This is a genomic window from Nostoc mirabile CHAB5784 (assembly GCF_020829645.1).
Taxonomy (GTDB): domain Bacteria; phylum Cyanobacteriota; class Cyanobacteriia; order Cyanobacteriales; family Nostocaceae; genus Nostoc; species Nostoc mirabile.
This window is the reverse complement of sequence record NZ_JAIVFS010000069.1, coordinates 1-44,485: the sequence shown is the minus strand read 5'-3', so window position 1 is coordinate 44,485 and position 44,485 is coordinate 1. Positions and strand designations below refer to the sequence as shown.

At 42.5% G+C, this 44,485-nt stretch carries 38 protein-coding genes and 1 pseudogene; 16 read left to right on the top strand and 23 right to left on the bottom strand.

What is annotated here, in order from left to right; translation table 11 throughout:
- Positions 1 to 240: 240 nt before the first annotated feature.
- Entirely contained in the window at positions 241 to 540 is a 300-nt protein-coding gene (locus LC653_RS30595) for a hypothetical protein (RefSeq protein ID WP_229498394.1), read from the bottom strand.
- A 408-nt stretch (positions 541 to 948) separates the two neighbouring features.
- On the opposite strand from LC653_RS30595, the gene LC653_RS30590 reads away from it, so the two are divergent.
- Positions 949 to 1,086 carry a hypothetical protein gene (locus LC653_RS30590; protein WP_229498393.1) on the top strand — a complete coding sequence of 46 codons (138 nt, stop codon included), beginning with the start codon at positions 949 to 951 and terminating at the stop codon, positions 1,084 to 1,086.
- A gap of 105 nt (positions 1,087 to 1,191) precedes the next feature.
- Here the strand turns inward: LC653_RS30590 and LC653_RS30585 are convergent, their stop codons facing one another.
- The 3 genes from LC653_RS30585 to crtR form a co-directional block, all read right to left on the bottom strand.
- A complete protein-coding gene (locus LC653_RS30585; protein ID WP_229498392.1) occupies positions 1,192 to 1,557 on the bottom strand; it encodes a hypothetical protein in 366 nt (121 codons plus the stop codon).
- Between the two features lie 13 nt (positions 1,558 to 1,570).
- Entirely contained in the window at positions 1,571 to 1,936 is a 366-nt protein-coding gene (locus tag LC653_RS30580; RefSeq protein WP_229498391.1) for a papain fold toxin domain-containing protein, read from the bottom strand.
- 231 nt (positions 1,937 to 2,167) lie between these two features.
- Positions 2,168 to 3,058 carry a beta-carotene hydroxylase gene (gene crtR, locus LC653_RS30575; protein WP_229498397.1) on the bottom strand — a complete coding sequence of 297 codons (891 nt, stop codon included), beginning with the start codon at positions 3,056 to 3,058 and terminating at the stop codon, positions 2,168 to 2,170.
- A 379-nt stretch (positions 3,059 to 3,437) separates the two neighbouring features.
- On the opposite strand from crtR, the gene pyk reads away from it, so the two are divergent.
- Entirely contained in the window at positions 3,438 to 5,207 is a 1,770-nt protein-coding gene (pyk, locus tag LC653_RS30570) for a pyruvate kinase (protein ID WP_229498390.1), read from the top strand.
- Positions 5,208 to 5,307: 100 nt separating this feature from the next.
- Here pyk and LC653_RS30565 read toward each other — a convergent pair whose 3' ends face one another.
- Both LC653_RS30565 and LC653_RS30560 read right to left on the bottom strand, forming a co-directional pair.
- Positions 5,308 to 7,089, bottom strand: a complete 1,782-nt coding sequence (locus tag LC653_RS30565; RefSeq protein ID WP_229498389.1) for a M61 family metallopeptidase — start codon at positions 7,087 to 7,089, stop codon at positions 5,308 to 5,310.
- Between the two features lie 83 nt (positions 7,090 to 7,172).
- The gene (locus tag LC653_RS30560) at positions 7,173 to 8,819 is read right to left on the bottom strand and encodes a cellulase family glycosylhydrolase (protein WP_229498388.1); all 1,647 of its coding nucleotides are present in this window, start codon (positions 8,817 to 8,819) and stop codon (positions 7,173 to 7,175) included.
- A gap of 573 nt (positions 8,820 to 9,392) precedes the next feature.
- Between LC653_RS30560 and LC653_RS30555 the strand changes: the two genes are divergently transcribed.
- Positions 9,393 to 10,196 (top strand): hypothetical protein, encoded by an 804-nt coding sequence (locus LC653_RS30555; RefSeq protein WP_229498387.1) that lies wholly within the window; start codon positions 9,393 to 9,395, stop codon positions 10,194 to 10,196.
- A gap of 215 nt (positions 10,197 to 10,411) precedes the next feature.
- On the opposite strand, the gene LC653_RS30550 is transcribed toward LC653_RS30555, so the two are convergent.
- On the bottom strand, positions 10,412 to 11,206 hold the full coding sequence (locus LC653_RS30550; protein ID WP_229498386.1) for a hypothetical protein: 795 nt from the start codon (positions 11,204 to 11,206) through the stop codon (positions 10,412 to 10,414).
- A 213-nt stretch (positions 11,207 to 11,419) separates the two neighbouring features.
- On the opposite strand from LC653_RS30550, the gene LC653_RS30545 reads away from it, so the two are divergent.
- From LC653_RS30545 to bcsA, 5 genes are all read left to right on the top strand, one after another.
- On the top strand, positions 11,420 to 13,267 hold the full coding sequence (locus LC653_RS30545) for a porin (RefSeq protein WP_229498385.1): 1,848 nt from the start codon (positions 11,420 to 11,422) through the stop codon (positions 13,265 to 13,267).
- Positions 13,264 to 15,621: a tetratricopeptide repeat protein gene (locus LC653_RS30540; RefSeq protein ID WP_229498384.1), complete on the top strand. Its 2,358-nt coding sequence runs from the start codon at positions 13,264 to 13,266 to the stop codon at positions 15,619 to 15,621. Before LC653_RS30545 ends, LC653_RS30540 begins: the two co-directional genes overlap by 4 nt.
- A gap of 39 nt (positions 15,622 to 15,660) precedes the next feature.
- Positions 15,661 to 16,917, top strand: coding sequence for a family 8 glycosyl hydrolase (locus LC653_RS30535; protein WP_233718655.1), 1,257 nt, complete (start codon positions 15,661 to 15,663; stop codon positions 16,915 to 16,917).
- Between the two features lie 180 nt (positions 16,918 to 17,097).
- Entirely contained in the window at positions 17,098 to 19,437 is a 2,340-nt protein-coding gene (locus tag LC653_RS30530; RefSeq protein ID WP_229498382.1) for a cellulose biosynthesis cyclic di-GMP-binding regulatory protein BcsB, read from the top strand.
- Between the two features lie 51 nt (positions 19,438 to 19,488).
- Entirely contained in the window at positions 19,489 to 22,101 is a 2,613-nt protein-coding gene (gene bcsA, locus LC653_RS30525) for a UDP-forming cellulose synthase catalytic subunit (RefSeq protein WP_229498381.1), read from the top strand.
- Positions 22,102 to 22,295: 194 nt separating this feature from the next.
- Here bcsA and LC653_RS30520 read toward each other — a convergent pair whose 3' ends face one another.
- The 5 genes from LC653_RS30520 to LC653_RS30500 form a co-directional block, all read right to left on the bottom strand.
- Positions 22,296 to 22,979, bottom strand: coding sequence for a Crp/Fnr family transcriptional regulator (locus LC653_RS30520; RefSeq protein WP_229498380.1), 684 nt, complete (start codon positions 22,977 to 22,979; stop codon positions 22,296 to 22,298).
- Positions 22,980 to 23,295: 316 nt separating this feature from the next.
- Entirely contained in the window at positions 23,296 to 23,637 is a 342-nt protein-coding gene (locus tag LC653_RS30515; protein ID WP_229498379.1) for a hypothetical protein, read from the bottom strand.
- Between the two features lie 3 nt (positions 23,638 to 23,640).
- Positions 23,641 to 24,828, bottom strand: a complete 1,188-nt coding sequence (locus tag LC653_RS30510) for a HetZ-related protein 2 (RefSeq protein ID WP_229498378.1) — start codon at positions 24,826 to 24,828, stop codon at positions 23,641 to 23,643.
- A gap of 1,043 nt (positions 24,829 to 25,871) precedes the next feature.
- Positions 25,872 to 26,219, bottom strand: coding sequence for a carbon dioxide-concentrating mechanism protein CcmK (locus LC653_RS30505; RefSeq protein WP_109011757.1), 348 nt, complete (start codon positions 26,217 to 26,219; stop codon positions 25,872 to 25,874).
- Positions 26,220 to 26,304: 85 nt separating this feature from the next.
- A complete protein-coding gene (locus LC653_RS30500) occupies positions 26,305 to 26,616 on the bottom strand; it encodes a BMC domain-containing protein (RefSeq protein ID WP_118167459.1) in 312 nt (103 codons plus the stop codon).
- Between the two features lie 327 nt (positions 26,617 to 26,943).
- Here LC653_RS30500 and LC653_RS30495 point away from each other — a divergent pair, with 327 nt between their 5' ends.
- Together LC653_RS30495 and LC653_RS30490 are read left to right on the top strand one after the other, a co-directional pair.
- Positions 26,944 to 27,828 (top strand): alpha/beta fold hydrolase, encoded by an 885-nt coding sequence (locus LC653_RS30495; protein ID WP_229498377.1) that lies wholly within the window; start codon positions 26,944 to 26,946, stop codon positions 27,826 to 27,828.
- Positions 27,829 to 28,250: 422 nt separating this feature from the next.
- The gene (locus tag LC653_RS30490) at positions 28,251 to 29,270 is read left to right on the top strand and encodes an acyltransferase family protein (protein WP_229498376.1); all 1,020 of its coding nucleotides are present in this window, start codon (positions 28,251 to 28,253) and stop codon (positions 29,268 to 29,270) included.
- A 119-nt stretch (positions 29,271 to 29,389) separates the two neighbouring features.
- Here LC653_RS30490 and LC653_RS30485 read toward each other — a convergent pair whose 3' ends face one another.
- Complete coding sequence (locus LC653_RS30485) at positions 29,390 to 30,013, bottom strand: hypothetical protein (protein WP_229498375.1); 624 nt, start codon at positions 30,011 to 30,013, stop codon at positions 29,390 to 29,392.
- Positions 30,014 to 30,015: 2 nt separating this feature from the next.
- A complete protein-coding gene (locus LC653_RS30480; RefSeq protein ID WP_229467979.1) occupies positions 30,016 to 30,648 on the bottom strand; it encodes an AAA family ATPase in 633 nt (210 codons plus the stop codon).
- 275 nt (positions 30,649 to 30,923) lie between these two features.
- Between LC653_RS30480 and LC653_RS30475 the strand changes: the two genes are divergently transcribed.
- Positions 30,924 to 32,306 carry a cytochrome P450 gene (locus LC653_RS30475; RefSeq protein WP_229498396.1) on the top strand — a complete coding sequence of 461 codons (1,383 nt, stop codon included), beginning with the start codon at positions 30,924 to 30,926 and terminating at the stop codon, positions 32,304 to 32,306.
- A gap of 245 nt (positions 32,307 to 32,551) precedes the next feature.
- Here LC653_RS30475 and LC653_RS30470 read toward each other — a convergent pair whose 3' ends face one another.
- On the bottom strand, positions 32,552 to 32,746 hold the full coding sequence (locus tag LC653_RS30470) for a DapH/DapD/GlmU-related protein (RefSeq protein ID WP_229498374.1): 195 nt from the start codon (positions 32,744 to 32,746) through the stop codon (positions 32,552 to 32,554).
- Positions 32,747 to 32,971: 225 nt separating this feature from the next.
- On the opposite strand from LC653_RS30470, the gene LC653_RS30465 reads away from it, so the two are divergent.
- Positions 32,972 to 33,142 (top strand): hypothetical protein, encoded by a 171-nt coding sequence (locus LC653_RS30465; protein WP_229498373.1) that lies wholly within the window; start codon positions 32,972 to 32,974, stop codon positions 33,140 to 33,142.
- Positions 33,143 to 33,391: 249 nt separating this feature from the next.
- Here LC653_RS30465 and LC653_RS30460 read toward each other — a convergent pair whose 3' ends face one another.
- The 3 genes from LC653_RS30460 to upp form a co-directional block, all read right to left on the bottom strand.
- Entirely contained in the window at positions 33,392 to 33,649 is a 258-nt protein-coding gene (locus LC653_RS30460) for a YggT family protein (protein ID WP_229483084.1), read from the bottom strand.
- A 127-nt stretch (positions 33,650 to 33,776) separates the two neighbouring features.
- Positions 33,777 to 34,130, bottom strand: coding sequence for a ssl2009 family thylakoid membrane protein (locus LC653_RS30455; RefSeq protein WP_229498395.1), 354 nt, complete (start codon positions 34,128 to 34,130; stop codon positions 33,777 to 33,779).
- Between the two features lie 75 nt (positions 34,131 to 34,205).
- Positions 34,206 to 34,856, bottom strand: a complete 651-nt coding sequence (gene upp / locus LC653_RS30450; protein ID WP_229498372.1) for a uracil phosphoribosyltransferase — start codon at positions 34,854 to 34,856, stop codon at positions 34,206 to 34,208.
- 332 nt (positions 34,857 to 35,188) lie between these two features.
- On the opposite strand from upp, the gene crtH reads away from it, so the two are divergent.
- Together crtH and LC653_RS30440 are read left to right on the top strand one after the other, a co-directional pair.
- Complete coding sequence (crtH, locus tag LC653_RS30445) at positions 35,189 to 36,679, top strand: carotenoid isomerase (RefSeq protein ID WP_229498371.1); 1,491 nt, start codon at positions 35,189 to 35,191, stop codon at positions 36,677 to 36,679.
- A 30-nt stretch (positions 36,680 to 36,709) separates the two neighbouring features.
- Complete coding sequence (locus LC653_RS30440) at positions 36,710 to 37,006, top strand: hypothetical protein (RefSeq protein WP_229498370.1); 297 nt, start codon at positions 36,710 to 36,712, stop codon at positions 37,004 to 37,006.
- A gap of 349 nt (positions 37,007 to 37,355) precedes the next feature.
- Here the strand turns inward: LC653_RS30440 and purT are convergent, their stop codons facing one another.
- From purT to rppA, 4 genes and pseudogenes are all read right to left on the bottom strand, one after another.
- The gene (gene purT, locus LC653_RS30435; protein ID WP_229498369.1) at positions 37,356 to 38,519 is read right to left on the bottom strand and encodes a formate-dependent phosphoribosylglycinamide formyltransferase; all 1,164 of its coding nucleotides are present in this window, start codon (positions 38,517 to 38,519) and stop codon (positions 37,356 to 37,358) included.
- Between the two features lie 65 nt (positions 38,520 to 38,584).
- Positions 38,585 to 38,851: pseudogene (locus LC653_RS30430) on the bottom strand (pentapeptide repeat-containing protein); the annotation flags it as partial.
- A 1-nt stretch (position 38,852) separates the two neighbouring features.
- Entirely contained in the window at positions 38,853 to 40,133 is a 1,281-nt protein-coding gene (locus tag LC653_RS30425; RefSeq protein ID WP_229498368.1) for a sensor histidine kinase, read from the bottom strand.
- A gap of 155 nt (positions 40,134 to 40,288) precedes the next feature.
- The gene (rppA, locus tag LC653_RS30420) at positions 40,289 to 40,969 is read right to left on the bottom strand and encodes a two-component system response regulator RppA (protein WP_229498367.1); all 681 of its coding nucleotides are present in this window, start codon (positions 40,967 to 40,969) and stop codon (positions 40,289 to 40,291) included.
- Positions 40,970 to 41,530: 561 nt separating this feature from the next.
- On the opposite strand from rppA, the gene LC653_RS30415 reads away from it, so the two are divergent.
- Entirely contained in the window at positions 41,531 to 41,905 is a 375-nt protein-coding gene (locus LC653_RS30415; RefSeq protein ID WP_229498366.1) for a hypothetical protein, read from the top strand.
- Positions 41,906 to 42,482: 577 nt separating this feature from the next.
- Here LC653_RS30415 and LC653_RS30410 read toward each other — a convergent pair.
- Positions 42,483 to 42,866: a nuclear transport factor 2 family protein gene (locus LC653_RS30410; protein ID WP_229498365.1), complete on the bottom strand. Its 384-nt coding sequence runs from the start codon at positions 42,864 to 42,866 to the stop codon at positions 42,483 to 42,485.
- A gap of 870 nt (positions 42,867 to 43,736) precedes the next feature.
- Between LC653_RS30410 and LC653_RS30405 the strand changes: the two genes are divergently transcribed.
- Positions 43,737 to 44,276: a hypothetical protein gene (locus tag LC653_RS30405; protein ID WP_229498364.1), complete on the top strand. Its 540-nt coding sequence runs from the start codon at positions 43,737 to 43,739 to the stop codon at positions 44,274 to 44,276.
- Positions 44,277 to 44,485 lie beyond the last annotated feature (209 nt).

Here is a 44,485-nt window from a genome sequence, read left to right as displayed (position 1 = left end):
TGTTTCAGTGTTTTTTCTAGATATTCTGCACTTTCGGTGATTTCTATTTCTAACTGACGTGCCATTTTGCTGCTGTCCGACTTACCCTCAACTCTCTATTATATGCAAGCTCAATGTAAATTGATATAACAGCAATTAGCTTTGCAGCCAGAAATCAATTACTGCTACTGCGATGCCTGCGGCGGGCGTAGCCATCGCACTTTCGGGAAACTTTCGAGGCGATCGCTCAAATCCAAACCCTCAACAAACCAGAGAAAGCAAGGGGCTAAAATCCTTCGTATACCAAAAAATTTCTCTGTTTATCTTCCCTATAGCAACTTCCGTCTTCCTTGCAGCAATTTCCGCCTTTACATTTCCGTGTTTCGCGCAGTCTGTAGCAACTTCCGCCATCACGTTTGGGTGTTTCGCGCAGTCTGTAGCAGCTTCTGCCTTAAGAGTAGCAACTTCCGCCTTCACGTTTGAGTGTTTCGCGCAGTCTGTAGCAACTTCCGCCTTCACGTTTGGGTGTTTCGCGCAGCCTGTAGCAGCTTCCGCCTTCACGTTTGAGTGTTTTGCGTAGCCTGTAGCAGCTTCCGCCTTTAATATAACGCGAGTTTAATTACTGCGATCGCATACATCACCAGCCAAAATTACTGATTTGGCTTTGTTTGGAGAGCGATACCTTCTCTACGAGACGCTACGCGTAGCTTGCTTCCCCGTAGGGGTACGGTAGGCTTTGCCAACGCAATTGGATTACTCTTGTACCAAGTAAAAGTGCGATGCCTACGGCGGGCTGCGCCTACGCATCCCAAATGCAAAGCTGAATCAACAGCTTGCCAGTTCTCTAAGTTACGACAAAAATCTTCTACCTAACTATTTGTCATAGTAAATAGAACGACATCATCAGAATCAGAAGCAAGTTTACAACCTCGCCGTAAAGTTATTTCGGTAGCAGTCACAGGTACTTTAGTGACAATAATAGTTTTCGTTTTTAACGTTTATGTAATTCGTAATCTCTCTACAATCAGCAAAACTTACAACGGGCTGGAGTTGCGATCGTTGTTCTGGTGGCATCTAGCGATCACCTACCTGATTTACTTCCATTGATACCCAGCGTTGGCAGTATCCTAGCAACGATCGCTCCAGGTGTGGTTATTGAAATCAAAGATTTGTGTAGAGTTCTTGCACTAAAGCATCCATTTCAAGCTTCTTTTAATCTTGGGTTCCTGAAACCATTATCAAATTATTCGTTGTATTCGGTTGGAGTTCTCTAGGATGTTCTGTTTGAATGAATTCATCAAACAATTTGAAAAACTGATCTAGTGCAGTGTGTTCATCTTGGGAAAAAAATAAAATAATCTGATCCCAAGTCTGATTGGAAGTTAAATTAAATCTCTGCTGAATCCAGGTTTGAAATTCGGAAAATTGCTGTTCTTGTTGTGTTTGAGGGATTCCTATCTGGCGACGAGCAAAGCAGTAACCTGCTAGAAAAGTGCGGAGGTTGGATATACAAGCTCGTCCCAAATACATGGCAGGACGTTTCTGTATATTGTGGATTAGGTCATACAAATCAACCATCTGTCCCTCCAACTTAAAATTTGGTTTCGGTGATTTGGAAATTGCCGCCTAAATCTTGGGCAGGGCAGTATAGATTATTAATCCAGTCTACTCTGGAAATTCCTTCGGGATCTATGTTGTCAAAAATGAGTTCTTGTCCATCAATTTCAACGGCAATCGCTTCATGCCGCCCATTAATGGAAATGTTTTGTCGGAGGCGTTCATGGTAGATATTGCAAAAAGGATCTTCTGTGCTACCTGTGAACAGGCTAACCTGTTTACCAGAAATGTTTTGAACAATGAGGAATTGGCGCAGGGCGATCGCACAAAGAACACATTCAAAAATCTGGAATTGTGCAGCAATCGCACTCAGTTGACTATGAAGGCTAGCCTTGGTCATGATCTACTTTTGTCAATTTTCCAATGCTAGCCATTAGTGCGCGATCTCTTTAGGGACTTCCAAATAAAAAAATACCCAAAAAACTGGCGAAAAAACTCTCTTCTCCTCATTCCTCTGTGTCGCGCCAGTTGCTTCAAGTCGGGGAACCCGCCCAACGCACTGGCTTCTCTGTGCCTCTGTGGTTCCTTTATTTGAGTAATTTATTTCTTGGAAGTCCCTTATACAATAACTCTATTCTTTTTGATGATGAAACCGAATTCCTAGAAAGATGTCATAAACAAACTCAAAAAAGTCTTTTTTCTGCAACAATCCTGAAGTTTGATAACATCCTTTTTCATCTAACAAGGGCTTCATAACATAGTATGCAGGCTGATAATTATACCAAGGAATAGAAGGCCACAAATGATGAATTAAGTGGTAATTCTGTCCCATAATCAGAATATTGAGAACTTGGTTAGGGTAGACGCGAGCATTTTTCCAGCGATCGCGCTCCGCAAAAGGACGATGCGGTAAATAATCAAAAAATAATCCTAGTGCTATCCCCACCACAAAAGCGGGTATAAACCAAAAATTCAGAATGTAACCTAAAAAGTGGTATTGCACTGATATATAAACAATTACACCAACAATTAAGCGGCTGATAAACCATTCCAATAGCTCATATTTCCGCCAAAGTCGCCTTTGAAAGAAAAACACCTCATGGTACAAAAACCTCACTGCAATCAGCCATAGTGGGCCACCCGTAGAGACATAATGATCTGGATCGTCTTCGGGATGATTGACATGTCCATGATGCTGTAAATGCACGCGCGTAAACACTGGAAAAGCAAAAGCTAGCATCAATGCACTGCCATGCCCTAACATCGCATTCATCACCCGGTTACGATGGGCAGATTGGTGACAAGCGTCATGAATTACCGTCCCAGCACAATGCAAAGCAATAGTGTTAACGCTAAAGCACAGCCAGTGCGGCCATTCCCAAAGCCAGTAACCAAAGTTAGATAACACCAGCATTGCTACAGCTACGAAAAACAGCATTAGCGTGGGATTGAAATCACCAGGAGGCGCTAAAAATTCCTTGGGCGGGATTGTCAGTGGCTTTTGTGCCTCCGATGCGATCATCTCTAACATTGACTCCTTCTTAATCAAACATTACAAATATACGATAAAGATTAGGAAAGAATAAAATTTTGTAAAGTTTTGTATAGCAATATTTATCCACAGCTTTGCATATCAGTAGATGAATAACGCTATGATTCAAGACTTGGACTAGTCTTTACTGATAAGTGGGGTGTGACAATTGGCAAGAAGTTGATGGGATAAACACCTTTGTTAGGAGGATGGATACAAGATTGATGTACTATATCTAGTCTATCCCACAGCCTCCACTCTCCCATAAGCCCTCTCTAACTGCTTATATCTATTGATATAGCAGTGACTGAAAAGGAGATGCCATTTAAGTTACGATGACTTCCCAGATAGCTCCCTAACTTCAGCCCCTATGCAATTAAGAGATTCTCTACGCCGGACAAAAATTGTCGCTACTATTGGCCCCGCCACTAGCAGTCCTGAAATGCTCAAGGCGATTATTGAAGCGGGAGCCACGACGCTGCGGCTAAACTTCTCCCACGGAACTCATGCCGACCATCAGCGTAGTATTCGCTTAATTCGGCAAACCGCCTTTGAACTAAATCAGCCAGTGGCTATTCTCCAAGACTTGCAGGGCCCAAAAATTCGCTTGGGTAAGTTTGACAATGGGTCTATAGTTTTGGCAAAAGGCGATCGCTTCACCTTGACAAATCGTCCAGTTGTCGGTACACAGGAAATTAGTTGCGTCACCTACGATTATTTAGCCGAAGAAGTCCCTGTTGGCGCAAAAATTCTCCTTGATGATGGACGAGTAGAAATGGTTGTGCAGGAGATTAACCGGGACAAAGGGGATTTGCATTGTCGGATCACCGTGCCTGGAAAACTTTCTAACAACAAAGGCGTAAACTTTCCCGGCGTTTACCTGTCAATTAAGGCAATGACCGACAAAGACCGAGAGGATCTGATGTTTGGTCTAGATCAAGGTGTAGATTGGGTGGCACTTTCCTTTGTCCGCAATCCGCAGGACATGATCGAAATTAAAGAACTAATTTCCAGTACAGGCAAGCAAGTGCCAGTGATTGCCAAAATTGAAAAGCACGAGGCCATTGAACAAATGGAGGCGGTTCTGGCTTTGTGTGATGGCGTGATGGTTGCCAGAGGTGACTTAGGGGTGGAATTGCCAGCAGAGGATGTTCCGGTACTCCAAAAGCGGCTAATTGCTACAGCAAATCGCTTGGGAATTCCCATCATCACCGCCACCCAGATGTTAGACAGCATGGTGAGCAACCCCCGTCCCACTCGCGCTGAAGTATCGGATGTGGCAAATGCAATTTTAGACGGCACCGACGCGGTAATGCTCTCCAATGAAACTGCTGTGGGTAGCTTCCCTGTAGAAGCAGTGGCGACGATGGCACGAATTGCCGAGCGTATGGAGCAGGAGGAAGCCCAACACTTAAACTTACGTTCTTCGAGAGATGCCCGGCGCTCCATTCCCAATGCTATTAGTCAAGCTGTGGGTCAAATTGCCGAACAACTAGGCGCAGCGGCAATCATGACCCTAACGCAAACTGGGGCAACAGCTCGCAATGTCTCTAAGTTCCGTCCCCAGACACCAATTTTGGCAGTGACACCCCATGTGAATGTAGCGCGACAGCTACAAATGGTGTGGGGAGTAAAACCCCTGTTGGTGCTAGGATTACCTTCCACTGGTCAGACATTTCAAGCTGCGATCAACGTGGCTCAGGAGCTTAAATTGCTGTCTGAGGGAGATTTAGTAGTAATGACGGCTGGCACACTCCAGGGAATTTCCGGCTCCACAGATTTGATTAAGGTAGAGGTGGTAACGGCAATACTAGGTCAGGGAATTGGACTGGGACAAGGTTCAGTTAGTGGTCGCGCACGGGTGGCTAATACTGGTATGGATGTTAGTAACTTTAATCCTGGAGACATATTAGTTGCACCCCGCACTAGTGCCGATTTTGTCGAGGCAATTCGTAAAGCTGCCGGGATTATTACTGAAGAGGAAAGTCTTACAAGTCACGCAGCAGTCATTGGCTTGCGTCTCGGTGTGCCAGTGATTGTCGGCGTGAAGCAGGCAACGCAGGCGATTCGGGATGGGGCCATTATAACCCTGGATCTGCAACGGGGTTTGATTTACTCAGGGGCGGTGAGAACGGCTTAGAACTAGGGACAGAAGAAGGGAATAGGGTACAGGTTACAGGGGACAAATTATTCTCTGTCACCTGTCACCTCTTCCCTAACCCCCATCCCCAATTACTTTATCAAACAGTTGCGATCGCTACCCCAAGCCATCCAGCAAAGTTTTGCTGCTGTGTGGAGTCAGGATGCTCAACAGGCTTTACCTGATACCGAGTGGGATGTGGTGAGGCGAGGATGATGGAATAAGTACGGAGTTCGTCTTGGTGAAAAACTGCGACTTCAATTTTATCGTTTGGTTGGTAATCTTTCAGGCGATCGCTTAAGCCACCTACCATTAGCTTAATCCCATCAATTGCTAACAACTCATCACCTGCATCAATTCCCCCTATTTGTGCAGGTGAACCAGTTTCCACAAACTTAATAATCTCCCGCCCATTTTCTGTATTTATTCTCACACCCAAGTAAGGTTCTTCCTGCTGATCAACTACCAACTGGAAGCCAAAGGGTTCTAAATACTGATTCAAGGGCAAATCGTCAGTGCCATCAATGTAGCGTTTAAAGAAATCAGTTAAATCCATTCCTGCTACAGATTCTATAACTTCCTGCAACTGTTGTGGGGTATAGCCAATTTCAGCTTGTCCAAATTGCTGCCACATTTTCAGCATCACGTCATCGAGGGAGCGCTGATTGTCGTGAGTAGAGCGAATCAGTAAATCCAGCAACAACGATACCATTTCTCCCTTTAAATAGTAGGAGATTTGGGAATTACCGCTATTGGCATCTGGGCGATAGAGTTTTATCCAGGCATCAAAACTCGACTCAGAAACGGGTTGTACCTTGCGCCCCGGTGTCATTTCATATCTGGTAATTTCTTTGCCCAAATTATTCAAATACCATTGAACATCATAAATTCCTGCTCGTAAAGGAATTAACAAGTCATAGTAACTAGTAGTGCCTTCACAAAACCATAATGATGGTGTGTAATTTTCTTGGTCGTAATCAAAAACCTCTAATGCTTTTGGGCGAATTCGCTTGACATTCCACAAGTGAAAGAACTCGTGTGCTACCAATTGGATAAAGCGATTGTACTTATCTTGAGCGCGAAATCCAAAACGCTGGTAAATTAAGGAGCAAGAGTCCTTATGCTCCAAACCGCCAAAAGCTTGGCTAAATAAATGTAGTAGAAACACATATCGTTTATATGGCAAACCGCCGAACATCTGCGCTTCTACCTGAATAATTTTTTGAATATCAGCAATCATCTGCTGGGCTTGGAGATTTCCTTGCCCCCAGATTGCCAGTTCATGGGGTTTTCCCAAAACCTCAAAATTATACAATTGGTGGCGACCAATCTCAAAGGGAGCATCAACAAGAGTATCAAAATCGCCAGCCAAGAAAGTATTTGTTTCCTCACCAACGGGTGGCAAGGCAGTTGTTATCTTCCATTCCGGGCGTGGTGGTACGATGGTAACGCGAATAGGTTGGTTCTCCCAACCCGTTATTCTAAAAAATAGTGCCGCACCGTTAAAATAACCGTGGGTAGCATCTAAGTGATTTGTCCGTACCGATAGCTCATTCGCAAAAATGCGGTAACGTATAGTTAATTCTGAAACAGCCTTTTTGTCTACTTGCCAGTGATTTTTACTGATCTTCCGCCAAGGTAAAGGCTTATTCTCTGCAAAAGCCCCAAAATCCTGTAAATTCTTGGCGTATTCCCGGACTAAATAGGAACCGGGTGTCCACACCGGTAGTTTTAAATCGAGAATCGGCGAGGGGTAATCGACAAGGTGTAAAGTCACCTCAAACAGATGGGTTTCTGGTTGGGACATTGCCACCAGGTAATGAATCGTTGGCCTGGTTTCCTGGAAGTGGGTATTGGGACGAGTTGCTGTTGCTTCAGTCATCTTGTGTGCTGAGTTAATACTCAATGGTTAATGGGATTGGTGATTTCTCCTATCATGACAAATTCGCCTTTTAAGTTTTGACTTCAAATCGAGACGGCGGCTATTTGCTGCGGCTGGTAGTCAGAACCAAGTTTGTTGGCACAAAACCCAGTATCCCGTACTTGATTTGGTTCAATTGTTTTTCCCCAATCCAAAGGAGCCACTACATACTGTATCGCTCCTTGCTGTTTAAAATCTGCGTTCCAAAAGTTATTAATCTTAGCTTGATTCATCTTAAATGCAAGTTGCCAGTTGTTAACCTTGGTATTACCCTGATTTGTAATTTTGAAGCTGACACAAAATCCACTTTCCCAGTTGGAATTGATGTCAGTAGTGACTTTTAGTAGGGCAATATTAGTAGTAGATGGGGAGACAGAAAGAGTAGGAGTTGGGGAGATAGAAGGAGTAGTACATGGGGAGACAGAAGGAGTAGGAGTTGGGGAAGCAGGAGGATTACTCGGTTGATCTGGCGGTTGAACTTGTACAGATGAGAGCAGTTGGGATAGTAATTGCTGCTTGGGTAGATTAACACTTTGCCAATCATCTAGTAAAATTCCGCCTGTATCACTACTATCAGGATTCCAACTCCAGTAAGTAAAGCTCAAGTTATTTTTTTGAATGTATTTCACCAACTCATTTTGCCAAATTCCTTCTTTGGAATTTAAGTCTACTTCCCGTCCCCCAAACTCCCCAATCAAGATGGGAGCAATATTCTGACTAGCGATATAGTTAAATCCTATTTGCCAGCGCTCAATCAGATTCTTAGGAAAGTTAGAAGCAGAAAAGTAGGGCTGATTGTACACCCCAGCGCCGTACTCATGAGGAGAATAGACTAGCTTATTAGAACGAGATAAACGTACTGGATAGCGTTTCACACCTTCTAAATTTCCGCCATGCCAATGCTGTGGCAGTTTTTGACCGGGGACATTCTTTTCCACTCCTTCAACAACAATTAGCCAATTAGGATTAACGCTCAGAATCGCATTGCCTGCACGTTCTGCTGCTAGTCGCCAGTCAGTACTTATATTGTTATCACCCCAGCTAGCTTTCCCGTAAGGTTCATTTTTTAAGTCTGCGCCAATAACGTTAGTTTGATTCTTGTATCGGATTGCTAACATTGTCCAAGTATCGATCCAGTCTGCTTCCGTAAAACCGTCTCCATACCACAATTCTGGAATTTGCAGGTCGTTGAGGCGGTGGCTGTCGAGCAGAATTAGCAATCCTTGACGTTCTGCCTCCTGAATAACTAAGTCCATTACCTCCAAGGGGGTTTTACCTTCAAGTTCTTGGTTGCTGCCAATTCCAAAGTCAATGCCACTTACATCAAGCGATCGCAATGCTGCCACAGAATAAGGTAACCGGATGACGTTATATCCTAAATTTTTAATCTGTGCCAGCATTTCTTTATAATCTCGTTTCCATAAACCGTGAGGGGCGTGTGTATCAGTTTCCATACCAAACCAATTAACACCTCTTAGCAATACAACCTTGCCTTTGGCATCCACAATGGTTCTAGCAATTGTTGAAAGTGGTAGCTCTATTGGCGTCGCAGCTCTAGAAGCATCTAAATGAATACTAACAGGTGTTTTAGTTAAAATAATTACTAAAAACACTGTTATACTTAGAAAAAATATCAGTAATTGCTTATGTAATTTCAATGTTCTTGATTTATTTTTATCGACAAATAGCATACTATTATTGCTTTTATTGTAGAAGAATATCTAAATTAAATACGTAAAAATATAAGCAATACTTTTTACTTATAAAAAATATTTACCGTATCTTTACTTAAATAGGATTTTTGTAAAGATAATTTTTATCAGACTATAAATATTTGTAGTCTAATTATAATGCATTCATATTACAGTTTTTTGTATTACTTAATTAACCTTCCATACGTCTGAGCATCCTAGTAATATTAGAGCAATATTTAGCTACTATTGTTTCTGTACCCTAAAAAATTGAATAGTGGAAGTCAATAACGCTGAAAACCTTAATTAGCAATACGTATAAACTTGTATCTAGGTTTTGCATTTCCCTTTATTTAATTTTAGATAGTTTTTTAATTTACAAAAAATTTACGGAATATACTGAGTTCTTCATGCGTTTTCTATTGAAAATATCTCGGATAGAGAATAATTTAGATACTAAGGCAGTACACATATTGAGTCACCGCGAAAACTCTATACAAGCTAGATGTTATAAGCGGTAATTATATCTGCTGCAAGCTACTCATAGTCTTTTATTTTACAAAAGCTTCTGATATGACACTTTCTGCACTGCAAAAATTTTTACTACCACCTGCGATCGCTTCTCTAAGTGTATTTTCTTTAATGTCATTTCCCCTTGCTACACTAGGGGATAAACAAATTGCTATCAAATTCCAAGAAGAACCTATTTTTTATGGCAAACTTAGAGATATTGCTATTCCTTACGTAGTCTTTGCAACAGCACTTAGTATAGGGTCTGGAATTTCAGCACTCGCTTTCTGTGGTTGGCGAAATTCTTCTTCCAAATCAGCGAAAATTCAGCAGGAATTATCTAATTTAGAGCAACACCTACAGCAAAAAGAGACATTACTAAAAGAATGGCAAGTTTCCGAGCCTCGACTGCAAATTTCTGGATTGAGCGCTTTTTTAGATGACGAGGTACCTTTTGACCAAGCTCTCAATTCAAAAAACTCTGCAATAACTGCATCTCAACCTATTGGAGCGCAAATCCCGACGCCAGCGCACACACAACCAGTAAATACTGTACCAAAGGTTGCAACTCAAAAAAATACCACTACCACTATCAGAGATATTGCTGCTACTTCTGCGTTTGCATCTGCCCAAACTTTCCTTGGCTATGCTCAAGAGAATCCCAACAATATCAAAGAAATTGCTGCTGGTGAAGTGAATCAAATAGCAATTATGCCATCAGAATTTGAAGAGTTGCAAAACCAAATTAAAGAGATGATGCTACAGATGCAAGCAATGCAGGAGAATTTGCAACTAACGTCTCAAGCAACAAATACTGAGGTAGAATCCCCAGCTAAATTTCAGATTTACTATAATACTGTCCTTTAAAATCTACTCAAATCAATGCCCACTGAATTGGTGGTTATTGGGTAATTAATATCTGGATGCCAGCGCTCATATTGAGGCTGGTATTCTAGTTTTTATCTATCAAAAAGAGAGCGATTGAGAGCTACAGTACCCCGCCCTCAATCAAGTAAGAAGTAGGGTAGGGGTACATAGACCTAGATAGGATTATTTTATGGGTTTGATACCCATCTTAATTCTCACCTGAGAAACTCTGAAGGAGTTAGATAGGCATTCGTTTGCCTATTTTTAATGGGTGGAGGTAAGGTACTTTTAGAAGCTATAGATTGCGGCGGGATTTGATATCGGTTTCCCCAACCACCGTTCAAGTCTTCGGGTTGCCGACGAGGTGGTATTGTTTTCCCCGTAGGTATGGGTATTGTTAAGGTTTGGCTAACTTGTAAATATTTTTCACCTTCGTTAGTAAAGCGAATCAACTTGCTTTCAAGCTTTTCAAGCTGTTGATTTTCTAACTTCAACTTTTGAGAGTTTTGATTATTTGGCTGTTCCGACTGAGTAGCAGGATCGAAAATAGCTACAAATGTAACGCCACCTTCTGGAAATAGTCGTATTTGTGCTGGATTTGCTTGCCAGACTTCTTGGAAACTACCATCGGGTGAAACTTGCCACAGATTCAGCGCAGCCTCCCATTTTCCCTGTTTCACTTCCACAATTTGACGAGCCAAAATTGAACGGTTAGTATTTGTGTCTGAATTCAGTAAAGCTTCTGTTTGTCCTGATACTGGACGCAAATAACGCACAGCGGCCACTGTAATCTTGCTAGATTCGGGCAGATTGGTACTACCGACGATATTGTATATACCTTTACTTGATATAGGTTGTACATCTCCGATGTTCATCTCCACCTTTTCTTGTGCTTTTTGAACACAGCCATAACTAGCAGCTAAAAGCATTAGGCAAATGGCTGCCTGGAAATTAGTAGGGAATAAAACTTTAAATTTGGCTAAAATAGTCTTTAAATCAAGATTTTGCATGGTAAAAAGTATATTTTTTGGTTTATTTGCAAATTAACTCAGATTTTTACCTATTATGCCCAATTTATTTTTAAAACTAACAAGTTTTATCGACTCTTAATCAATTAATTGAAAATTAAAAATTTTATTCAACCTAGTGGTTAATACTCATTTACTTTGCTAAAGTAGCGACATCTAATAACCTAAATATGTAGTTGTTACCCAACTAGGCTGATGAGGCAAACAGTACTCGATTGTTATAAATTTACTTTTCCAAGCCAGTACCACAAGGTTTATCCACTGCTTTGTACTGTCGCCGTCTCGATTTGCTGGGTACTGGCAGTGAGCGAAAAATCTTCAGCTCAAGTCAACCCATCTCAGCTAAAGACTATTGACTACCAATTGGGTTTAGCAGAACCGCTACCAGTGCCTAAATTACCCGTCAATCAGAGTCAATCTCAGTCAGGGTCGCAAACATTGCCTCTTGCACGTGTAACGACTGGTGTAGCAGTTGCACCGATCGCTAATCCAGTGTTGAAAGTTGTGGAACCCAAACCAGTCAACGATCTCCAACAGATGGAGAGTGTCTTCATCCAGCAGCAGGTAACTGGAAAAGCCCCGGCAGCAGCACGTAGTTCTGTTGCACCACGAGTGGCAGCAGGTGGGGACACTTCTGACCTTAATTTAGGATTGCAGGGACAGACGAACGGCTCAAAGCCATCACTCGCCAACTTGCCTGCAACGCCAGAATCAACTGCACCAGGAGCAGCACCAACTTTTAATCAACTACTCAGTTCTCAAACAGCCCCCCTGTCACCACTTCCCAACTCGGCTGCAACGCAAGAATTCACAGCACCAGGAGTAGCACCAACTTTTAATCAACTACTCAGTTCTCAAACAGTCCCCCTGCCACCACTTCCCAACTTGCCTGCAACGCCAGAATTCACTGCACCAGCAGCACCAACTTTTAATCAACAATTACTCAATCCACAGACAACACCATCAGTCCTTAGTACGACTCCCACTCCAAGCACAGCAGTGCCAGTTACCCCATCGATAACTACTCAACAACGCCGCCAGCTCCCTAGCAGTAGTTTAAGGGAACCCTCTTTACAATTCCAAGGAGTTTATATTAACCAAGGTGGCGACACCTCAGCACGGGCGAGAGTCACTGGAGTCTACCCACTGTCTCCTCAAGCTTTGATTGGGGCAACCCTGGACTTAACAAGCCAAGGCAGCAACGGCAACTTGGATGACTCCCGAAACGATGGTTTGAACGTCAATGAGCTTTATTTGGCGACTTCACTAGCAGGAGTACCTAATCTGCGGTTTGTGATCGGTCAAATAGATTTAACGTCTTATTTTGATCGCAACAGCTTTGCTAAAGATGGAGCCAGTCAATTCTTTAATCCGGTGTTTCAAACTAACCCAGCACTGGCGGCGACAGGGATTAGTTCACGCACTGGTTTGTTAGCTGATTGGAGTGTCACCGACAATATTGAAGCGAAAGCGGCAGTCTTTTCATCAGCAGACAAAATTGGTGACTTTTCTTTAGATGGATTTGCTGGCGAAATCGGCATCCGTTACGGCAATGCAATTATTCGTGGTACTTATGCCAGCGATCGCGACGCTGGTGTTGGTGATAGCTTCCTTGAAAGCTATAGCATTGCCAGAGGTAACAATCAATTTGGCCCTGATAAAAACGATCGCGAAGAAGCATACGGCCTCAACGCCGAAGTTTTTATTCCCAATCTGAAATTAGGTTTATTTGGGCGCTATGGTCGCTACGAAAACCGCACTTTAGGAGAGGGTGCAAATACTTACGTCTTGGGAGCTAGTTTTGTGGATCTGTTTACCCCAGATGACCGGGTAGGAATAGCCTATGGACGCGCTCTCTCTAACGATCGCCTGCGTCGTGGAGAGCGTCCTGATGTATTGGAAATGTTCTATGATTTTAAATTTCTTGACAATCTACGGCTAGGCTTTTCAGTTCAAGCGCGTGATGATTTCTCAGAAACAGTCTTCGGTATCAGGGTGAAATCAGAATTTGATATCACTCCCAGAGGGAGAATTACTCAATGAGTCAAAACAATATAGATAAAAGGCAAAAGGGAAAAGCTAAAAAAATTAAATATCGTTCTCTTTTTACTTGTTCATTTTTCCTTTTTACTTACTTGCTAACTGTGCCACCTTTGGTCAGCATTGCCCCTGCTCAAGCACAGAGCTTATCAACATCGGCACAAAAGGGTTTTGCATTCTTAAAAAAAGGCTTGATTAATGATGCGATCGCAGCCTTTCAGCAAGCCCTTAAAAGTCAACCGCAATCTTCGCAAGTTAGGTTAGGATTAGCGATCGCTTATCGCAAAGCCGGACGTATTCCCGAAGCTTGGAGTGCTTATCAACAAGTACTGGCGGCAGACTCCAACAACCAACTAGCTTTAAAGGCGGTTGGTCTATTGGCTACTTATCGTCCTGAGTGGAACTTAAAAGGAATTGAGGCTCTAACAACTTTATTAGAGTTAAATCCTAACGACTCAGAAGGTCGTCATTACCGTGCTCTACTCTACTCTTATCAAGGACGATTAACCGAGTCTCTGGCAGACTACCAAATCGTGCTGAACAACAACCCCACGCCAAAGGCAGTCGTTGATGCAGCTCAAACTTATAGTTACAGTGGGGATTTTCCTAAAGCATTGGAGTTGTTTAACCGCTATCGCTCCACTGGCAAAGCCATTACAGAGTATGCAGCACTAGCCTACGGTCGCACCTTACGAGAAACAGGCAATCCTGGAGGGGCAGTACAGGTGTTAGAAGCGCAGTTGCAGCGCTCCAATAAACTTGACCAGATAGGGTTTGAAACCCGTAAAGAACTAGCTATAGCATACCTTGCCAATCAACAACAAGCTCAAGCTTTGGCGGTTTTAGATGTATTACAAGGAAGGCCAGATGCGATTTTGCCCTTAGCGCGATCGCTCAATGAAATTCGTAAGTACACTAATAACCCCACCCTCACCCAGCAAGTTTTCAATCTCTACCGTCAAGCACTCCAAACCGATCCCAACCCTTCCCCCAAACTACTGCGCGAAGTCGCTGATGTCTTTACTGGGTTCCCCGAAGGACGACAAACAGCACTGCAACTGTATCAACGGGTGGCGTTAGAATTTCCCAACGATCAAAGTCTGGTGGTGCAGCAATTAGCTTTGGAAAATCAGCTAGGTTTACTCGGTAAAAATGACTTGAAACAGCGTTTGGCTACTGCAATACAATCAGCGCCGAGCGATCGCGTCCAGTTGCAACAGCTAGCTAATGCTTTAGTGAACATTGATGTTCCCGACCCAGAATTTTTACCTGTGTACCAAAATCTTTTACAAATGGGGGTTAAGGTACCGTTTTTGAATTTCCGGGTGGCGCAAATCTATGTGCAGCGTCAAGATTTGAATGGTGCAAGGCAAGCTTTAGCAGCTTACACAGCTACCCCCGCAGGTGCTAAAGACCTCGCACCCCAGTTACTAGCAGCAGAAATTGAGCGTCGTGAGGGTAGTCTCGAAGCTAGCGTTCAACGTTACCAAGCTGTGCTTGCTAGCAAGCCAAATAATAGCGATATTATTGATGCTGCTTTGGGCGGACTGGCTGGAGTACGACTGCAACAAAAGCGTTTTGATGAGGCTGTGACAGTTTATGACCAATTGATAGCCCGCAATCCTCAAAATTTGTCGATTCAACTAGGGCGTGCTAGTATCGCCTATCAAGCCAAGCGGATCTCCCAACCAGAAGCAGAGGCAGTTCTCAACAATTGGTTAGCTACACAACCTGCAACCAATACTCCTCCAGAACTCTACAGTTTGATAGGAACGCTGCCTACTGATCCGCAAAAAGAAGCTTTATATAGTTATCTGGTAGAAACTGACCCTAGTTCCATACCACTACAACTGCGCCTATTACAGGTGATAGCAAAACGCAATCCTGCCCAAGCACAAGCGCGGATGAAGCAGTTGATTGCCCGTATTCCTAACACTTCTGATTCATACCAGTTGCAGGCAGAGTTGGCTCGATCTGTAGGTGATTTGAATTTGGCTAGCAGTACCTATGAGAATATTTTGGCGCAGCAACCAGATAACATCGATGCGCTAGCGGCTTTGGGCGGAATTCGCTTTGAACAGCGCCGCTTTGAATCGGCACAGGAGATTTATGCTCAAGTGTTGGCACAAAAACCGGAAGACAAAGGCACACGCCGCACCCTTGCTGGATTGAATGCGATTTTAGATCAGCCTTTGACAGCACTGGCACAGCTAGAACAACTGCAATTAGAAGCAGCCGCAGAAGGAGGAAACGATAACGATGCATCTCGGCAAATACAGCAAATTCAAACAGACTTTCTGCTACGACGAGGATTTCAACCCCCTTGGGAAGATTATCAACGTCGAAACAGAAATTAGCGATCGCTTAAATCTTTTACAAATCAAACTGTTCTAAGGATGTGGCACTTCCCAAAAGTGGCAGCTATTACCTGCCTAATTGGTTTATCTGCCTGTGTCTCTAGTTACTCGGCAGCAAACCCCAAAACGCCGGATGAGCAAACTCCGGTGGCAAACGTTCCTACTGAAGGTAGTAGTCAAAATCTCACTGGATTATTAACCGATCTTCCTAAATCCACCCCCAACCGGGAATTACTAGCCCAAAGTTGGGATAGCTACCGCCAAAGATTTATTCAGTCAGATGGGCGGGTGATTGATTACGAAGCAAGCGATCGCTCAACTAGTGAAGGTCAAGCTTATGCTTTGCTAAGAGCAGTACTGATTAATGATCCGACAACTTTTGCCCTGACTTTAAACTGGTCGGAAAATAACCTCCAGCGCCAAGCAGCTGGTAAACGCACAGATAGTTTGTGGGCTTGGAAGTGGGGACGAAAGGAAGATGGTAACTGGGGTGTTATCGACACCAACTTTGCTAGCGATGGAGATATAGACGCGATTACTGCCTTGATTTTAGCATCACGGCGTTGGAATCAACCCGAATACCTGAAACTGGCAAAACTCAAACTACAAGATTTGTGGAACTTGTCCACTATCTCAAAAACTCAAGGTGAGCGCTACCTGTTACCAGGGCCTGTAGCTGCATTTGTCCCGAATGCATCTACCGTTTACCTGAATCCTTCTTATTTTGCACCCTATGCTTTTCGCATCTTTGCACAAGTTGACCCCCAACATGATTGGTTGAGTTTGGTAGACAGCAGCTATCAAGTGCTAGAAAATTCTACAAAGCTTTCTAACGTAGGTTTACCCAGTGATTGGGTAGCTCTAAATACCAAAACAGGACAATATCAAACCCTACCAGCATCTAGCACTCTGAAGAGTTTGTATAGTTTTGATTCCTATCGAGTCTGGTGGCGTTTGTCGTTGGATGCTGCCTGGTTCAACTCACCCCAAGCGCATAGCTATCTAGTGACATCCACTCAGCACCTGCAAAAACTGTGGAGTCAACAATCGATACCAGCACGCATTGATCTGCAAGGGAAACCATTAGTGGATTATGAAGCTACATCCCAATACGCTATGTTGTATGCCGCCATGCAGGTAGTGGAACCAGCGATCGCTCAAGAACTGCTTGTGAAAAAAATACTGCCTCAATACAAGCAGGGAATTTGGGGAGACCAATCTGCTTATTACACCCAGAATTTGGCTTGGTTAGGATTGCTACCTCCAAGGACAATTCCTCAGCGATTGCTTAAATGATATCCCCTAATGCTGAGTTAGGCACAAGCTTCCCAACTACCTTTTACTCCCGACAGATTGACTCCCGTTGATTTTTTAAAAAAATCTGATGGGATAATTTTGAAGTTCTAAAAGCAACAAAACACCTGTGCTTTTTACGTAAAAAAATTCAGTAAATTTACACTAAAATCACGCTCTACTATGAAGCAATTGTTTCATCTTTCCCAAATTAGTAAAAAAGCAATTATTGTTACTTCTTGCTTTTTTTTCTTTCCTAGTTCATTATTGAGCGCTCAAGCTCAAACCAAAAATGATCTGCAACAAGAAGTAACTTTATTAGCTCAAGCAACGACATCAGAAAATACTAGTAAAGCAGACTTAAAAGCTCCTAGTGCTAAGAACCTGGCAACTTACATCCTAGAATTTAATCGTAGTCCGATTGTGAGCAACCGGATGCGCTTGCGTGGGGTTTACTCAGAAGGTCGTCTTGCCTTTACACGTCCTCGTGGCTGGAAACTAGATCGGGGTAAGGTACAAGCTTTAATCCGTTTTCAACACTCACCAGCACTGTATGCTAATCGCTCTAACCTGACCGTGCTATTGAATGGCATCAGTGTTGGTAGCGTACCACTCAATCGCAAAGAGTCCCAAATAGGTCAAGTACTGTTCAATATCCCACCAAAGCTGCTGCAAGACTACAACGAACTCATATTGGTGGCACAGCAGAATAACAGCCTCGAATGTAGCGACCCTACTAGTCCCGACTTGTGGACAGAGATTCTGCCAGATTCCAAATTAATCTTGAACTTTGAACGGCAGCCGATTCCCCTGAATTTCAGCCGCTATCCTTATCCTTTCTTTGACGAATTCGGCTTAGAAACTAACCAAATTGCTTACTTGCAACCGAGTCAAGTTGATCAATCCTGGTTGACAGCAGCAGCTCGCTTACAAGCGGCATTGGGAAGAATCGCAGATTTTCGCCCGATTCAGACGAGCGTGGTGTCTGATGTCGCAAATGTGAAGGCTAATGATCGCTTGGTCATCATTGGCACTCCCAACGAGCAACCAACCTTAAATACTTGGAAGAATTTGCCCCTGAAAGTCATCAGCAATCAAATTCTTGATCGTGATAATAACCCCGTACCAGATGAAACAGGGGTGTTGATTATAACTAAAGTTGAAAAGAGCGGGGTTCCGGTTTTAATTGCTACTGGCAACAGTGCAAAAGCTGTGGAAAAGGCAACCCAATTTTTATCACAGCCAGACTTACGGAAAATGGGTACTGGTCAGGTGGTTTTTGTCGATACCCTCAAGGAAGGTTCGACACCAGGACTCCGCCAATGGCCTCGTTATTTGCCAGAACAAAATTCTTTTAAACTGGGCGACATCAAAACCCAGGTAAATGGTGAGCCGTTTAGTGATGTGACTGTACGTGGGATCGGAGCGCCGCCAATTGAAATTGATTTTCGCGCTTTACCAGATGATAGATTTCTGCGCGGTAGTTCCATGAATCTGGTGTACAGCTACGGGCCGCAGGTTAATCCCCGAACTTCTGCGATCGAAGTTTTACTGGATGGAGTTTTCATTGGTGGGGCACGTCTTGATTCTGAGTCGGGAGAAACTCGCAAAAACCTCAAAGTCAATTTGCCGGAAAACTTGATCAAACCCAACTCGAAACTGCAAGTTTTCTTGCGGATGAATCCGAGAGAACCGTTTGATAAACAAAACTGTCTTCAGCCACCAGATCAACAACTGACAGGTACGGTGCATTCTGATACTAGCTTCGACCTGAAGCGGGAAATCTCTACACAACTACCAGACTTGAACCTGCTGAAATTCGGTTTCCCCTTTGCTGCACCACAGGATTTGTCCCAGACAGCGATCGTCGTGCCACAAATCCCCTCGAAGACAGATGTGTTGACCTTGTTGGCTTTTAGCGAACGCTTAGGAAGGCTTAGTCAAGCAGATGCTGTCAAACTAAATGTTTATACACCGGATGCTTTGCCAACAAAAGCCCGCAAAAACGACCATTTGGTAGGAATTGGAACGCGAGAAGACTTTCCTTTTCCCGAAGTATTTAATTCCACTGGCTTCAACTTGAGTCAAGCATATTCCCGCTCCTCTGCCAATGCTGTGGTTCAGACCCCGCAGGATACACAAGGCATGATTAAGCAGATTATCTCTCCTTGGAACAGCGATCGCGTCGTTCTAGCTTTAACTTCTCAAACCGAAACTGGTTTAGAGCGAGTGCGACAAGTCCTCAATCAAGACCCGTGGTTCTTCCAACTCAAGAAGGATACGGTGCTAATTAGTAGCGATCAAAAAGACCCAATTTTCTACGATGCTGATGCCTATCAACTACAGTTTTTCCAAAGCGCCCCAAACACTCGTCGCTTAGAAAATACCACTATCCTCAGTAAAGCATCACGCTTTTTACAAGAAAATTGGCTATTGCTACCTGTGGGTATTTTTAGTGTGTCTCTAATTCTTTACGGGATTCTTCAGTTGTATCTCAAGCGCTTGACTGCTGATAAAAAGTAGACACTTTCGGTCAGGTATTGCCCATTTTAAATTTCAAAATTTAGATCCACAATGTCTTCTTCCCCCCACACACCGCCCCGGAAATCACGCGATCGCCAGCGCTTAAAATTGAGCAATTGGTTGATTGATATTACCCCTAGATTTTTTGACCGCACTCTCCAAAAAGTGGGTGTGAAGCAGTTTAAGTGGTTTATCTTACTGCTATTGGTACTCTCAGTACCACTGATTATTACTCCAATAGAAGTTTGGCAGCAGGGATTAGTAGCATTGTTTCTTGTGCTACTCGGTCAAGTGGTGATACACGCTGAGTTTCAAGAGTCTTCTTCAGAAATCAGCCACTATTATCACCTGTTTATGCTGTGGCTGAGTATGGTAACAACGCTGCGTTATTTATACTACCGCACCAGCTACACCCTCAACTTTGATGGTTGGCTCAACAGCATCGCTTGCGTATTGTTGTTCGCCGCCGAACTTTATGCCATCCTCACCTTGATATTGGCATACTTTCAAACCCTGAAAATTCAAGAACGCCAACCAGTTAATCTCACAACCATTCCTCAACAGGAATGGTTCAAAGTTGATATCTACATCCCCACTTACAACGAAGATGTGGAGATTGTTCGCAAGACTGCGGTGGCAGCCTTAGCCTGTGATTATGCTCTTGATAAAAAAAAGGTTTATGTCCTTGATGATGGTCGTCCAGAAAAGTATAAAGAGAACGACCCACGCCGAGAACAGTTTAGCAAAAGACGGGAACAGTTACGGCAAATGTGCCAAGAACTCGGCTGTATACACATGACGCGGGACAATAACGACCACGCTAAGGCTGGTAATATCAATACCGCCTTTTACAAAACCGATGGTGATTTAGTGTTGATTTTGGACTGCGACCACATTCCATCGCGGCAAATTCTCTTGCATACAATGGGTTTTTTCTTCGATCCCAAAGTATCGTTTGTCCAAACTCCTCACTGGTTCTATAACCCCGACCCTTTCGAGCGTAATTTGGTCACTAAAGGTAGAATACCCGCAGGCAATGAACTGTTCTATAAGGTACTGCAAAAAGGTAATGATTTTTGGAATGCTGCCTTTTTCTGCGGTTCTGCAGCATTAATCCGCAAATCCCACGCTTTAGAAGTTGGGGGAATTGCAGTAGAAACCGTGACGGAAGATTGCCACACTGCTTTGCGATTGCATTCGTTGGGTTACAAGTCTGTCTACTACGACAAAATTATGGTGGCTGGTTTAGCGCCAGAAACCTTTTCTTCTTACGTGGGACAACAAGTGCGTTGGGCAAGGGGGATGGCGCAGATTCTGCGATTAGAAAACCCCATTTTTAATCCGAAGCTAAACCTGACATTTGCACAACGGATTTGTTACTTTAGCGCGACTTCGCACTTTTTGTATGGCTATCCTCGACTAATATATGCGATCGCTCCGACACTCTTCTTATTATTTGGCGTTAACTCTGTCCAAGGTTTGGGTTTAGAAACTCTAGCCTACGCCCTACCCCATATTCTCCTCTCCCTTTTTACTAACTACATCATTTACAAAAACGTCCGTTTCTCCTTCTGGAATGAAATTTTTGAATTTGCGATGGCTTTCCAGGCTGGGTGGGTGACGATGTTAGCGCTGTTTAATCCAAAACTGGGTTCATTTAATGTTACCGACAAAGGAACGTCTATAACCAAACGCACCTTTGATTGGGAATCGATGCGTGGTCTTTTGGTGGTGACAGCACTTGTAGTCTCTTCTTTGCTAGCTGTTCCCTATTGGCTGCTGCTACATCCTGAAGATTGGCAAGCGGTCTTAGTCAACACCATGTGGTCTATTTTTAATCTGGTTTTGCTGATAGCTGCTTTGCTGGTTGGCTTTGAACAACCACAAGTACGTACTGCTCACCGTTTACAGCGTCGCCTCCCCATCTTAATTACCAGTAACGGTCAAACAATCATGGGCAAAACGGTGAATATTTCAGAAACTGGGGCATTAATTTCTTTAGAAACTTGGCCCAATTTACTGGAGGAAGCGGAAGTTGAGGTGATGGGAGATTATACTGCTAGCGCCTCTTTAACAGCGCAGATTGTCCGAGTCTCTCCTATTAATGACACAGAAACGCTTTTGGCTGTTGATTTTGTGAAGCTCAACGATGCCCAACGCGATGCTTTAACTCTAGTTTTGTATTCTGATGTCCGCGAGTGGTATTCTCAAAAGGGCCAGTATGTAGACCGACCCTTCGCTTCCCTTGGATTCTTAGCCACAAGTCTGACTCGGGCCTTGCGTGACGTGAAACAAACTAGCCGTAAAAAGGTACGCAAGCAGGTAAATAGCCATAGCCGACTCTACTGGGATGGTAACTTCTTCTTTGCAGTAGCCACAGAATTAGGAACAACGGGTTTGCGCTTGGAAATAGAGGATACAAAAGCCGTGTCTTCTCACAAAATGCTAGGACAACAGGATTTGCACACGATGCGAACTGTTAAACCATTAGTTGGTTTACTGTTGAATGAGGATGAAGATAACCTCTCATCTAACCGATTTGTTGCCGAAATTTATGCAGTAGAAGAACAGACAAATGGCAAGATTACGCTCGAATTAATTTTTCCAGAAAAATTCAAAGAACGTCAAGACACAAAAATTAAACAACTGTTGGAGGTTCTGTAGCAGAAGTACTTGACTAGATTTTGACCAGCGCAAGCTCCATTTCAGTCCAGATGTTGCTTGCGCTTGGGAGTGTTTTAAATTGCAAAAGTTAATTCAATTTTTGTAGGGTGGGCAGCGTTCGACTAAGCGCTGCCCACCCCACAATAAATAATTGAATATTTTTTGATTTGTCAGTCCCTAAGAACCCTTAGCAATTACACTTTGCCAGCCAAGTTCATCAACTGTTTAAAGTTTACGAGATAAATCATGTTGTTGGCGCTGTCAATTTTTATCCACCCCTTCTCATGCAGCTTTTCCATAATTTTGGTGGTTTCTTCAACACCAATTTCTGTTACCTCTGCTAAATCTTTGAAGGGAATGTTAAAAATTTCCTTTCCAAAATTCGATTCTTGACCATAGCTTTCGCCTAAAGTCACTAGGGTATAGGCGAGTTTGACTGCTGGTGGTGAAGACCGCATTTGTAAGCGCAAGTTAATTTGCCGCAATCGCCGCACCATAAGTTGTAACATCCGGTGATGTAACTGCGGGTCTTTGAACAAGATTTGAATAAAACGCTCTCTGGATACACTCAGCAAATTCACGGCCGAAAGGGCTATGACATCGGTTGAGCGTGGAGATTCATCCAAAATTGCCATTTCTCCAAAAAAATCGCCTTTACCAAAAATTGCCAGAGCTACTGAATCTTCCCCGACGGTACGCCGGACTTTGACCCAACCAGAAACAACGAAGTAAACGGCGTTACCCCAGGCATCTTCCATTACAACGGCTCGCCCAGATGGGTATTCATGTTCAATTGCAACGTTGAGCAGCCATTCCAAAGTCTGTGGGGTGGCTGTACTCATTAAGGGGAAAAGTTCACTAAAAACCTCAGTCTGCATGAAATATTTGTAAAAATGGATTCAAGAGCAGGAAACTAACTTTGTCACTATAAATTTGTTTAAACCGTAATCTTACTTAGAATACGGCAGCAAAATATGTACCTATTTGAGTTGAACTCTAAACTTGATCAGTCTAGAGTTCGATTACAACATAACAATTATGTATAAAATTGGAATCAGGGATTGCACTTACAGAACTATGATTAGAGGGCAAAATGCCGAAGTATTAATCAAAACTTTAGTTGTGGATATAAAGCCTATTAGTATAAAAAAATATATCGAGCGTCAAGTGCCACAAGACACAAGGCGTCCAAGATCAATCCCATGCTTTTAAGCGTGAGTTCCTTCTGCTTTTTGCCTCCTGACTTGAAAGTTGGGAGTAGGGAGTGGTGACTTGTACTGAGCGACTTGTGCCGAGCGTTCGCGTAGCGTCTCCAAGAGTTGCCGAGGTAAGCCGAAGTAGTGGTGAGTGGGGAAAGACCACTTTCATGCTTGGTTGTGAAACTTGCTTCATCGGGACTGCCTTCTGAAGTTCTGCTCTAGTAACTGAGGCATGAGGGGATGAAAAGGCAAAGGGGAGGAATTTCCTATGAATTCTCCCCTGCTCCCCATCTCCTACTTTGGTACACCACCTTAATTGAGCAACTAAATGCTTCACAGGCTACTCCTGGCTTCTTAAAGCTTGGGCTACAAGATAGATTTTTGTCCATTCGCCTAACACTTGATGGGTTTTGAGTTTTAACTGTTGGCCTATTGCTTCTATTGAGTTACCTGCTTTGCGCAAATCTAGAATCTGCCGCCCCAGAGGAGTCAATTTTTCATCAAGTTGCTGCCATTGGTTTTGGCTTAAACCCAAGTTATGCTCTTGCAAAGAAATTGAGAGCCAATTGTCTACTAGCTCTGGTTTACCTTTGAGTGCAAAAACACGCACCGCGTGATAACTAATTTTTTCTCGCAGACGGTATACTTCTTTAGTCTGCTTATTTAATCTGTGGGCAATCTCTTCTTGGGATTTACCTTGTAAATACAGTCGTAGCCACTCTACTGCGTCTGTTCCCAGATTTTCTTGTAAATAATTTTCAAATTCTTTTTGTACTGACTGACGCAGGATTTGTTGTTCCTCTAGCTGTTGTGCTTCAATAAATTCTGCGATCGCCTGACTATCGACTAAGTTAACTCGATTGTCATTGTCGTCTGTGAGAACTTCTTCTGACACCAGTCTAATTAAGTCACGACCTGGCACTTGGGTTAAGCCACCGCGCTGAGTGCGACGCAAATAATTCACAAACCGATAAGCTAATAGGGGTTGATTGCGTACTGGTCGCAGACAATATTCTTCTACACTGGCAAATAGCAGAGCATCTCCCAATCGTCTATCAGTTGTATATTTGGCAATATCAGCCATTTGCTGTTGCATCTGGCTGTCGCTTTGCAGTAATTCTTGGAGTACTTCTTGCAACACATCCATCACACTACGCTGGCGATCGCGGCTGAGGGCAACCCAAGTCTGAATTTTATTCCGTAATGTTACTAAACTCCCCAATCGCGTTATCAAGTTCCGATAAGCACGTTCTCGCCCTAGCCCCAAATAGCGTTGACGTAAAATTCTCCAGCGATATTCCATCGCTTGCTTGGCGATATCGAGTTCTTTAGGGTTAAACAGATCAAACCGTTTGGAGTCAGATTCCAACAGCCAGAGAATAATGCTTTGCCTAGCAGCTTCATTTTGGTCTGGACATTCCGCAGCCAAGCGCTTTCGCCAATCTAGAGCTAGTTGTTCCACATCTGTTGTCATAGTGAGATTGCGTTCCTCGAAACTCAATTTTGAAGTTTGCATCACAACCCCCATTCGTCCCACCTAATTGTTTAACTGGCAACCTGCCCGGATTTCATGAGTCTCATGAAAATAGCTCAGTGATTCCACTTTTATTACGTCTTAATTCACTAGAATTATGCAGAAATTTCTATATTGATGTTTTGCTTACAATTCCAAAACGCCCCAAACCCATACCTATAAAGCTTTTGGGGCTATTTTTTAATTTAACCTTTTTGTAAAGTTATATTTTGTAACTGAGATAGAAATTTGCCTACAGTGGTGGGAATACACCTTTGTACGAGATGGGTTGAGGAAATCTGAACATTTTGTAACTGAGCCGAGGAACGAATCTAATTTAACTCAATGCCAGGCGAATTTCACCCGTATAAATTTCAAGGCTCTACAAGCCCTTACGTAGAAAAATACTTAGTTAAATCTCAATACACTTGGTGTTGGTGATATTTCGCCCCCCCCGGAAGATCCCCCAAACCCACGCCAGTCGCTCATGAGGCAGCCCTGCCGTGGATGGGTTTCCCAGAATAAAGTAAGTACGTGGAAACCCTTAGAATTATATTAAGTTAAATTTCGTAATATATTTTATTCAATTAAGTGTATATACGTAAATGAGCGTTTAAGAGGATGTTTGGTAAGCCGTTGTATAAACCTTAAATAAATTCTTCAATGAATATTATTGCTATAGCGTGGAATCAGACCGAGTATACCAGATGGCGATGTCTACGAGGGGCTACGCCTACGCTATTCTGGATAGTAGGGATTGATAGGTCAATTTATCCTTTCTAAACTAGCTTCATCCACAACTGTGCCTCTAAGATTGGCAAGTTATTCTTACAACTTTTACATTCCCAAAAATGAATAGTCAACAGCCAATATTTATTTTGACTATTGACTTTGACTGTTGCTTTCCCTCTGCTTCAAAATTCAACTTATGCAAAATCTAAAAACAGAAAAGTTTGCAATCCTCTAAAGTTTTGATAGTCAGAAGTCTGACAAGAAACTTCTCTTGAAATTCATTTATGGGAATTTTTTGTTTTGAATTCCCCCACAGGAGGTTAAATCTATCGACTGTTGGATCTAACAATGGGATTTTCTACAGATTCTCGATAGCCTTGGACTTGTTCTGTGTAAGCAATTGGTAGAACAGCTTCAACGTTTTCATGGGGACGAGGAATAATCACCCAGGATTCTAATGTACCGCCATAAACATTTTCTGCGGCTTCAACACCAGCAGCCATAGCGGCTTTTACTTCAGAAACATCACCACGAATATTAACTGTAAAGCGAGCGCTACCTACTCTGATATAACCAACGAGGGTGACTCGACCAGCTTTTACCATAGCATCTGCTGCTGCTAGCACCGCAGGGAAACCTTTCGTTTCAAGTGCTCCAACTGCCTGTAATGACATTATTAATCTCCTGTATGAATAAACGATATGGGGGCTACAAATTAATTGTACGAAGCTTCGCTACAGATTTTAATAGCAAAATTGCTTAGAACATGCGGAATGGTTCTGATTCTTCAGTGAAATGGATTGGTAATATGGTTTCCACATTTTCTGGGGGATTGGGAACGATGTAGTAGGTAATTACTGTACCAACTTTGACTTGCTCTCCAGCTACGATTCCGGCTTCAACAGCTCTATTTACTTCAGAAACGTGTCCCCGGACAGCGACTAACAAACGAGCGCTTTCTGCTTGACCATAATACACAATTGTGACTGCGGCAGCTTTGACCATTGCATCTGCTGCTGCTAAGACACTAGGAAAACCTAAAGTTTCAATTACGCCAACGGCCATTGGCATGGCATTAGCTCCTGGATTAAGGGATAGGCGATTTTAATTGTACGTGGCTTTAGTCCCAATTTTGACATTTTGGTAAACTTTCTTTGATGTGATAATTTTTGGGGGAGTGGGGAGTAGGGAGTAGGGAGTGGGAAGTAGAGACGCGATTAATCGCGTCTGTACAGTTAGGAGTTAAGAGTTGGGAGTGGGGAGTTAGAATGTTTTGATAGTCGCTGGTCTATGTTTTATGTATTACAATTCATATTTCAGCGTGTTAGTTTGTGTAATTTTGTTGTTTAACAAAATCAGCAATGCGTGGAAGCAAGCTAGTACGATAAACTTAAATTTATGTTTCCGAATTTTCTTTCTAAAGCAGTTGGGCAACTGACAGAATCTGCCTCGATCGCACTAGCTCAAAGTATTCAAAGTTCTGCGATCGCTACTCCTTTAATTAATCAACCAGTTACCACAACCTATGTCAAGCAAGGAAGTGGTGGAACTCCTATTTTATTAATTCACGGCTTTGATAGTTCTGTATTAGAATTTCGGCGGCTTTTGCCACTACTCTCTGGAGATAATGAAACTTGGGCTGTGGATTTGTTGGGTTTTGGGTTTACAGATAGACTCTCAGGAATTGCTTATAGCCCAACTGCGATTAAAACCCATCTTTATTATTTCTGGAAAAACCTGATTAAGCAACCTGTAATTTTGGTAGGTGCTTCGATGGGGGGTGCAACTGCAATTGATTTTACGTTGACTTACCCAGAAGTAGTAAAAAAGCTGGTGTTAATTGATAGTGCTGGGTTGGCGGGTGGTTCCCCATTAAGTAAATTAATGTTTCCCCCGTTTGATTATTTAGCAACTCAGTTTTTGAGTAATCTGAAAGTGCGCGAGCGCGTTTCCCGCATTGGATATAAAAATCAAAGTCTTGCCTCTGTGGATGCACTATCTTGTGGTGCATTACATCTACAAATGCCGAGTTGGCATCAAGCGTTGATCGCTTTCACTAAAAGTGGTGGTTACAGTGCTTTTAGATTTAAAAAAATATCACAAATTGTGCAACAGACGCTAATTTTATGGGGCGATTCCGATAAAATTTTGGGTACTAGGGATGCCATGAGGTTTAAAAGAGCAATTCCACACAGTACCCTCGTCTGGATTCAAGATTGTGGTCATCTCCCACACCTTGAACAACCACAAATTACTGCACAGCATATTTTAGATTTTCGATAATCGTATTTGAAACCCAAGAAACCTGATGCATCTATTTAAACTTATTAGGTGGATTTAGTAAGAAGGTGTTAAAACAGTAAAATTGCCTATCAAAGCAGCACAACTATCAATAATTTTTCTATAAGGCTGAACTGTAAAATTTTTGAACTATTGCTAATTGCTTCTGTTAGAGCTACTATTTTTTTAATATAGCGATTCTCAGTTGAGTGAAATACAAGAACCCCACCCCCAACCCCCTCCCCGCTCTTCGAGAGGGGGCTATGATGTACCTCATTTGATTAGGAAAAGCTATAGTTTTACTTTCACAGAATTTTAGGAAACTCTGTAGCTAGAGCGATCGCAAACCTCTCTTTCAGACAGACAGCAGTTTATTAGGGTAGATTTAAAAATTTCCTAAAAAGTCAGTTTCTAGAGAAATAGCTATGAAAATAGAGAGAAATAATAGTCTGGACACCTTAAAAGCACTAAGCATTGCTTTTGTTTTCATTTGGCATTTACGACCATTTAAATTTATTATAAATGATTCTACTCATGGTTTCGTACTGATTATTGCTAAAATTTTGAGGGGTTTGGAACTGCAATTATCTTTAACAGCTGTTCCGATTTTTTATATTGTTTCTCTTTACTTATTTTTTCAAAAATCAGGTAGTGTAAAATACCTTCAAAAGAGAATTACTAAACTAATTAAAATTTATTTATTCTGGGTTATTTTTCAGAATATATTTTTTATTATAGCTACGAGAAAAATCCCTAATTTATCATGGAAAATCATTATAGGTTTAGAACCAAGCTTACCAATTGTTGGTGATTCAGTTTTCTATTTTCTATTTAATATAATTTGTTTGACAATTTTGGCCTTTTTATATAAACTCATAAAATCAGATTATCTAAAAAGTATAGTATCTTGTACAGTAGTAATATTTTGTTTATTTTATTTTGAAGCCTGTTGCTTACTAAATTTGAGTATTCCTTATTATTGGCTAATAAATTTTGTTATTTATATTCCCATAGCTTTTTACTTAACTAATTTTCCTAATAAATTATTAAATTTCAAATTTTATTACCTAATTGCATTTATATTGTTTTCATTCCATGACATTTATTTGCGTACATCTGGCTATGACTTAAGCATTTATGGAAGAATTGCCATTATTTGTGGAGCCATAACTATTTTCTGTTATGTTTATTCCCGAAAAGAAATAAAAGAAAATTTCTTAGTACAAAAATTATCTAAATACTCTCTTGGTTTATTTTCATTACATAAATATTGGCAATACTTATTCTTATTGCTCATTAAACCTTATCAAGTCGGTATAAATATAGGAGTTTTTGGAACTCCTTTGAGTAGAATATTTATAATTGAAGGATTTTTTGTTGTAGTTTTTACTATTTTATCAATTTATTTATTGAGGTTAACTTCTTTAAAGCAGTTTATTACTTAGTAAGTAAGCTTTATCTGATTGAATGATTATAGTACACTCTGGCGGAATTTTGCCTACCTTTGACAAGGGGATTTTGCCCCTTGTCTGGTTAATCGTAGCTGGATTTGTGTCAAGCTGTACTAGTCAAGTAACCACATCTCATTAGAACTCTCAGGATACTCATTTGGTTGATTTTGTGGTTGATTTTGAGCTAGTTTTTCTGATGACCGATGTGATTTTTTGTAGTTAAGTGGATTGTAGTGTTCTTTTACGGGTTTTATAGCACTAGTTTCTTTTACGGCTACAGCAAGTTTAGAATTATCTTCTGCTGTTTGTTTTAAAGCATTAATTTCTTCTATAAGCTTGGAATTTGCTTCTGCTAGTTGCAGCGCTGTTTTTTTGGTTTCGTCAAGTTCTTTTGTTACCTGTTCTACTAATGATTTTTGTTCTGATGCTAATGTTTTTTGTTTAGATAATTTTGATTGCAAATCAGCAATTTCTTGCCCAAGAGATACTTCATTTTTATGGCTTTTTTCCAGATTAGCTGTCAACTCTTTGACAGTTGCTTCTAAATCAGCCTTAGTTGGGCTTGTGCGCTTAGTAGAATTTGGCTCAGGTGTTTGGGCTGAGGATTCTTCATCTGATAAAGCCTGTTCTTCGGCAATTTCTTGTGCTGTAACTTCGATCGCAGATTCGCCTTCTGAGGGTGTAAATTTTTGCGCCTCTTCTTGTAGTAAGTCAGAGAGACTTTGTTTCCTAGCCATTATTATTTTCTCCAATCACGCTGTAATTCATCAGCTGCACGGCGGTAGTCTAACTCCGCCTCCCGTGCATTACTTCCTCGCCATTGACTAATCGCTACACCCTCAAGTGCCGCTCGTTCATGAGCCTTATAAGCACGGATAAAGGTATTACAAGCAGGAATACCTAATCGAGTGAGAGTGTTTTTTGCTTCTAGTGCTTCCCCGATACTGCGCGTATCAACTTTGGTAAGCAGTACCCGATGAGGAGTTCCCACGGGGATGACGGCTTCCTTAACTGTTTCCACTAGGATAGCTAAATCCATTGCGGCTGGGGGTGTAGGCAAAACTAGATAATCTGCGATCGCAACTACCGCCACTAATGCTTCAGAGCGCAGCGCGGGAGGCGTATCCACCACTACTAAATCGTAACCTGTTATCTTTCCTAAATTACCTAAAAGTGTAGGATCTGTTTCTTGAGATAAATCAAATCCCATTCCCTGCTGACTGCGCCCAAACCACCAACTGGCAGAACCTTGAATATCTGCGTCAATCAGCAGTACCTTTTTTTTCTTCGCAAAGTTTGCAGCCAGATTGACTGCGGTGGTCGTTTTACCGACTCCTCCTTTACCGTTGAGAATAGCGATGATTTTTGGCACTGCTTTAGCTAGGAAAAGGGAGTGGGAAGTGGGGGGTGGGGAGTAGGGAAGAAATCTTTTTCATTTTTGGTTGTGGGATTTTTTGATGATGGACTGACTTGAAAGAGTGTTGAGTACTGAGTTAGTCATTATAAATTATTATCCTTTTCTTCCACTCTCTACTCCCTACTCCCCACTCCCTACTCCCCATGATGAATATACCGCTTTATGTGGGCCTCAAGAACATGAAAACTCGTAACAATAAAATTCAGAAGCCATCAATTCCACAAACTCCGATGACAGCAACTTACAATTTGCCTGATGGGCCTCAAATGCCGCGCTGGTTGCGGATGATCAAGTTTATTGGTCAGCCTGTAAAATATGTGGATGATTTTGCCAAAATCTATGGTGACAGTTTTACCATTAGGAGTAGTCGCTCTGATAACCATCTTGTCTACTTTAGTCAACCCCAAGCTCTTGAGCAGATTTTTACTGCTGATTCCAACCATTTTGAGGTTGGCAGGGGGAACATAGGACTAAGATTTTTACTTGGCGATCGCTCCTTTATGTTAGCGGATGGCGATCGCCACCAGCGTCAACGGCAACTACTTGCTCCTCCATTTCATGGCGAAAGGATGCGGGCTTATGGTCAGGATATCCAGGAAATAACCCGACAAGTGAGTAATCAATGGCAAATTGGCAAGCCTTTTAAGATCCGAGAGTCGATGCAAGAAATCACCTTGCGTGTTATCCTACGGGTTGTATTTGGTTTAAATGAGGGAGAGCTTTTTGAGTCACTGAGGCGATCGCTAAGTGACTTACTAGACTTCATCAGTTCGCCTGTAATGTCTAGCGCCTTCTTTTTCAGGTTCATCCAAAAAGATTTCGGTGCGTGGAGTCCGTGGGGTCGGATTCTGCAACAACGGCAAAAAATTGATCAACTTATTTATGCTTTGCTTCGAGAACGTCGGGCCCAATCCGATCAAAATCGCCAAGATATCCTGAGTTTGATGATGGCTGCTCGTTATGACGATGGTCAAGCGATGTCAGATGAAGAATTACACGATGAGTTAATGACACTGCTAGTTGCAGGACATGAAACTACCGCTTCTGCATTGACATGGGCTTTTTACTGGATTGACCATTTACCAGAGGTGCGTGAAAAGTTGCTACAGGAACTCAACACCATTGGAGTTAACCCCGATTTGAATACTGTGGCTAAATTCCCTTATTTGACAGCAGTGTGCCAAGAAACATTGCGAATTTACCCAATTGCCATGACTGCTTTCGTGCGGATTGTGAAGACCCCAATTAAAATTATGGGCTACGAACTGCCAGAGGGAACGGCAATCGTCCCCAGCATTTATTTAGCACATCATCGGGAAGAAGTCTACCCACAATCAAAGCAGTTCAAACCAGAACGCTTTTTAGAAAGACAATATTCACCTTATGAATATTTACCCTTTGGTGGCGGTAATCGTCGCTGTATTGGAATGGCATTTGCCCAGTATGAAATGAAAATCGTCTTGGCAACTATTTTGTCAGAATTTCAAGTATCGCTAGAGAACAAACGTCCTGTGCGTCCTGTGCGCCGTGGGTTAACTATAGCCACACCGGCCGGAATGCGGATGGTTGCAACACCTCAAAGTAAGCGTGCAAATACACCAGCCATCGTTTAGGCAAGTAGGGTGAGGATTAAAATGCCCACCCTACTATCATGTAATAATTACGAATTACTAATTAAGAATTACGAATTACGAATTATCCTAACTTTCTTACTTGCAGGGGAGTTGTTTATAGTGTTCTTTATCGCGGTATTTAACTAGTTCCGTGGGTTTAAGTCCCCCGGTTCAATAAAAATTTTGTTTTGTGTTGGGGTTAAATCCCCATTACAAAACAAAATTTACGAATTACGAATTACGAATTATTTAATTGTTCTCATAGGTTGATTTCCAACAATTGCTAAAGGCTTAACGTTAGCATTTACAACCGTACCAGCCGCCACAATCGCACCATCTCCAATGGAAACTCCCGGAATAATTAGGACATTTGCGCCAATCCAAACATTGCGACCGATAACAACAGGTTTATGAATGTAGACATTATGTTGATATGGCAAATCATTACTTTGATAGTCGTGGTTTGCTGAAAGGATAACAACGTTAAACCCAAGTGTGATGTTCTCGCCAATTGTGATTCCACCACGACCATCTAATAAGACATTGGGGCCGATGTAGACTTTATTCCCCAGAGATACATTTTGCGGATAGTCAATTTTAATATCTCGCTTGAATCTTAGGCCTGCTCCACAAAATTTTGGGGGTGAGGGTTAAAAATGTACTTCATGCAAACGAAAACCGCTATATACTCAGTAAAGCAGATTCCGGTTGATTACGGTGTCTTTGTAACCAACGATTCCAAAACAGATCAGCCGTTGTATTTAGTCGAATTTGCTGCGATCGCAAACGCGCTGAAGCTGCACTTTGCAACTCCCAAAAACGCTTATCATTGCTGATTCAACAAACGTCGATAGCGGTAATCCAATGGAGTACTGAGTTTCTGGTTCGAGGTTGGAAGCCAGCCGCCGAAAAGATTTTTGGTTACACGGTGGTAAAAGTGATAGGGCGTTGACTCGATTTTCTGATTGCGAGTAGATGAACTCCTCCTGAAAAAAATTGTAGAGACGCTTTTACAATTGGCATCTCTACAAAAATTTTTATTGGGGTACTAATCAAAATCTCTGTACGAATAGATAGCAGGCTAATTAATAAGGAATGGCTCTCAGAAAGCCACCAGCTAAGTTGAGCGCGAAGAAAGCTAAGATCGGAGAAAAATCCATACCGCCCAATGGGGGAATAATGGAGCGGAATAGATTCAAATAAGGGTCGGTTATCTGGGCTAAAGCAGCAAATGGCTGGTTATACCAGTTGATTGTCGGGAACCAGGTCAACAAAACCCGGATAAGTAGCAAATAGCTATAAAAGGTGACAAAGGTAACTAGTGTCGTAATCAGTAAACTCATGGATAGCTTTGTTTCCTACTAAGTGTCAAACGCGGTCTTATCTTTTAATTTTAATTTAGTCCATGTCATGATGTTTGCGGATTTAGCACTTACCACACTTGACATTTTCACCACGCCTGAACAAACCTCAGGAGTCTTTAGTGAGGGGGCGGTCATTAGTTGCTTGAGGTGAACCGCTATTAACATTTCCGAGTTGCTTCCGCACATCATCAATTGTGGCATTTAGCTGGGCAATTTTATCTTCTAGTGATCGCCTAGCCGTTTCTATGCCGATGTTCTCGCTTTCTGAGGCTTTCATCTGACGCCGCTTTGCTGCTATTTTCTTCGCTTCGGCTTGGCTATCCGCCAGTTCTGTCTCCTCCTCTGCTAGCAACTCTGGATTGCGTCGAGAAGCAATCAGTGCCCCGATAACACCGCCAAATACGCCACCGACAAACGCCCCTGCTACAAAACCACTGCCAAAACCATCTCGTTGACTCATATCTTTACCGCCTTCAACAAACCTTGCAACTTTTACAGTAGTTATGCTATTTTCCTGCCCTAGCTGCATAGTAGCTTAAGTCCCAAAGATGCGATCGCCTGCATCTCCCAATCCCGGTACAATATACCCCTTGCTGTTAAGTTTTTCGTCAATAGTCGCCGTGTAAATTATTAAACCTGGATAAGCTGCACTCAATTTTTGCAAAGCTGGTGCAGCCGCCACTACGCAAACAATCCGGGTCAAGGCTGGATCAGCACCCCGTTGTGTCAATTCTGCCATTGTCGCCATCATCGACCCTCCTGTTGCCAACATTGGATCGGTAATTAACACTCGTGTTTCGGGGTCAAATTTTTCTGGTAACTTGTTCAGATAACAATGAGGTTGCAGTGTCTCTTCGTCTCGCGCCAAACCAAGATGGTAAATCGATGCTAAAGGCAGTAAAGTCTGCGCTCCCTCAAGTAATCCTAGTCCAGCCCGCAGAATCGGTACTACTGCTACTGGTATCTGCGGATCAATCACGGTTGCCAAACAGGTATCCAAGGGACTCTGCACTGTCGTTTCTTGGGTTGGCAACCAGTCTCGCGCAGCTTCATAAGTCAGCCATCTTCCCAGCTCAGTCATGGCACTACGAAATAATACTGAAGGTGTGCCTGCATCACGGGCAACTGCCAGCCAGTGTTTTATCAGGGGATGGGGTGGAACATAAACGCGCAATTGTAGCGTCATAGCCAGAAATTAGGGCTTTTTTATTATATAAGAACTGAAAACACCATAATACTCTTTCCTGCATCCGGCTGACAGCTGATAATTAACAGTCTCAATTTTATTGATAAAATTTTTCATTAGTAGTTGACATTAATTCTCAATCAAGGTTATATTCTTATACAGTGTTCTCCTCTCTTTTAAGGATCGGCAGACGGGATTAGCCAGCAGTAGCAGGCTCGTCCCTCTTTTTTTTGATTAGTCATTGGTCATTGGTCATTCGTTATTAGTAAATATTGATTGACTCTAGACAAAGAACAAGGGACTCTAGACAAAGGACAAAGGACAAATGACAAATGACAATTGATGCGATCGTGATTGGGTCTGGGATTGGCGGATTAGTAACAGCGACCCAGTTAGCAGCGAAGGGAGCGAAAGTGCTGGTACTGGAACGTTATTTGATTCCAGGTGGGAGCGCTGGTTATTTTGAACGCCAAGGCTATCGATTTGATGTTGGCGCATCGATGATTTTTGGGCTGGGACAGAACGGCACTACTAATTTACTCACCCGCGCCTTATCAGCTGTGAATGTTAGCCAAGAAGCGATCGCAGATCCGGTGCAGATTCACTATCATCTACCGCAAGGTTTAAACTTGAAGGTTGACCGGGTTTATGAAAAATTTTTGCAAAATCTTATTGCTCATTTTCCTCATGAAGACCAGGGGATTCGTTGCTTTTATGACGAATGCCAAAAAGTATTCAAGTGTCTCAACAGCATGGATTTGCTGTCGCTGGAAGAACCTCGGTATCTACTGCGAGTATTTTTCCAGCATCCTTTGGCGTGTCTCGGTTTAGCTAAGTATCTGCCCCAAAATGCTGGGGACGTGGCGCGGCGCTATATTAAAGACCCGCAATTATTGAAATTTATCGATATGGAATGTTATTGCTGGTCGGTGGTTCCATCTGATATGACACCAATGATTAATGCTGGGATGGTCTTTTCTGACAGGCATTATGGCGGAGTTAACTATCCTAAAGGCGGAGTGGGACAAATTGCCCAAAAACTGGTGGAAGGTCTAGAGAAGGCTGGAGGTAAGATTCAGTACCAAGCTAGAGTCACGAAAATTCTTACAGAACAGGGAAAAGCGGTAGGTGTACAACTGGCTAATGGTAAAGTATATCGGGGTAAACGCATAGTTTCTAATGCTACACGCTGGGATACATTTGAACAATTATTACCAGCAAAAGAAATGCCAGATAATGATAAAAAGTGGCAACAAAATTATCAAAAATCTTCAAGCTTCTTGAGTTTGCACATTGGGGTAAAGGAGTCAGTTTTACCTGTAGGGACAGAGTGCCACCATATTTTCCTGGAAGATTGGGAAAAGATGACGGCAGTGGAAGGCACAGTTTTCGTTTCGATTCCCACATTGCTTGACCCAGATTTAGCACCAAGTGGATATCACATCATTCACGCATTTACGCCTCACTGGATTGATGATTGGCAAAAACTTTCTCCGAGTGAGTATGAAGCGAAGAAAGAAGAGGCGGCTTGGCGAATTATTGACCGCCTAGAGAAGATTTTTCCAGGCTTAGATGCTGGATTAGATTATCTGGAGGTGGGGACACCCCGCACCCATCGCCGCTTTTTGGGTCGTCAGGATGGCACTTATGGGCCAATTCCTCGGCGCAAGCTGTGGGGGTTATTGAATATGCCCTTTAATCGCACAGCTATTCCAGGACTTTATTGCGTAGGGGATAGTACCTTTCCGGGTCAAGGGTTGAATGCAGTAGCTTTTTCTGGGTTTGCTTGTGCCCATCGCATTGCCGTAGATTTAGGATTTTAACGTACATAAATCAAACGATAGATTATCAAATTGATAGATTTTCTTCACCGATGTAGTAGCATCAGCCGCGCGATCGCAAAAATTTTCATAATTGTGCTTTATATGGTGAGCGGTTTTTGTTTTCCAAGAATCTTCCTCACACCCAAAGAAAATCTCCTGAAATTTAGCTGGCTTTTACCCAGCTTTTTAAGTTGGTTTCTCTTTGGCTCCGGTGTCAAAGTTGCTGCGATCGCTAATTGGCATTTTGATAGCAATCGTAATCATCTGGACTTCACCACAGATGAGAATGTTCAACCTAAAGTGCAACTACTTACCAACCCCCGATAAATTGGGGGCTAAAATCCTAATTTCCCACTTTTTAGGGCTTGTTATTACCAACATTTTTTAAATCTTGGGCTTCGTTACCATTCCCGCCTCGGAATAAATTCCAAGGCTAATAGTTAAAGTCCTCTCAAGAGGACTAAATACAAGATTTTCAGCCATGTAGAAGACTATCTTATGTAAAAGGGAAAATTTCAGTCCACTTGAGTGGACTTTAGCTATGAGCCGCAGAACTTAAGTTCTGGGCGGAATATTGGGTAAGCGCGACACTTTGACTATTACAAAAATGTGTGTAACGACAAGCTTTTTAAGGGAGGTTATATCAAGTTTGGGTGATTACTTGTAATAAAATCTATCAATTAATTGTGATTTTACTTGCAGCTTTCGTAGCTTTTTCCCTAGCCTCTTGGACATTCACACCCTTCGCCAAAGCTACTCCCATTCGCCGATATGGATGAGCATTAGGTTTACCAAATAATTTAATATCTACATCTTTTTCTGATAAAGCATCGGCTACACCACTAAAAGCAATAGAATCAGATTTTTCTGAAGCTAAAATTACCGCACTGGCTGATGCTCCTAGCAGTTCTATATGAGGAATTGGCAAGCCTAAAATTGCTCGCAGATGTAATTCAAATTCATTTAAATTTTGTGAGATTAACGTCACCATTCCTGTATCGTGAGGTCTGGGAGAAAGTTCAGAAAAAATTACTTCGTCTTTGGTAATGAAAAACTCAACACCAAAAATTCCGGCTCCTCCTAAAGCATCAGTAACTTTTACTGCTATCTCTTGAGCTTTTAATATCTTATCTTCAGAAATTAGCGCGGGTTGCCACGATTCTTGATAATCTCCTCTTTCTTGGCGATGACCAATAGGAGAACAGAAAATAGTGGCTGCATTCCACTGTTTAATGGTCAATAAAGTTATTTCAATTTCAAAGTTAATAAATTCTTCTACGATGATCTTTTGACTGTCTCCTCTAGAATTAGCGATCGCATAATTCCAAGCTTTTTCAACCTCACTTTTATCTTGCACTACAGACTGACCTTTACCAGAAGATGACATCACAGGTTTAACAACATTACTAAACCCAATTTCATCAGAAATTGCAATCAATTCTTTTAGAGTTGTTGCATAACCATATTTAGCCGTTCTGATGCCTAATTGTTGATGTGCCAGTTCCCGAATTCTGTCGCGGTTCATTGTATAGTTAGTAGCAGCCGCAGTCGGTATAACTGTAATCCCTCGCTGCTCAAATTCGAGCAGTTTTTCTGTTCTGATTGCTTCAATTTCTGGTATAATAATATCTGGTTGATGTTTTGTCACTACAGCTTCTAAATCATCAGCACTCAGCATAGAAATAACTTCATAAGCATCAGCAACTTGCATCGCTGGAGCATTGGCGTAGCGGTCAACGGCAATCACATAATTACCAAGACGTTGAGCAGCGATCGCAAATTCTTTGCCTAGTTCTCCTGAACCCAGCAACATCAATTTTTGGGGCAACTTAATACTCATTAACTTATCCAGATCAATCTCAATTTAATAATCTTATAATTTTGTGTGTTTTAATTACCATTTTCTCAAGAATTAAATCTAGCTCCGCGTAATTGTAAATCTTGACGTTGCAGATGATTTAAACCAGTACCTACGCCAAGCTGACACTTATCTACTAAAGCTTCTAACCAAATAGTCTCGTTAAGAGTTGCACCTCGTAAATCTGCATTTCTTAAATCGGCTTTCGTAAAATTTGCAAATAAGAGGTCTGCATTTACTAAACTACTACCTTGCAGATTTGCTCCAGATAAGTTTCCGCGAATTAAGTTTACACCATCTAAAATTAAAGGTGATTTAGGAATGGCTTATAAGCGGTAACTTGATCTGGAACGTCGAGCCTTTACCCTCATTGCTCATCACATGAATGTGACCGCCGTGAGCCTGGACAATTTGTTGAACGATCGCCAATCCCAACCCAAATCCGCCGCTTTCTCTTGCACGTTCTGTGTCAACCCGGTAGAAGCGATCAAAAATGTAAGGTAAATCTGCCTCTGGAATTCCAATTCCAGTATCGATGACCTGAATTACTGCCCGATCTGGGTGAGGTTCTAAGCGTAACCAGATAGTTCCACCAGACGGGGTGTAATTGCAGGCGTTGTTGAGCAAGTTTTCAACAGCTTGCCGTAGCAAATCGGGGTCAGCCCACAACTTGATAGGTTGTTCTGGTAAATGGCTGATCAACTTAATCGACGCTTTTGCAGCAACAGTAGTATAGTGAACGGCTAAATCCTCCAGCAAGTTATTAAGATTTACTTTTTTGAGAGATTCCGGAGTTAATTGTCCTTGATGGCGAGCCAACAGCAGTAGGTTATTGACCAAGGTACTCATCGACTTCGTGCTATCAATTATGTTCTCTAGTGTGGGATGAAGCTGAGGACGGTCTGTTGCCATTAGTAGCCCGACTTGGGCATTGGTCAAAATTGCAGAAAGGGGCGATCGCAATTCATGAGAAGCATCTGATGTAAAGCGTTGCAGCTGGTTATAGGCTGACTGAACGGGCTGCATAGCTATGCCACCAAGCACCCAACCCGTAAGTCCAATAAACCCCAGTGCTACAGGCACAGCTAGGGTCAACATTAACTGAAATTCTCTGAGATCGTTTTGAGCCTCTGTCAGTGGAATGGCAACTTGAAGATAGCCGATGACCGAATTTCCTCCTTGAACAGGTAGCGTGACTTGACGAAGCCAAAGCGCCTCACCTGTTAATTGGTCAACAGATTTAATGCTGAGAAACCCAGATGCTGTTTTTAAGTGTTCTGGAGGTGGAGTACCAAAAAAACGCTTGAGTTTGCCATTCGGGTCATACCAGCGAACATAGACCAGTTCAATATCAGCAGGGTGAGAACCACTACCCAATAGCGGTATATTGCTCAGATTGACTTGTTTTTGTCCTTGATACAGCCGATACTGCGAACTGGCTGCCATTAGCTCTGCTCTTTTATAAAGCTGTTGATCTAATGCTTTGAGCTTATCTTTTACTTCAAGATTATAAATGACTCCAGCAAAGAGAACCAGAATGCACCCCATTGAAAGGGTAAACCAACGAGCTAAGTTACGACGACTGCGGTTAAACACAACTTATACTAATTCGTAATTCGTGAGGCAGTACGGTCTTGGGGTCTCCCCAAGTGGAGTAACTGCCGAACCCGAAGGGTAATTCGTAATTACAAGACTTTTCAAGTAATTGAACTACACTACTCCCTACTGTTCGTCTCAGCCATTATCAAATTTCAAGATGGTTCTGGAGGGTTGAGGCGATAGCCCATGCCGTAGACGGTTTCAATCCAATCGGCTGCTGCTAATGTTTGCAAACGTTGGCGAAGTTTACGAACTAGAACGGTGATTGCATTGCTTTCTGGCTCACTACCCCACTCCCATACGGCTTGCTCAATCTGGTTGCGAGTCAGGACTTGCCTGGGATGACGCATGAAATACTCTATTAACTGAAATTCTTGGCTGGAAAGGGAGACAATCGCTCCCTGTCGCTCTAAAGTCAGCGTGTCGAGATGAAGTTGCAGGTCTGCCAAGCAGAGGGTGTCTCCTTGCCAGAGGGGCGATCGCCTCCTCAATGCCCGCACCCGCGCCATGAACTCTATAATATCAATTGGTTTGACTAGGTAGTCATCTGCTCCCGCATCTAATCCTATAACTTTATCAGGTGTAGTATCTTTTGCCGTGATCATTAATATGGGAGCTGTTTTTCCCGCCGCCCGATACTGTTGACACAAACTTACTCCACTAATCCGAGGTAACATCCAATCCAAAATCAGCAAGTCATATTCTTTTTGGGCCAAAAGCCATTGAGCGGTTTCACCATCCTTGACACCATCAACGTTGTGTCCTGCCTGTGAAAGAACCATTTGTAGTGGCATTAATTGCTTTGGATCATCCTCTGCCAGTAAGATTTTCATCACCTTTGTGGGCTTGGGCTTATTTTAGTAAAATATAGCGGTTCTCACTTCGGTGCAATACAGTCGTCACCTCACCCCGCCTTTGACTGCCGTCAAAGTCTCCCCTCTCCGAACTTCGGCTACAATGTACACACAAATGCTGTCTGCCGACGAGAACAAATCATTGCTTTAATAATGAGTTCGCCGAAATAACAAATGAGTTCGCCGAAATAACAAATGAGTTCGCCGAAATAACAAATGAGTTCGCCGAAATAACAAATGGGTTCGCCGAAATAACAAATGAGTTCGCCGAAATAACAAATGAGTTCGCCGAAATAACAAATGAGTTCGCTGAAATAACAAATGAGTTCGCTGAAATAACAAATGAGTTCGCCGAAATAACAAATGAGTTCGCCCTTATTGCAATAGACCTCTTGCACAAATATTAATAGACCCCCACGGGCATTTGCCCACAACGAGGGCATAAAAATATTTTTTTCTGTTCCCTGTTCCCCGTTCCCTATTTTCAAGACAGAATGAAGGTGCGAAGTATAACCAAGCAGAATCACAGGCAGGTGTAGTGTGAAACGTTGGCTGCAAGGGCTGGGATTAGAATTTTGGTTGCCTCTACCACTAGTAGCGATCGCATTTTGGTTTGGCTGTAGTTTTCTAGCTGCTGGGCAGTTAAGTCAATCCTACTCTACAGAGAAAAAACTTCAGTCAGATACTCAACTAGAAGCACGGCTATCAGTCAATGTATTGCTGATTAACGCCACCGTTAACCGAACTCAGAAAATTACCCAGGTAGAAGTCGAAACAGCAGACCCCATCCTGAAGCGATTGGAATTAGAACTGCCAACAATAGAATTGGGCCAGATAGAAGTGACAATTGCCCAAGAACTAGGGCTACCCCGTGCGGATGTTAGGAAGTTAGTGCGCTATGAGATTGTGGAATAACATTCACCGTATATCACTCTAGAAAAGAAAAATGTAAAAAAGCCTGCATGTAGACAGCCGTAAAACTCCCTACACGCGAGCTTTTTGTAAACTAATACTGCTAGGTTGTGCCATGATTGCAATTAGGAGAGATTAAACCAATGCTGCCTAACACTTTTGCGAGGTTGTTGCTTTTTCTACTCTTTCAGGCATGAGCGTCGGGGACGGGGTGCGAGTAGCAACGGAACAGAAAACCGGGATAAGAAAATAAAATCAAAAATATTGGCAAAATTCAAATCACACTTCAATTGGTACAGGTTTCTCCGTGGCGATCGCTTGGGTTAAAAGCGGCTCATCAAATCCAAGCGCGTAACTTTCTGTACGGATGCTTACTTCACCCCGGATACAGAAGAAGGCCGCCCGCCGACAATACTGCTCGGTTAAGAAGATTTGTAGGTTGGGTTGAACTTAAGTGTTACCCAACAAAGCCCTGAAAATGTTGGGTTTCGTTCCTCAACCCAACCTACTCCAGAGTGCTTTTTTAGGCTTAACCGAGCAGTATTGCGCCCGCCGATGCCTGTTCGTTCTTTGCGCGTGGTTAGTCCTTTGGGGTGGACGATGGAAGTGGACAGACTTCCATAGCTTGAATCAAGCTGTGTTTAAAGGTGAATCGATGGCCCACGTGTTGATCGGCAAGAACTGCGTAAGCCTTGTCACGCACGACCTGATGCACATCGACCAAAATGCGCCCGGTCTCCTCCAAGTAAAAGGAAATCGGCTCGACGTGCCCACCGATCTCGCTCCATTGCTCCGTCCAGTAAGCGCGAACTTCTTCAGGCCCACGGACAAAACCGCCTTTGAACGCTCTCGGCCAAACCACGTCCGGAGTCATGAGGGCAAGGGCAGCGTCAATGTCTCGCGCGTTGAAGGCTGCGTACGCCGCACGGAGCAGTTCGATTAGGAGTGCAGGTTGATCTGACATAAGAGGTATGGTGAAGGAGATGCAGTAAAGGTTTGGGGCTACCAGTGCTGTTCAACTTCCTTGCGCGATCGCAGCTATTTCAATACAAAAGTATGAGTTAGTTTTGTCACATCCACATAAATATTGTTAACGTATAACGACCAAGATAAGCGGCGGCAGATTACCTTGATTTAATCGACGAGCCAGCAGAGGCACTAGTAAGCCGTGGAAAGATTCTTGTTGAATGAACCGGATCGCAAGCTTTCGGCTCAATAAATTACACCAAAATGAATGCCTGAATTACTCAACTGAAAAAGCAAACAGGCAAATTGAGTCAGCAATTAGCCTAATTGCTTGCCCAAAACACCAAAATGAATGCGCGATGTACTGAAATGAGTAAGCAATAAGCCATTTCGCTTGCTGAATCTACTGAAATGAGAAAGCAAACTGGAGTTTGAGAAAGCATTTAGGCATTTCGCTTGCTGAATCTACTGAAATGAGAAAGCAAACTGGAGTTTGAGAAAGCATTTAGGCATTTTGCTTGCTGAATCTACTGAAATGAGAAAGCAAACTGGGGTTTGAGAAAGCATTTAGGCATTTTGAATAAGCAATCAGGCATTTTGCTTTTCCTTCTGCCTTCTTCAATCACTTTTTGTTCACATTTATGAGCAATCGTGGAATAGAAGGGTATTGAGCTAAAGCAACAGGGCTTAACAACCGTGGCATTTGCTTATATAACTTGTAGCAAATATGACGGATTTTATTGCTGTTGTTTACGTGAGTCGTTCTAACGGTACGATTCATGCTCACACTGCGAACCATAGTTGCTTACTATTTCGAGATTATTAATACTTCGTTTTAAACTTACACATTTTTATAGGAGACGTTGTGATGAATTTCAGTCCAGTTAAAAATGCGATCGGTATCATTTCTACCCGTCAAGCTGCAACACAGGTGCTAGATGAACTCAGAGCGATTGACTTTCCCATGCAGAAAATTTCTGTGTTTACTTTAGACTCTGAACACGAAAAGTTGCACAAGGATGCTAATGCAGATAAACATACCATAACTCCTATCGAAGGTGCCAAAGCAGGCGCAATTACAGGAGGAACAGCCGGGGGCTTCCTGGCACTCACAACCGGACTTGGCGTATTAATTATTCCCGGTTTTGGACCAGCATTAGCGGTTGAATCTGTGCTGAGTACACTGCTGGCGGGTGGAGCAAGTGCGATGTTTGGCGGTGTTTATGGTGCTTTTCAAGGTTGGTTTGCTCCCGAAAGGCAAGCTAGACTCTGTGAGCCAACCACTCAAGAAAAATTTTTGGTGACGGTAGAGGGAACAGTAGATGAAATCCATCAGGCAGAATCGATTCTGCGTTACTGGGGTGTGCGAGAGTGGCATGTTTATGAATCTAGCAAAAGATTCTCGTAATAACACCAATTTGAAAAAACAAAGGTACAGATTCAAACAGAGAAATCCATATTAAATCTGATGAGTCTTAATTACGAATTAGTTTTTGGAGACTGAGATGACAGCAGATACGATCGCTACAAATACTTTTGCCCAGACAACAAAAGATTTACTCAACAATGAATGGCATACTCTGGGTGGACAAAAGGTTGTGCAAACCTTAGCCAGCC

Bases quoted from the DNA above. Each gene is read 5' to 3' on its own strand.
- LC653_RS30585 (WP_229498392.1), bottom strand. From the start codon at position 1,557: ATGGTTGATTTGTATGACCTAATCCACAATATACAGAAACGTCCTGCC.
- LC653_RS30580 (WP_229498391.1), bottom strand. From the start codon at position 1,936: ATGACCAAGGCTAGCCTTCATAGTCAACTGAGTGCGATTGCTGCACAA.
- crtR (WP_229498397.1), bottom strand. From the start codon at position 3,058: ATGATCGCATCGGAGGCACAAAAGCCACTGACAATCCCGCCCAAGGAA.
- pyk (WP_229498390.1), top strand. From the start codon at position 3,438: ATGCAATTAAGAGATTCTCTACGCCGGACAAAAATTGTCGCTACTATT.
- LC653_RS30565 (WP_229498389.1), bottom strand. From the start codon at position 7,089: ATGACTGAAGCAACAGCAACTCGTCCCAATACCCACTTCCAGGAAACC.
- LC653_RS30560 (WP_229498388.1), bottom strand. From the start codon at position 8,819: ATGCTATTTGTCGATAAAAATAAATCAAGAACATTGAAATTACATAAG.
- LC653_RS30555 (WP_229498387.1), top strand. From the start codon at position 9,393: ATGACACTTTCTGCACTGCAAAAATTTTTACTACCACCTGCGATCGCT.
- LC653_RS30550 (WP_229498386.1), bottom strand. From the start codon at position 11,206: ATGCAAAATCTTGATTTAAAGACTATTTTAGCCAAATTTAAAGTTTTA.
- LC653_RS30545 (WP_229498385.1), top strand. From the start codon at position 11,420: ATGAGGCAAACAGTACTCGATTGTTATAAATTTACTTTTCCAAGCCAG.
- LC653_RS30540 (WP_229498384.1), top strand. From the start codon at position 13,264: ATGAGTCAAAACAATATAGATAAAAGGCAAAAGGGAAAAGCTAAAAAA.
- LC653_RS30535 (WP_233718655.1), top strand. From the start codon at position 15,661: ATGTGGCACTTCCCAAAAGTGGCAGCTATTACCTGCCTAATTGGTTTA.
- LC653_RS30530 (WP_229498382.1), top strand. From the start codon at position 17,098: ATGAAGCAATTGTTTCATCTTTCCCAAATTAGTAAAAAAGCAATTATT.
- bcsA (WP_229498381.1), top strand. From the start codon at position 19,489: ATGTCTTCTTCCCCCCACACACCGCCCCGGAAATCACGCGATCGCCAG.
- LC653_RS30520 (WP_229498380.1), bottom strand. From the start codon at position 22,979: ATGCAGACTGAGGTTTTTAGTGAACTTTTCCCCTTAATGAGTACAGCC.
- LC653_RS30510 (WP_229498378.1), bottom strand. From the start codon at position 24,828: ATGGGGGTTGTGATGCAAACTTCAAAATTGAGTTTCGAGGAACGCAAT.
- LC653_RS30505 (WP_109011757.1), bottom strand. From the start codon at position 26,219: ATGTCATTACAGGCAGTTGGAGCACTTGAAACGAAAGGTTTCCCTGCG.
- LC653_RS30500 (WP_118167459.1), bottom strand. From the start codon at position 26,616: ATGCCAATGGCCGTTGGCGTAATTGAAACTTTAGGTTTTCCTAGTGTC.
- LC653_RS30495 (WP_229498377.1), top strand. From the start codon at position 26,944: ATGTTTCCGAATTTTCTTTCTAAAGCAGTTGGGCAACTGACAGAATCT.
- LC653_RS30490 (WP_229498376.1), top strand. From the start codon at position 28,251: ATGAAAATAGAGAGAAATAATAGTCTGGACACCTTAAAAGCACTAAGC.
- LC653_RS30485 (WP_229498375.1), bottom strand. From the start codon at position 30,013: ATGGCTAGGAAACAAAGTCTCTCTGACTTACTACAAGAAGAGGCGCAA.
- LC653_RS30475 (WP_229498396.1), top strand. From the start codon at position 30,924: ATGACAGCAACTTACAATTTGCCTGATGGGCCTCAAATGCCGCGCTGG.
- LC653_RS30465 (WP_229498373.1), top strand. From the start codon at position 32,972: ATGCAAACGAAAACCGCTATATACTCAGTAAAGCAGATTCCGGTTGAT.
- LC653_RS30460 (WP_229483084.1), bottom strand. From the start codon at position 33,649: ATGAGTTTACTGATTACGACACTAGTTACCTTTGTCACCTTTTATAGC.
- LC653_RS30455 (WP_229498395.1), bottom strand. From the start codon at position 34,130: ATGAGTCAACGAGATGGTTTTGGCAGTGGTTTTGTAGCAGGGGCGTTT.
- upp (WP_229498372.1), bottom strand. From the start codon at position 34,856: ATGACGCTACAATTGCGCGTTTATGTTCCACCCCATCCCCTGATAAAA.
- crtH (WP_229498371.1), top strand. From the start codon at position 35,189: ATGACAATTGATGCGATCGTGATTGGGTCTGGGATTGGCGGATTAGTA.
- purT (WP_229498369.1), bottom strand. From the start codon at position 38,519: ATGAGTATTAAGTTGCCCCAAAAATTGATGTTGCTGGGTTCAGGAGAA.
- rppA (WP_229498367.1), bottom strand. From the start codon at position 40,969: ATGAAAATCTTACTGGCAGAGGATGATCCAAAGCAATTAATGCCACTA.
- LC653_RS30410 (WP_229498365.1), bottom strand. From the start codon at position 42,866: ATGTCAGATCAACCTGCACTCCTAATCGAACTGCTCCGTGCGGCGTAC.
- LC653_RS30405 (WP_229498364.1), top strand. From the start codon at position 43,737: ATGAATTTCAGTCCAGTTAAAAATGCGATCGGTATCATTTCTACCCGT.